General features: G+C 64.3%; 50 protein-coding genes and 1 pseudogene (1 of these 51 only partly in view). 32 read left to right on the forward strand and 19 right to left on the reverse strand.

Features of this window, described 5'->3' with window-relative positions; genetic code table 11:
• Window positions 1–90, reverse strand: partial view of a molybdopterin-guanine dinucleotide biosynthesis protein B gene (gene mobB / locus VSX60_RS06930; protein WP_327623414.1) — the beginning only. The gene continues 417 nt to the left of window position 1, outside the view; 90 of the gene's 507 nt are visible here — the first part of the coding sequence; its start codon is at window positions 88–90; its stop codon lies off the left edge, out of view.
• Between the two features lie 164 nt (window positions 91–254).
• On the opposite strand from mobB, the gene VSX60_RS06935 reads away from it, so the two are divergent.
• Window positions 255–1142 (forward strand): helix-turn-helix transcriptional regulator, encoded by an 888-nt coding sequence (locus VSX60_RS06935; protein ID WP_327623415.1) that lies wholly within the window; start codon window positions 255–257, stop codon window positions 1140–1142.
• 120 nt (window positions 1143–1262) lie between these two features.
• Here VSX60_RS06935 and VSX60_RS06940 read toward each other — a convergent pair whose 3' ends face one another.
• The 3 genes from VSX60_RS06940 to VSX60_RS06950 are packed head-to-tail and all read right to left on the reverse strand — an operon-like array spanning window position 1263 to window position 3630.
• Window positions 1263–2090, reverse strand: a complete 828-nt coding sequence (locus VSX60_RS06940; RefSeq protein WP_327623416.1) for an extracellular solute-binding protein — start codon at window positions 2088–2090, stop codon at window positions 1263–1265.
• Between the two features lie 33 nt (window positions 2091–2123).
• Complete coding sequence (locus VSX60_RS06945) at window positions 2124–2930, reverse strand: ATP-binding cassette domain-containing protein (RefSeq protein ID WP_327623417.1); 807 nt, start codon at window positions 2928–2930, stop codon at window positions 2124–2126.
• Window positions 2908–3630, reverse strand: coding sequence for an ABC transporter permease (locus VSX60_RS06950; RefSeq protein ID WP_327623418.1), 723 nt, complete (start codon window positions 3628–3630; stop codon window positions 2908–2910). Before VSX60_RS06950 ends, VSX60_RS06945 begins: the two co-directional genes overlap by 23 nt.
• A 158-nt stretch (window positions 3631–3788) precedes the next feature.
• On the opposite strand from VSX60_RS06950, the gene VSX60_RS06955 reads away from it, so the two are divergent.
• The 12 genes from VSX60_RS06955 (at window position 3789) to VSX60_RS07010 (ending at window position 14652) form a co-directional block, all read left to right on the forward strand.
• A complete protein-coding gene (locus VSX60_RS06955) occupies window positions 3789–4529 on the forward strand; it encodes a TorD/DmsD family molecular chaperone (protein WP_327623419.1) in 741 nt (246 codons plus the stop codon).
• A 92-nt stretch (window positions 4530–4621) separates the two neighbouring features.
• The gene (locus VSX60_RS06960; protein WP_327623420.1) at window positions 4622–4819 is read left to right on the forward strand and encodes a twin-arginine translocation signal domain-containing protein; all 198 of its coding nucleotides are present in this window, start codon (window positions 4622–4624) and stop codon (window positions 4817–4819) included.
• 58 nt (window positions 4820–4877) lie between these two features.
• Window positions 4878–7868: a formate dehydrogenase subunit alpha gene (locus VSX60_RS06965; protein ID WP_327623421.1), complete on the forward strand. Its 2991-nt coding sequence runs from the start codon at window positions 4878–4880 to the stop codon at window positions 7866–7868.
• 16 nt (window positions 7869–7884) lie between these two features.
• On the forward strand, window positions 7885–8481 hold the full coding sequence (gene fdh3B, locus VSX60_RS06970; protein WP_327623422.1) for a formate dehydrogenase FDH3 subunit beta: 597 nt from the start codon (window positions 7885–7887) through the stop codon (window positions 8479–8481).
• A 328-nt stretch (window positions 8482–8809) separates the two neighbouring features.
• Entirely contained in the window at window positions 8810–9808 is a 999-nt protein-coding gene (locus tag VSX60_RS06975; protein ID WP_327623423.1) for a formate dehydrogenase subunit gamma, read from the forward strand.
• 19 nt (window positions 9809–9827) lie between these two features.
• Window positions 9828–11213 carry a cytochrome C gene (locus tag VSX60_RS06980; RefSeq protein WP_327623424.1) on the forward strand — a complete coding sequence of 462 codons (1386 nt, stop codon included), beginning with the start codon at window positions 9828–9830 and terminating at the stop codon, window positions 11211–11213.
• A 16-nt stretch (window positions 11214–11229) separates the two neighbouring features.
• Window positions 11230–11355: a hypothetical protein gene (locus VSX60_RS06985; RefSeq protein ID WP_327623425.1), complete on the forward strand. Its 126-nt coding sequence runs from the start codon at window positions 11230–11232 to the stop codon at window positions 11353–11355.
• The gene (locus VSX60_RS06990; RefSeq protein ID WP_327623426.1) at window positions 11355–12341 is read left to right on the forward strand and encodes a S1C family serine protease; all 987 of its coding nucleotides are present in this window, start codon (window positions 11355–11357) and stop codon (window positions 12339–12341) included. Before VSX60_RS06985 ends, VSX60_RS06990 begins: the two co-directional genes overlap by 1 nt.
• Window positions 12338–12529 carry a DUF6494 family protein gene (locus VSX60_RS06995; RefSeq protein ID WP_327623427.1) on the forward strand — a complete coding sequence of 64 codons (192 nt, stop codon included), beginning with the start codon at window positions 12338–12340 and terminating at the stop codon, window positions 12527–12529. Before VSX60_RS06990 ends, VSX60_RS06995 begins: the two co-directional genes overlap by 4 nt.
• The gene (locus VSX60_RS07000) at window positions 12529–13290 is read left to right on the forward strand and encodes a biotin/lipoate--protein ligase family protein (RefSeq protein WP_327623428.1); all 762 of its coding nucleotides are present in this window, start codon (window positions 12529–12531) and stop codon (window positions 13288–13290) included. Before VSX60_RS06995 ends, VSX60_RS07000 begins: the two co-directional genes overlap by 1 nt.
• The gene (locus VSX60_RS07005) at window positions 13290–14339 is read left to right on the forward strand and encodes a DUF6352 family protein (protein WP_327623466.1); all 1050 of its coding nucleotides are present in this window, start codon (window positions 13290–13292) and stop codon (window positions 14337–14339) included. The genes VSX60_RS07000 and VSX60_RS07005 overlap by 1 nt, the downstream gene beginning before the upstream one ends.
• 13 nt (window positions 14340–14352) lie before the next feature.
• Entirely contained in the window at window positions 14353–14652 is a 300-nt protein-coding gene (locus VSX60_RS07010; protein WP_327623429.1) for a hypothetical protein, read from the forward strand.
• A gap of 10 nt (window positions 14653–14662) precedes the next feature.
• On the opposite strand, the gene VSX60_RS07015 is transcribed toward VSX60_RS07010, so the two are convergent.
• Window positions 14663–16702 carry a 4Fe-4S binding protein gene (locus VSX60_RS07015; protein WP_327623430.1) on the reverse strand — a complete coding sequence of 680 codons (2040 nt, stop codon included), beginning with the start codon at window positions 16700–16702 and terminating at the stop codon, window positions 14663–14665.
• Window positions 16703–16812: 110 nt separating this feature from the next.
• Here VSX60_RS07015 and VSX60_RS07020 point away from each other — a divergent pair, with 110 nt between their 5' ends.
• Window positions 16813–17337 (forward strand): DUF3305 domain-containing protein, encoded by a 525-nt coding sequence (locus tag VSX60_RS07020; RefSeq protein ID WP_327623431.1) that lies wholly within the window; start codon window positions 16813–16815, stop codon window positions 17335–17337.
• The gene (locus tag VSX60_RS07025) at window positions 17330–18022 is read left to right on the forward strand and encodes a DUF3306 domain-containing protein (protein WP_327623432.1); all 693 of its coding nucleotides are present in this window, start codon (window positions 17330–17332) and stop codon (window positions 18020–18022) included. The genes VSX60_RS07020 and VSX60_RS07025 overlap by 8 nt, the downstream gene beginning before the upstream one ends.
• Window positions 18023–18056: 34 nt before the next feature.
• Here the strand turns inward: VSX60_RS07025 and VSX60_RS07030 are convergent, their stop codons facing one another.
• Window positions 18057–18347 (reverse strand): DUF3144 domain-containing protein, encoded by a 291-nt coding sequence (locus VSX60_RS07030; RefSeq protein ID WP_327623433.1) that lies wholly within the window; start codon window positions 18345–18347, stop codon window positions 18057–18059.
• Window positions 18348–18469: 122 nt separating this feature from the next.
• On the opposite strand from VSX60_RS07030, the gene VSX60_RS07035 reads away from it, so the two are divergent.
• Complete coding sequence (locus tag VSX60_RS07035; RefSeq protein ID WP_327623434.1) at window positions 18470–19636, forward strand: Mrp/NBP35 family ATP-binding protein; 1167 nt, start codon at window positions 18470–18472, stop codon at window positions 19634–19636.
• 81 nt (window positions 19637–19717) lie between these two features.
• On the opposite strand, the gene VSX60_RS07040 is transcribed toward VSX60_RS07035, so the two are convergent.
• Complete coding sequence (locus tag VSX60_RS07040) at window positions 19718–19966, reverse strand: sulfurtransferase TusA family protein (protein WP_327623467.1); 249 nt, start codon at window positions 19964–19966, stop codon at window positions 19718–19720.
• Between the two features lie 44 nt (window positions 19967–20010).
• On the reverse strand, window positions 20011–21267 hold the full coding sequence (locus VSX60_RS07045; protein ID WP_327623435.1) for a molybdopterin molybdotransferase MoeA: 1257 nt from the start codon (window positions 21265–21267) through the stop codon (window positions 20011–20013).
• 157 nt (window positions 21268–21424) lie between these two features.
• On the opposite strand from VSX60_RS07045, the gene VSX60_RS07050 reads away from it, so the two are divergent.
• Window positions 21425–22318: a formate dehydrogenase accessory sulfurtransferase FdhD gene (locus VSX60_RS07050; RefSeq protein ID WP_327623436.1), complete on the forward strand. Its 894-nt coding sequence runs from the start codon at window positions 21425–21427 to the stop codon at window positions 22316–22318.
• Window positions 22308–22937, forward strand: a complete 630-nt coding sequence (gene mobA / locus VSX60_RS07055) for a molybdenum cofactor guanylyltransferase MobA (protein ID WP_327623437.1) — start codon at window positions 22308–22310, stop codon at window positions 22935–22937. Before VSX60_RS07050 ends, mobA begins: the two co-directional genes overlap by 11 nt.
• A 3-nt stretch (window positions 22938–22940) precedes the next feature.
• Here the strand turns inward: mobA and VSX60_RS07060 are convergent, their stop codons facing one another.
• The 4 genes from VSX60_RS07060 to VSX60_RS07075 all read right to left on the reverse strand — a co-directional run bounded on the left by VSX60_RS07060 (window position 22941) and on the right by VSX60_RS07075 (window position 27687).
• Window positions 22941–24911, reverse strand: a complete 1971-nt coding sequence (locus VSX60_RS07060; RefSeq protein WP_327623438.1) for a molybdopterin biosynthesis protein — start codon at window positions 24909–24911, stop codon at window positions 22941–22943.
• Window positions 24908–26035, reverse strand: coding sequence for a molybdopterin-binding protein (locus VSX60_RS07065; RefSeq protein ID WP_327623439.1), 1128 nt, complete (start codon window positions 26033–26035; stop codon window positions 24908–24910). The genes VSX60_RS07060 and VSX60_RS07065 overlap by 4 nt, the downstream gene beginning before the upstream one ends.
• A gap of 153 nt (window positions 26036–26188) precedes the next feature.
• Window positions 26189–26959 (reverse strand): SDR family oxidoreductase, encoded by a 771-nt coding sequence (locus tag VSX60_RS07070; protein WP_327623440.1) that lies wholly within the window; start codon window positions 26957–26959, stop codon window positions 26189–26191.
• Window positions 26960–26973: 14 nt separating this feature from the next.
• The gene (locus tag VSX60_RS07075; protein WP_327623441.1) at window positions 26974–27687 is read right to left on the reverse strand and encodes a GntR family transcriptional regulator; all 714 of its coding nucleotides are present in this window, start codon (window positions 27685–27687) and stop codon (window positions 26974–26976) included.
• Between the two features lie 183 nt (window positions 27688–27870).
• On the opposite strand from VSX60_RS07075, the gene VSX60_RS07080 reads away from it, so the two are divergent.
• The 5 genes from VSX60_RS07080 to VSX60_RS07100 all read left to right on the forward strand — a co-directional run bounded on the left by VSX60_RS07080 (window position 27871) and on the right by VSX60_RS07100 (window position 34529).
• Window positions 27871–29130: an ABC transporter substrate-binding protein gene (locus VSX60_RS07080; RefSeq protein WP_327623442.1), complete on the forward strand. Its 1260-nt coding sequence runs from the start codon at window positions 27871–27873 to the stop codon at window positions 29128–29130.
• A gap of 92 nt (window positions 29131–29222) precedes the next feature.
• On the forward strand, window positions 29223–30095 hold the full coding sequence (locus VSX60_RS07085; protein ID WP_327623468.1) for a branched-chain amino acid ABC transporter permease: 873 nt from the start codon (window positions 29223–29225) through the stop codon (window positions 30093–30095).
• Window positions 30096–30104: 9 nt separating this feature from the next.
• Window positions 30105–32624, forward strand: a complete 2520-nt coding sequence (locus tag VSX60_RS07090; RefSeq protein WP_327623443.1) for a branched-chain amino acid ABC transporter ATP-binding protein/permease — start codon at window positions 30105–30107, stop codon at window positions 32622–32624.
• 16 nt (window positions 32625–32640) lie between these two features.
• The gene (locus VSX60_RS07095) at window positions 32641–33588 is read left to right on the forward strand and encodes a 3-hydroxyacyl-CoA dehydrogenase (protein WP_327623444.1); all 948 of its coding nucleotides are present in this window, start codon (window positions 32641–32643) and stop codon (window positions 33586–33588) included.
• 11 nt (window positions 33589–33599) lie between these two features.
• Entirely contained in the window at window positions 33600–34529 is a 930-nt protein-coding gene (locus VSX60_RS07100; protein ID WP_327623445.1) for a 3-keto-5-aminohexanoate cleavage protein, read from the forward strand.
• Window positions 34530–34559: 30 nt separating this feature from the next.
• Here VSX60_RS07100 and VSX60_RS07105 read toward each other — a convergent pair whose 3' ends face one another.
• The 4 genes from VSX60_RS07105 to VSX60_RS07120 all read right to left on the reverse strand — a co-directional run bounded on the left by VSX60_RS07105 (window position 34560) and on the right by VSX60_RS07120 (window position 43549).
• A complete protein-coding gene (locus VSX60_RS07105; protein WP_327623446.1) occupies window positions 34560–36332 on the reverse strand; it encodes a DEAD/DEAH box helicase in 1773 nt (590 codons plus the stop codon).
• 169 nt (window positions 36333–36501) lie between these two features.
• Entirely contained in the window at window positions 36502–36873 is a 372-nt protein-coding gene (locus VSX60_RS07110) for a response regulator (protein ID WP_327623447.1), read from the reverse strand.
• A 4-nt stretch (window positions 36874–36877) separates the two neighbouring features.
• Window positions 36878–39343 (reverse strand): hybrid sensor histidine kinase/response regulator, encoded by a 2466-nt coding sequence (locus VSX60_RS07115; protein ID WP_327623448.1) that lies wholly within the window; start codon window positions 39341–39343, stop codon window positions 36878–36880.
• Window positions 39344–39646: 303 nt separating this feature from the next.
• A complete protein-coding gene (locus tag VSX60_RS07120) occupies window positions 39647–43549 on the reverse strand; it encodes a PAS domain S-box protein (protein ID WP_327623449.1) in 3903 nt (1300 codons plus the stop codon).
• 503 nt (window positions 43550–44052) lie between these two features.
• Between VSX60_RS07120 and VSX60_RS07125 the strand changes: the two genes are divergently transcribed.
• The 4 genes from VSX60_RS07125 (at window position 44053) to VSX60_RS07140 (ending at window position 48202) form a co-directional block, all read left to right on the forward strand.
• A complete protein-coding gene (locus tag VSX60_RS07125) occupies window positions 44053–44943 on the forward strand; it encodes a sugar ABC transporter substrate-binding protein (RefSeq protein WP_327623469.1) in 891 nt (296 codons plus the stop codon).
• Window positions 44944–45096: 153 nt separating this feature from the next.
• Complete coding sequence (locus VSX60_RS07130) at window positions 45097–46233, forward strand: ABC transporter permease (RefSeq protein ID WP_327623450.1); 1137 nt, start codon at window positions 45097–45099, stop codon at window positions 46231–46233.
• 2 nt (window positions 46234–46235) lie between these two features.
• On the forward strand, window positions 46236–47015 hold the full coding sequence (locus VSX60_RS07135) for an ATP-binding cassette domain-containing protein (protein ID WP_327623451.1): 780 nt from the start codon (window positions 46236–46238) through the stop codon (window positions 47013–47015).
• Window positions 47016–47185: 170 nt separating this feature from the next.
• Window positions 47186–48202 carry a LacI family DNA-binding transcriptional regulator gene (locus tag VSX60_RS07140; protein ID WP_327623452.1) on the forward strand — a complete coding sequence of 339 codons (1017 nt, stop codon included), beginning with the start codon at window positions 47186–47188 and terminating at the stop codon, window positions 48200–48202.
• On the opposite strand, the gene VSX60_RS07145 is transcribed toward VSX60_RS07140, so the two are convergent.
• From VSX60_RS07145 to VSX60_RS07155, 3 genes are read right to left on the reverse strand one after another with little or no spacing between them, the layout of a single operon-like run.
• The gene (locus VSX60_RS07145; protein ID WP_327623453.1) at window positions 48168–49346 is read right to left on the reverse strand and encodes a Gfo/Idh/MocA family protein; all 1179 of its coding nucleotides are present in this window, start codon (window positions 49344–49346) and stop codon (window positions 48168–48170) included. The genes VSX60_RS07140 and VSX60_RS07145 overlap by 35 nt on opposite strands.
• A 10-nt stretch (window positions 49347–49356) precedes the next feature.
• Complete coding sequence (locus VSX60_RS07150) at window positions 49357–50250, reverse strand: sugar phosphate isomerase/epimerase family protein (protein WP_327623454.1); 894 nt, start codon at window positions 50248–50250, stop codon at window positions 49357–49359.
• A 23-nt stretch (window positions 50251–50273) separates the two neighbouring features.
• Window positions 50274–51389 carry a Gfo/Idh/MocA family protein gene (locus VSX60_RS07155; protein WP_327623455.1) on the reverse strand — a complete coding sequence of 372 codons (1116 nt, stop codon included), beginning with the start codon at window positions 51387–51389 and terminating at the stop codon, window positions 50274–50276.
• 128 nt (window positions 51390–51517) lie between these two features.
• Between VSX60_RS07155 and iolD the strand changes: the two genes are divergently transcribed.
• The 5 genes and pseudogenes from iolD to VSX60_RS07180 form a co-directional block, all read left to right on the forward strand.
• On the forward strand, window positions 51518–53389 hold the full coding sequence (gene iolD / locus VSX60_RS07160) for a 3D-(3,5/4)-trihydroxycyclohexane-1,2-dione acylhydrolase (decyclizing) (RefSeq protein WP_327623456.1): 1872 nt from the start codon (window positions 51518–51520) through the stop codon (window positions 53387–53389).
• The gene (gene iolC, locus VSX60_RS07165) at window positions 53389–54369 is read left to right on the forward strand and encodes a 5-dehydro-2-deoxygluconokinase (protein WP_327623457.1); all 981 of its coding nucleotides are present in this window, start codon (window positions 53389–53391) and stop codon (window positions 54367–54369) included. Before iolD ends, iolC begins: the two co-directional genes overlap by 1 nt.
• An 11-nt stretch (window positions 54370–54380) precedes the next feature.
• Complete coding sequence (locus tag VSX60_RS07170) at window positions 54381–55223, forward strand: 5-deoxy-glucuronate isomerase (protein ID WP_327623458.1); 843 nt, start codon at window positions 54381–54383, stop codon at window positions 55221–55223.
• Window positions 55220–56059: a class II fructose-bisphosphate aldolase gene (locus VSX60_RS07175; RefSeq protein WP_327623459.1), complete on the forward strand. Its 840-nt coding sequence runs from the start codon at window positions 55220–55222 to the stop codon at window positions 56057–56059. The genes VSX60_RS07170 and VSX60_RS07175 overlap by 4 nt, the downstream gene beginning before the upstream one ends.
• A 102-nt stretch (window positions 56060–56161) precedes the next feature.
• Window positions 56162–56357 (forward strand): annotated as a pseudogene (locus VSX60_RS07180) (putative sulfate exporter family transporter); the annotation flags it as partial.

Genomic DNA, 56357 nt, shown 5'->3' on the forward strand with positions numbered 1-56357 from the left:
GCGCTGGGTCAGTTCGGTGACGAGACGCTCGGTCAACGTCGTCTTGCCGGAGTTCTTCCAGCCGGTGATGCCGAACAGGCGCTGCGTCATGGTCGAAGCAATTCCAAACAGGTTTCTGCCCGCCGGGCGATGTGCGGTCAGGACCGTGTAAACGTCGGCTCGGTGTCGTCAACTCCGGGAGGCCCGCTTTTCTCGGCGCGCTATCCTTCGCGTCGCGGTTTGCCGCCACCGCCCCGACGCGGCTAAATGCGGTGATGGCCGAATCGACGCCCCCCTATCTGACGACCCGCGAACTCGCCGATCTGCTGCGCATCAAGGAACGCAAGGTCTACGACCTCGCCGCGAATGGCGAGGTCCCGTGCGTCCGCGTCGTCGGAAAGTTGTTGTTCCCGGAAGATGAGGTGGCGGCCTGGATAGCGGCGTCCCGCTCCGGCCCTGTCGTGGCCAGCCGCCAATTGCCGTTGATCCTGGCCGGCAGCCATGATCCCCTTCTGGAATGGGCGCTGCGCCAGTCCGGCAGCGGATTGGCTGCCTTTTTCGATGGAAGTCTGGACGGGATCACGCGACTTGGACGGGGAGATGCGGCAGCCTGCGCGACCCATATCAGGGAAAGCGACGGCTGGAACGTCGACACGGTTCGCCGAATCCTCGGCGAAGCGCCTGTGGTGCTGATCGAATTCGCGCGGCGCCAATGCGGCCTGATCGTCGAGTCAGGCAATCCCAAGCAGATCGCCGCAATCGCCGATCTCAAGCCGCTTCGGTTCGCCCGCCGCCAGCCGGGCGCCGGCGGCCAGCGCCTGTTCGAGATGTTGGCGCAGGAAGCCGGCGTCGACATCTCCGCTCTCGCCGGTCCGCAAGCGCCGGCGAAAACCGAGGACGACGTGGCCCGCCTCGTGCTCGACGGCAAGGCGGACGCGGCTTTCGGCCTCGCCGCGATGGCCGAGCAATATCGACTGGGATTCATCCCTCTGGCGGAGGACCGCACCGACTTGCTGGTCTGGCGTCGCGCCTATTTCGACCCGCCGTTTCAGCGACTGCTGCGGTTTCTGGCCTCCGACGAATTTGCCGAACGCGCTTCCGAGATGTCCGGCTACGACATCGGCGGAACCGGGACCGTCCACTACAACGCGCCCACCCCATAGGACCCCGTTGTTTCGTTCCGCCGGGGGCAAGATTTTCGCCCGACGGAACGGCTTCGGCGATGATGGGCGGGCCGCCAAATCAACCCGAAGGTTTGCGTCCCGGCGTCGCCGTGTCTGCCGTCACTTGGCGTTCGGAAAGAACAGCTGCTGGCCGTCGACCTTGTAGTTGGCGATCGCGGCTTGCCCCTTTTCGCCCGTCAGCCAGTCGATGAACGCTTGTCCCTCGGCGACCTTGACGCCCGGATGCTTCTTCGGATTCACCAGAATGACGCCGTATTGGTTGAACAGCTTCGGGTCGCCCTCGACGGCCACGGCGAAGTCGCCCTTGTTGCCGAACGAGATCCAGGTGGCGCGATCCGTCAAAATGTAGGCGCTCATGCCGACGCCGGTGTTCAGCGTCGCGCCCATGCCCGACCCGGTCTCTCGGTACCAGTCGCCAGAGGCGGCGCCGACATCGATGCCCGCTTGCTTCCACAACCGCTGTTCGGCCTTGTGGGTCCCTGAATCGTCGCCGCGAGAGGCAAACGGCGCCTTGGCTTCGGCGATCTTCCGCATGGCGGCGACGGCGTCGTTCATACCGCTGACGCCGGCCGGATCGCTCGGCGGTCCGACGATGACGAAATCGTTGTACATCACGTCGAAGCGCTCGACGCCGCCGCCCTCGGCGACGAATTTTTCCTCCGCCGGTTTGGCGTGGACCAGGAGGACATCACCGTCGCCGTTTTCGGCGTTCTTGATCGCCTGCCCCGTACCGACGGCAACGACACGCACCTCAATGCCGGACTCTCTCGAGAATTCAGGAAGAATGGCGTCCAGCAAGCCGGAATTCTGTGTCGAGGTCGTCGACTGGACGACGATGAACTTGTCCTGCGCTAGCGCCGAACCCGGCCCGGTGGCGATCAGTGCGGCCAACGCGATGGCGAGGGAAATATAGATGCGTTTCAACATGTGGTCTGTGTCCTTGCTGGTTGTTGTCTTGGTTCAAAACAGAAGTGCGCCGGCGAGAAACGCCCGCGCCGGCTGGGTGCTCGGTTGCTTGAAAAACGCGGCCGCCGACGCCTGCTCAACGACCCGCCCTTGGTGCAGGAAGACGATTTCGGCGCCGAGCCGGCGGGCCTGGCCGATATCGTGCGTGACCATGACGACCTTCACACCCCGCTCCACCGCCTGGAGGATCAGGGCCTCGATCCTGTGGGTCGCCGTCGGATCGAGGCTCGACGTCGGCTCGTCGAGAAACAGGATGTCGGGCTCGGTCGAGATGGCGCGTAGCAGCGCCAGCCTCTGCTGCTCGCCGCCGGAGAGGGTTCGAGCCGGCTGCCGGGCCTTGCCCGCGAGATCTCCGATCTCGAGCAGCGAGCGAATGCGGTTCGCCCGCTCGCGGCGGCAAACACCGTGCGCCTGGAGCGCGAAACTGATATTGGCGGCGACCGAGCGACGCAGGACGACGGGCCGCTGGAACACCATCGCCTGACGGCGGCGTATGCGTGGACACATCGGCTGACCGCCATACAGCACCTGCCCTTCCGCCGGATCAATCAGCCCATGGAGCAATCTGAGCAGCAGGCTCTTTCCGGCACCGTTCGGTCCCATGACCATGGTCGGCCCGCGACCCGACAGGGTCAGAGCATCGATATCGACGAGACGCTTTCCGGATGCGCTGAGCACCAGCCCCTCGGCATGGATCGGCAGGACCGACGCCGAGGCCTCGTCCAGGGAGCGCAACGGCGTGTCCAGCCCGCCATCGCGTGCGCGCGGGATCGCCGGATTAGGCATTGAAGCGATTGGCATAGGCCGCTCCCTTCGTCGTGCTGTCGAGCAGAGCAACCGACGCGTTCACCGCGACAGCGAGGAGGATCAGAATGGCCCCGAGCGCTAGGGCCAGCGCCAAATTGCCCTTCGATGTCTCAAGGGCGATCGTCGTCGTCATGACCCGGGTGACATGATTGATATTGCCACCGACGATGATGACGGCGCCGACTTCCGCGATCGCCCGCCCAAAGCCGGCGAGGAAGGCGGTCATCAGGCTGGCCCGTCCGTCCCAAAGCAGCGTCGGGATGGAGGCAGCGCGCGAAACTCCCAGCGAACACAGCTGTTCGGCATATTCCGCATGCAGGTCTTCAACGGCCTGACGCGTCAATGCCGCGATGATCGGCGTCACCAGCACGAACTGCGCGATGATCATCGCGGTCGGCGTATACAGCAGTTGCAGCACGCCCAGCGGGCCGGCGTTCGACAACATCAGATAGATCACCAGACCAACCACCACCGGCGGCAAGCCCATGAGCGAGTTGATCACGATCACGGCCGCGCGCTTGCCTGGGAATCGGCCGACCGCCAGCGCGGCGCCGAGCGGCATGCCGACCAGCGCGCCGACCGCGACCGCGCTCAGCGAGACCCGCAATGACAGAAGAACGATTGCCCAAAGCTCTCGATCGCCCCCGACGATCAAGCCCGCCGCCTGGCTAAAGCTATCTGCAAAATCCTGCATTTTTTACGTTTCATCGCGTCGTTTCGGATATTTCGCAGGACTTATGCCAACTTGAACGTCGTAAGTCCACCCGTACCAAGCGGCCCGCCGTCGGGGCCACCGGCGAGGCTGCGCGCTTCGCGGGGCCAGCCACTGCTAACGCGCTGTAAACCGGTTGTGTGGGAAGCCGCGGACTGGCGCGGGAAAAGCCGTACCCCGGGCTCCGGAAACGGCGCTTATGCGTCTTTAGTCTTATGCAAATCGCGTTGCCGAATCCGGGATTTGCTGGTTTAGTTGCGCTAGGGAGAATCCGGTTGCCACAGGAAAACGTCGCCATTTCGCACGGACTGCCAGAACCGGAACAATTGCGCGTCAATCTCTACCGTTTGATGGCTCGCCTCTTGGCATTGCCGGCCGATCGCAAGTTGCTCGATATGCTGGGCGCCCTGTCGGGCGACGACACGGACTTGGGCGCCGCGATTGGCGATCTGTCCATGGCGGCGCAGGCGCTATCCGAGGATGCGGCGCGCGAAGAATATCACGATCTATTTATCGGCGTCGGCCGGGGCGAGTTGGTGCCCTTCGCCTCCTACTATCTGACAGGCTTTTTGAACGAGAAGCCCCTGGCCCGCCTCCGCGACGATATGGCGCCGCTCGGCATTGCGCGCTCGACCGGGGCCAAGGAGCCCGAGGATCACATCGGCGCCTTGATGGACATGATGGCCGGCCTCATCGACGGATCGTTCGGTCAGCGCCAGCCGCTGGAAACGCAAAAAGCTTTCTTCAAGAAGCATATCGGCTCTTGGGCCGGACATTTTTTCGCCGATCTGGAAAAGGCGCCATCAGCGCGATTGTTCCGGCCGGTAGGCGCGATCGGCAGGCACTTCCTGGAGGTCGAGGAAGCCGGCTTCGACATGTAATCGACGACGTTATGCCGACTGACCGGGTGGGTGAGGCTCGCAACGGTTTTTGGGAATATTGGAAACGGGTCTCGCGAAAAGAGGAGATACTCATGAGTGCCAAGGACAAAGACGCCAGGACAGATCGCCGCTCTTTCCTGAAATTCGCCGGCTTGGGGACCGTCGCAACCGGCGCGGCCCTGGTGACAGGTGGGCAGGCCGAAGCCGAGATCGTGGATGCAAAATCCGCAGCGCCCGGCTACCGGGAAACCGACCATGTAAAGACGTTCTATCAGACCGCGCGTTTCTGACGCGAACCACTAACAGGCCAGTTTGCAGGCGACTGCGACGGAGGAAACGGAGACAACCATGCTCAGGAAGAAAGCTGTAGGGACTGCGAGAAGTCCGCGGGTGTCATCTGCGCTGTCAGAATTCGGAAACCGGGCGGTCGATCGCCGCACGTTCCTGAAACGATCCGGGCTGGCCATCGGCGGCGCGGCGGCGATTTCGTCGCTGTCCGGCGGGATGGTGCGCAGGGCGGAAGCGGCGACAGACGCGGCCAACGGCAACATCGAGATCAAGAAGTCGGTCTGCACTCATTGCTCGGTCGGCTGCACGGTCATCGCGGAGGTTTCCAACGGCGTCTGGATCGGCCAGGAACCGGGTTTCGACTCCCCGTTCAACCTCGGTGCGCATTGCGCCAAGGGCGCTTCGGTGCGCGAACACGCTCATGGCGAGCGCCGGCTGAAATATCCGATGAAGCTCGTCGGCGGGAAATGGCAGCGCGTCAGCTGGGACGAGGCCATCAATGAAATCGGCGACAAGATGCTCGAGGTTCGCGAATCCAGCGGGCCCGATTCGGTTTATTGGCTGGGTTCGGCCAAGCATTCCAACGAGCAGGCCTATCTGATCCGCAAATTCGCCGCCTATTGGGGGTCGAACAACATCGATCACCAGGCGCGTATCTGTCATTCCACCACTGTCGCGGGTGTTGCCAACACCTGGGGCTATGGCGCGATGACCAACTCCTACAACGACATCCACAATTCCAAGGCGATCTTCCTGATCGGCGGCAATCCGGCGGAAGCCCATCCGGTTTCGCTGTTGCATCTGTTGAAGGCCAAGGAAGAAAACAACGCTCCTCTGATCGTTCTCGATCCACGCTTCACGCGCACCGCGGCGCATGCCGACGAGTATGTCCGCTTCCGGCCGGGCACCGACGTGGCGTTGATCTGGGGCGTCCTCTACCACATCTTCGAGAACGGCTGGGAGGACAAGCAGTTCATCCAGAGCCGCGTCTGGGGCATGGACCAGATTCGCGCCGAAGTGGCGAAATGGACGCCGGAGGAAGTCGAGAGGGTCACGGGCGTGCCAGGTTCGCAGCTGAACCGCGTCGCACGCACGATGGCGGAAAACCGTCCCGCCACGCTGATCTGGTGCATGGGCGGCACCCAGCACACCAACGGCAACAACAACACCCGCGCCTACTGCATCCTGCAGTTGGCCCTTGGCAACATGGGCACGGCCGGCGGCGGCACCAATATCTTCCGCGGCCATGACAATGTGCAGGGCGCGACCGATCTGGGCGTGCTCGCCGATACGCTGCCCGGCTATTACGGGCTGAGCGATGGTTCGTGGGCCCACTGGGCGCGCGTCTGGGAAGAGGAGTTGGACTGGCTGAAGGGTCGGTTCGCGGTGATGCCGGGCGCAGGCGCCGACGGCAAGGATCGCATGATGATGAACGAGACCGGTATTCCCGTGTCCCGTTGGATCGACGGCGTTCTGGAAGCCAAGGAAAACCTGCAGCAGCCGGACAACACCAGGGTGATGGTGTTCTGGGGCCATGCCCCGAACTCGCAGACCCGCTTGCCGGAAATGCAGAAGGCGATGGGCATGCTCGACCTTCTGGTCGTGATCGATCCCTATCCGACCATGACGGCGGTTCTGCAGGATCGCACCGACGGCGTCTATCTGCTGCCGGCCGCCACGCAGTTCGAGACCGTCGGTTCGGTCACCGCGTCGAACCGCTCGCTGCAATGGCGCGAAAAGGTGGTCGAGCCGCTGTTCGAGTGCCTGCCCGACCACACGATCATGTACAAGTTCGCGGAAAAATTCGGCTTCGCCGATCGCATGTTCCGCAACATCGAGGTCAAGGACGGGGAACCCCTCGTCGAGGACATCACCCGCGAGTTCAACCGCGGCATGTGGACCATCGGCTACACCGGTCAGTCGCCGGAGCGGATGAAGTCGCACATGGAAAACCAGCAGACCTTCGACAAGACCACCCTGCGCGCCGTTGGCGGCCCGCATGACGGCGAGTTCTACGGCATGCCCTGGCCGTGCTGGGGTACGCCGGAGATGAAGCATTCCGGCTCGGCCAATCTCTATGACACGTCGATCCCGGTTGCACAGGGCGGCATGGGTTTCCGTGCCCGCTTTGGCGTCGAGCGCAACGGTGACAATCTGCTGGCCGAAGGCTCGTGGCCGGTCGGCTCGGAGATCGAGGACGGCTATCCCGAGTTCACCATGGCGATGCTGAAAGAACTCGGCTGGGACAAGGACCTGACGCCGTACGAGCGCAAGTATATCGACTATGTCGCAGGCTTCGCAGACCAGCGTCCGACAGCGGGTCAGGAGGTCGGCGAAACGTCCGATCAAGGCGAACTTCCGTCCGACTACGAGAAGAAGATCGGCGGCGTGAACTGGAAGACCGACCTGTCCGGCGGCATCCAGCGCGTTGCGATCGCACACGGCTGCACGCCTTACGGAAACGCCAAGGCGCGGGCGGTCGTCTGGACCTTCCCCGATCCCGTCCCGATCCATCGCGAGCCGCTCTACACGCCGCGCCGCGATCTGGTCACCGACTATCCGACCTATGAGGACAAGACCTTCTGGCGCGTGCCGACGGCCTATGCGTCGATCCAGAAGAACGACTTCTCCAAGGACTTCCCGATGATCATGACGTCGGGGCGGCTGGTCGAGTATGAGGGCGGCGGCGACGAGTCGCGGTCGAACCCCTGGTTGGCCGAATTGCAGCAGGACATGTTCGTGGAGATCAATCCGTCGGACGCCAACGATTTGGGCCTTCGGGATCGCGACACGGTCTGGCTGCACAGTCCGGAAGGCGGCAAGATTCGCATTATGGCGATGATCACCGAACGTGTCGGCAAAGGCGTCGTCTTCACGCCGTTCCACTTCGGCGGCTATTTCCAGGGTGTCGATCTTCGCTCGAAATATCCGGAAGGGGCGGATCCCTACGTTCTCGGCGAGGCCTGCAATACCGCGCAGACCTACGGCTACGACTCGGTGACCCAGATGCAGGAAACCAAGACGACCCTGTGTCGGATCGAACGGGCGTAAAGGGAGGAATAAGACAATGGCTAGAATGAAATTCCTTTGCGACGCCGAGCGCTGCATCGAGTGCAATGCCTGCGTGACAGCATGCAAGAACGAGAATGAAGTGCCGTGGGGGGTCAACCGCCGACGTGTCGTTACCATCAATGACGGCAAGCCCGGCGAGCGCTCGATCTCGGTCGCCTGCATGCATTGTTCGGACGCGCCGTGCGCGGCGGTGTGCCCGGTCGACTGCTTCTACACGACAGACGACGGCGTAGTGCTGCACTCCAAGGATCTGTGCATCGGCTGCGGATACTGCTTCTACGCCTGCCCGTTCGGCGCGCCGCAATATCCACAGGCGTCGAATTTTGGTTCGCGTGGCAAGATGGACAAGTGCACCTTCTGCGCTGGCGGCCCCGAGGAAGACAATTCGGCGGTCGAGTTCCAGAAATATGGCCGCAACCGCCTCGCCGAGGGCAAGCTTCCGCTCTGCGCGGAAATGTGCTCGACCAAGGCGCTTTTGGCCGGCGACGGTGACACCGTTTCGGCGATCTACCGCGAGCGTGTCGTTGCCCGGGGCTTCGGCGCCGGGGCTTGGGGTTGGGGCACCGCCTACGGTCAGAAGACCGGCGGCTGAGCCAGCCATCGTCTGTGACCGGCGGGCGGCTCCGGCTGCCCGCCGTTTTGTCCGAACAGTAAGGCGCGGTGTTTGCCGTCTTGCCCGGCAGTCTATGCTGGGTTCGGTGTTTTCGATCCGCTCAGGAGAACAGCAAATGCCCAGCTTGAGGATGCTCCGCGCTCGCTTGACCCGGCTTGGGTCGATGCGTTTGCTGACGGCGATCGCACCCGTCATTGCCGCGGCATTATTCATGACATTGGCGGCAACCAGTGCAGGAACCGCGCAAAGTTCGGTCAGACCGCCTGAGAGCGCTATCTCCGCGACCGGGTCGCCGACCGGCGGCGCGGTGCCCGGAGACGCCCTGGGCACGACCTCGGATGCGGAAATCTGGCGGGCTGTCCGCCAAGGCGTGTCGGGCAACGTCTCGATCCCGGACAAGAAGGCCGGGGTGCTGGTCCAGTCCGAAGGCGAGTCCTGGCGCTTGCTGCGCAACGGACCGATGTTCGACTATCTCGGCCTCGCCATGATCGCCACTCTGATCCTGCTGGCGCTGTTCTTCGCCATTCGCGGACGCATCCGCGTGGAACACGGCCTGTCTGGCGTCATGATCAAGCGTTTCTCGACCGTCGAGCGTACCGGCCATTGGCTGATGGCGCTGTCGTTCATCATCCTGGCGATCAGCGGCCTCAACGTCTCGTTCGGGCGAAGCGTCATCATACCGCTGATCGGCAAGGAGGCGTTCGGGCCGATCTCCGAATTCCTGAAGCTGTCCCACAACTACGTCGCCTTCGCCTTCATGCTTGGTCTGGCGATCGCATTCGTCACGTGGATCGCGCACAATCTGCCGAGCCGACACGATCTGGTGTGGCTCGCCCATGCCGGCGGCTTGTTCTCCGAAGGCGTCCATCCGCCAGCGAAGAAATTCAACGCGGGCCAGAAGATTATCTTTTGGCTGGTCATGCTGGGCGGGCTTTCGCTCGCCGTCTCGGGCTGGGCCCTGCTGTTTCCGTTCGAGCACAGTTTCTTCGGCGACACTTTCACCGGCCTCGCCTCGATCGGCCTTGATATCCCGGCGCTGTTGGGGCTACCGCAGCCACCTTATTCGGCAATTCTGGAGCAACAGTTCAACACCGTCTGGCACGTCGTCATGGCCGTCTTCATGATCTGCGTGATCTTCGGTCACATCTATATCGGCAGCATCGGCATGGAGGGGGCTTTCGGTGCGGTCGGCAGTGGCAAGGTCGACCTGAACTGGGCCAGAGAACACCACTCGCTTTGGATCGATGAGCTCCGCGAGAAGGACGCCATGCCCCCGGCCGCGGCCAATCCCGAGCCCGCGGAATAACAATCGGAAAGCAGGCGCGATGGACCGGACGCTCCGGCGGGTGACATTGGCAGCGCTCCTCACCTTCTTTGCGCCGGCGCAGTCCGCTTCGAGCGAGCAGGAATGGCCTGAGAAGCTCGTCGGCCATGGCGGCCCCGTCATGGCGATCGCCCTGTCCGATGATGGCTCCGAGGCGCTGACCGCATCCTTCGACTATTCGATCATTCGTTGGCGAATGCAGGGCCCGGAGGGCACGATCGTCGCGCGGCTGGTCGGACACAACGCCGCCGTCAATGACGCCGCCTTCGTCCCCGGCACCGAAAAGGCTGTTTCCGTCTCCGATGACGGCGCGTTCGCGATCTGGGATCTGCGGGAAAACCGTCTCGAAACCCTGATCGAGGATACCAAGGACAAGGTCCAGGACGTCGCAGTGAGTCTCGACGGGCGGTTCGCGGCCGCAGCCCGCTGGGACGGCACGGCGCGGATCTTCGATATCGCCGCCGGGCGTGAAATCGCCCGTGCCGAGGGCCATCGCGGCAATGTAAATGCCGTTGCCTTTTCGTTGGACGGCCGGCAGCTCTTCACCGCCGGTTACGACGGCACGGTTCGCGAGTGGCCGCTCGACGACGGGCTGATCGCCGGCCCCTCGCGCCTGCTTTACGCCCATGGCTGGGGCGTCAACGTGTTGACCGCCCTGCCCGGCGGTTCGCTGCTGGCCTTCGGCACGCTGAACGGCGTCACCGGCGTCATCGATCTTCCAACCGGCGAAGTCGCCGAACTGGCATCGAACGAGCACCCGATCCTGTCGATCGCTTCGTCGCCGCGCGCGGGATGGTTCGCCACCGGCAGCGCCAACGGTAAAATTCGCGTCTTCGATGCCGATTCGGGAAGCCTCGTGGAGGAATACGGCGATATATACGGTCCGGTCTGGGGTCTGGCGTTTACCCCCGAAGGCACGCAACTCTATCGCAGCGGGCTGGACGATTTTGCGATCCGTTGGCAGGTCGCGCCGCGCCATCCTCGCGAGCCCATCCAGTCGGTCTATCCGCGCCGGTTTCAAACCGTTAACCGGGCCGGCCCGGGCGAAATCGAGTTCTTGCGCAAATGCTCGGTCTGTCACACGCTGACGTCGGATGACGCCAATCGCGCCGGACCGACGCTCTACGGCCTGTTCGGCAGGGTGGCCGGGACGGTACCGGGCTACAAATATTCTCAGGCCTTGGTAGAATCGGATATTGTCTGGACTCCGGAGACGGTTTCGCGGCTATTCGACGATGGACCGGATATCGTAACGCCGGGGACCAAAATGCCGGTCCAGCGGCTCAAGAGCGTCGAACGGCGGGACGCACTGATCAACTACTTGCTGCAAGCCACAGCGGCGGACGAAACAACGCCGCTGCCGGGCGAGCGGCAGAACACGAACTGACGGAGTCGAACTGACGATGAGAGCCTTTCTGTTGAGCATCGTAATCCTGCTGGTCGTGGCGATCGGCGCTGGCTATCTCTTCGATTCCCAGCTTGAAACCCCGGCGAGCCAGGCCTATTCGACGGAGAACGTCCGGCTGTAATGGCGATTTCCCGCGGCCTCGCAGCTCTCCTTGCGCTGGCTTTAGCGGGGTTTGCGGCTGGCGCGGGCACGGCGGACGCTCTTGAAGCCGGCAATTGGCGCACGGCCATCGCAACCGTCGCGACGCAATCCGTGGTCGCCGTCCTTCCGGTGTTGCCGACGCACGAGATCAACCAGGAAGAGCCCGAGGGCACCGGGTTCGCGATCCGCGACGGCCGCACCATCGTGACGGCGGACCACGTGCTCGGACGTGCCAATGCGGTGCGGTTGCGGCTGTCCTCGGGAGCCGTCCGGAGCGCGGACATCGCTCTGCGTGACGCCGATACCGATATCGCCTTGTTGCATGTCAGCGATGCCCTTCCGCCCCTGGCCTTCTCCGCCGACGCGCGGACAGGCGCCGATGCTTGCGTCCTCGGAAACGCATTCGGCCTCGGGATCAGCCTTGCCTGCGGCGTGATTTCGGCGACCGAGCGACGTGGCGTCGGCTTCAACCGTATCGAAGATTTCATCCAGACCGACGCGGCGATCAATCCTGGCATGTCTGGAGCGCCGCTCATCACCGCGGACGGCAACGTCGCCGGTATGGCCAGCGCGATTTTCACCAAGTCGTCCGACGGCAATCTCGGCGTGAATTTCGTCGCCTCCGCGCGGTTGCTCGAAGCGGTGCTGGATGACGCCGAAGATGGCCGTATCGACCGGCGCGCGGCGGGCGTCATCCTGCGCCCGCTTCCCGCGCCCGGCGAGACCGGAGAACCCGGCGCCGAAGTCGTGCGCGTGGCACCGGGATCGCCGGAAGATCGGGCCGGAATCACTGCGGGAGACCGAATCCGAGCCATCGGCGATCTGCCGGTGCGGGGCCAACCCGACTATCTCACCGCGCTCGTCCTCGACGCCGGGCAAGAAACGCTCACCTTTTCGATTGAACGGGCCGGCGAATTGTTGGACATCCTCGTCCACGACAAAAGCGAAAAGGGAAAAAACCGATGAGCGAAGAAGCCTTCAACATGTCGCTGAGAAAATTCCTGAAACAGGTCGGGGTGACCTCGCAGCACGAAATCGAGGATCTGGTGCGCACGGGAAAGGCGGGCTCGGGCTCCCTAAAGGTCAAGATCGTCCTGACCGCCGAGGGCGCGCCGCTCAATCATGTGGTCGAGGGCGAAATCCAACTCCCGTGATGACCGCAGCGCCTGAGGTCCAGCAACTGGCCGATCCGGAATTTCCGCCTGTCTTCGCCGGTCACGCGGTCGCTGCGGACGCGGATCCCTTCGCCGTCGCGGTGGAGGGTGCAGCGTCGGGATCATACGGAGCTGGAGATGTCGTCTGGAGCGAGGATCGGCGCCGCGCCGCGGCTGCGTTCATTCTCGAACCGGAGACGCCTCTCGTAGTTGCGGCGCAGATGGTCCCCGTCATGATGGTTGCGCTCGGCGACGCGGTGGGCGCCATCGGCCCGCCCAATCTGGCATTGACCTTCCGCTGGCCCGGCACGATTCTGGCCAATGGCGGGATCGTCGGCAAGGTCGCGTTCCGCGCTCCGGACAACGCTGCCGCTGCCGATATTCCGGACCAAATCGTTGTCGGTTTCGAGCTGGCGCTCGACACGTCGGCCAATTCGCGCGGCGAACCCGGCCTCGACCCGAATGTGACCGCGCTTTACGAGGAAGGTTGCGGCGAATTGGACCGAACCAGCATCATCGAGGCCGTGGCGCGGCACTTCCTGTCATGGATCGACGGGTGGACGCATGATGGATTTCGCGCCGCGCACCAGTCCTGGTTTTCGCGCGCCCACGATCAGGACCAGCAGATCGACGTGGCTGTCGAGGGCGGTAATCGCTCTGGCAAGATGGTCGGCCTTGATGAGGAGGGCGGCCTGCTTATTCAGGCGGAAGGGCAGACCGTGCTGGTCCCTCTTTGCACAGCCTTGGGAGTCGGCGCGTGATGGACGCTCAACCCGCTCATGCCCATAGCGAGCAGCGGATTATCTGGAAATCCGCCGGGCTGCATTTGACCCACCGGCTCGAAAGCGGCTGGCTGGCCGTGACCCCGGACTTCCTGCGCGCCTATTATACGCGCCCGGAAATCCATCCGATCGAAGAGAGCTGCGAGAACGAGCATCGCCTGTTCGAAAAGCTGATGGAGACCCCGACCGCGCCGATCCTCGACGCGGAGCTCGCCGCGATCGCCGATACGGACGCCGCCGACAATTATCGCCTGGTGCTTGGCTATCGCGATCACCTGCTGAAACATGGTTCGATCGAAGCGGGTTATCTGGCACTGTTTCAGCCGGGCGCACCGCAGGTGCCGCCGGTCTTCATTGAGCAGATGGTTCATCTCATACTGTCCGGCCTGTTGGCGGATGAGCGCGATCCCTTCGTGCTGCGCGCCGCCGAATTGTTCTTCCGCGACCAGAAGGCGACGACGAGCGATGGGCAACTCATGCTCGCGGACGCGGAAGTGGTCGAGATGTATTCGGAATCCGGCGGTTTCGGCGGCCTTGGAGCCTTGCTGGCCGAGGCCGGAACGCCGATGCGCGAGGTCTCGCTCGACGTGATGACCGAGGACAACGCGACCGCCTATTGGGAGCGTGCCGATCAGTTCAACTTCGCGCTCGACTTTCGCTTTACTCAGCCGGGACAGGACGCACTGGCGCGCGTCATCGAACGATGGGTGGGCCATTTCATGCAGCTGCCGGTGCGCGTGCAGGCCATGCAGGCGATCAGCGACGAGCGCTGGACCTGGCATATCGGCCTCGACGCGGAAGCAACGCTGATACTCAACGGGCTCTACGAGGGGGAATCGGTCGACGAGAACCGCCTCAACCGCATCGCCGCGCTGTATCGCATGGAGTTCCTGGAATCCGACCGCCTGATCGAGACGATGCGGGGCAAGCCGGCTTATCTGGGCCTCGCGGCGTCGGGCGATAATCTCATTCGACTGAAACCGCAAAACCTGTTGACGAACCTTCCCCTGACACCGGGCATACAGTGAGCAAGGAAACGATATGACGACCTCATCGACAAAGATCGTGAATACCCCGTGGATGCGGCTCGTGGCGTTGCTGCTCGCGGTCCTGCTCGCAATCGTTGCCTATTTCCTCTGGCTGAACACCGAGGGATGGGTGTCGACCGTCGGAGAACGGGCCGAGCGACTTCAGAAACTGACCGTCTCGGACGAGGTAGCCGCCTGTATCGACAAACGGAGCGCCGATATCGACGCGATGGTCGAGCAAGGTATGATCAGCGCGGACGCCGCCGAGCAGTCCCGCTCGCAGGCGCGCTCGCTCTGCTACGACCGCAACTGAGGAACTTCGGTCAGTCCTCGCTGAAGAAATCGTCGATCGACAGTCCGCGCTTGCCGGCCTCGAGATAATCGTCGGTGGTGCGAATTCGGGACCGGTGGGCGATCGCGAAGGGATCGCCACCGTCGGCGGCCAGGGCTTCGAGCCGACAGCTTTCGCACATCTGCAACAGCGCGACACGCTCCTCGCTCTGGAACATCCAGTGCTTGCCGCCGAGTTTCTCCTTGACCTTGTCAAGCATGCCGCGCGCCGCGAATGGTGTGCCGCAGCGGATGCATTCGGCCGGCTCGTCCTCGTTCAACGTCACTGGCTGCATGACGGTCGGCGCGAAATTATAGCGCGGCTCCAACGAAATCGCCGTCTCCGGGCAGGTGGCCGCGCAGATGCCGCACTGGACGCAGGCCGATTCGACAAACCGCAATTGCGGCTTGTCAGGATTGTCGCGCAGCGCGTCGGCGGGACAGGCCGAGACGCAGGCCATGCACAGCGTGCAGCGTTCCTGGTCGACGTTGATCGCGCCATAGGGGGCGGATTCGGGCAGCTGGATGAGGTCGGACTCCGCATGCCCCGCCTTGGCGAGGATCGCGATGGCGGCGCGCGCCACCTCGCGCTTGCCGCCCACCGGCGCAAAAGCCGTGCGCGAGATTTCCGCTGCCGGCTGCAGGTCGTACAGGGCCGATTCCACGAGATCGGGATCGCCTGCGTCGAGGACCCGGACACGGCCGTCGCCGAGCGCCATCCCGCCGGTCAATGCGTCGATAAGAGTGATTTCCTCGTTCAACGCATCCAACTCGCCCGCCTTACGCGGATCGACCAGCACTACCAGCGAGCGAAACCCGGCGGCCAGCGCCGAGGCCATCAGATCATGTCCGACGCCGGTTGCCGAGTGCAGTTCGAGCGGAATGACGTTGGCCGGCAGGCCGCGGCCGAGCCGCGCCATGGCATTGATCAGCGGCGCGCCATGCCCGCGATCGTGAATCAAGAGAACCGGCGATTTTCCACCCGCGGCGAGATAGGTCTGCGCCAGCGTCTGGACGCGCCCGACCAGTTGGGTGCGCGCCGGATAATCGTAGGAGACGGCGCCCGTCGGGCAATGGGCGGCGCAATTGCCGCAACCACCGCAGATATCGGCGTCGATCAGGACCTCGTCGCCCGCCGGCGCGATCGCGCTCGGCGGACAATTGTCGATGCATTTCGTGCAGCCGGTCTTTTTCGATCGCTCATGGGCGCAGATCGAGGCGTCGTAGGAGACATAGATCGGCTTTTCGAACTCGCCCTCATAGGCGCTCGCCTCGAAAACGGCGCGCATGACGGCGGCCGGATCACGCGGGTCAGCACGGAAGTAGCCGTCGCGCCCCGTCGGCCGCGGGAACAAGGCGGCGTCGCCGGTCATGTCGAACAGGACGCTGCAATTTGATTTGGCGCCATCGCGGGCGAGGCCGAACTGCGGCTCGCCGCGCGAAGAGGGCAGCATGGCCGCATAGCCATCGACGACGACGTCGAACGCCCCGAGCGAACCGTGCGCCATGGAGACCTTGCCGCGGAACACCGGAAAATCGAGAACGGCCGGCAGCAGAATATCGTCGGTTCCGGTCAGGAGCAGCGTGACCGAAAGGGTCCGGTTGAGCATCGCGGCGGCGTCGAAGGCCGCCTGCCCCTCGCCCATGACGAGGCACAGCCCGTCGCTGGCGATGGTGCGCAGACGGGCCGGCTTGATCGGCAGGGAGGCAGCGGCGATCAGCGCGGCCATCTTCGGCGCTGTCGACGTCTTGTCCGTCGTCCAGCCGGCGGTCTCGCGAATATTGACGAAGGCCGCGACCTCGCGTCCTCCCTCTTCCGCGACTTCGGCAAAGAGCGGGCTTTCCTGTGTACACGCGACGACAATCTCGTCGCCGGACTCCAGTGCGCCTTCGAAAACGCCGATCTGGCTGCGACAAAGATTGGTATGAACGGTCAGTTCCGTCTCGCCAAACGCGCGCGCAATGGCTTTCCCATCCATTTTCATGGACTTCTCGCAATTGCAGATCAGGACCCGTTTACTCTTTGCAGACATGGCTTCTCCCTTGTGAGCGAGCCTTAACACGTTATTCTATCGGCGGAAGCGCGCAAATGCGCCCGTCTCATACGAAAGGATGACCCTGTTTGGCCCGGGAGTTGACGATCATGTTGGGAGTGCTCGCCGAGAAGCGGCGATCGGTCTCGAAATGGGCGAAGGAGTACTGGATTCCGGTCGGTGTGACGCCCGCTTCCGGGAACTTTTCGGCCGGCGATGAACTTCTGCGCGACGACACCATGACCCGCTATTTCATGGGCGTCCACAATCTCACATGCCACGCCGCCGACACCGAGGCCTATGTCCATAATTTCAACAGCCAGACACCGGCCTTATTCGTCATCTTGCGACGCTCTGAGGACGATACCCACCCATTGCCGTGGTTTGTCCATTCGGTGACCGCCTCGCCCTATCTGGCGCAGGACTACGACGACAGCGCCGAGGACATCGTCGAGCGGGTCGCGATGCCGCCTGAAATTGCCGGGGCGATCATGGATTTCGTCGATCGCTATCACAAGGAAGAGGTGTTCAAGAAGCGGCGGCGCGACAAGCTCGATACGGACGCGCACAAATTCGGCCAGGAGCCGATCTTCCTTCATCGCGAGCGACCGGCTGGAGGCAAGTACGATGGTTGACGACGCCGGCAAGACAGAAGGCTTCTTGTCGCGCTGGTCGCGGCGCAAGCGCGAGCCCGACGAGATCGAACCGGCGGTAGAAATCGCGCCCGACGATGTCACGCCGGTCGTCGAAGCCGACTCGCCCGATCCGGAAGCGGAGGAGAACCGCATCGCCGCCGAAGCGGTCGACATCGATTCGCTGGTTCAGGGCGACGATTTTTCGCTCTTCCTTAGGCGCGGCGTTCCAGAGCTTTTGCGCAAGCAAGCCTTGCGGAAGCTATGGCGAACCAATCCCGTTTTCGCCAATCTCGACGGTCTTAACGACTATGACGAGGATTTCCGCAATCCCGCGCACAATGCCTACAAGTCCCTCTGGCAGGTCGGGCGCGGTTTTCTGAGCGTCGAAGAGCAGGAGATCCAGCAGGCGACCGGCCGCATGTCGCGCGACGTCATGGTTGACGAGCCGGTCGCCGGTGAAGCCGATCCCGTGGAGGAGATGCGCGACGCCGAAGCTCCAACGATTGCTGGCGACGAAGAAGGCGCAACGGCGGCGTCAACGGGCGAAGAAGAACCGCCCGTCGAGATCGCCATCGAAAGCGATGAGGCGGATGAACTCGCGTTCGCGCCTGTGCAATCTATCGAGCCGGAAGAGGCGGAACAGCCGCGACGGCGCGTGTCTATACGCAGCCGCCTGGAGGGGTAGGACTGAGGCTTCGGGGCCTCGTTCGGCCCTCCGTTCACACGTCCGGATCGGCCAGATGTGTCCGCAGCATTTCCTTGTAGATGCCCGCCATTTCCTCGACGTACACCTCGTGGTCTGCGACATCGCGGACATTGCGCCCGACATGGGCATTGTAGCGCGCCGCGGCATAGAGAAAGGCCATGTGAATGTCAGTCGCGGGGACCTTGCGATTGGCGCGGTTGGCGACATCGATGAATCGGTCGGCCAGCCTGACGAACGCCTCCGGGCTGCTGGTTTCCAGCGGTTCGCTCGCTTGCCCTTGCGTGCCATTTCCCTGCGACGGCATATCCGTGTCTCCTCCTGGCGCGTCCCGGCGGTCGGCATTATCTGCAATCACGAAGCGCGATTGGCCGCGCACCGCATTTGCCGTATGTGACGGTCCAGACTTCCATAACAGCGAGAGTTCAGTTGGCAATCAGCAAGGACAACATTCTGGAGCAGCTCAAGCGGGTCAAGGGACCCGACCTGAGCGGTAACATCGTCGATCTCGGCCTGGTCTCGGAAATTTTCCTCGCCGACGGCAAGGCGTTCTTTTCGCTGACGGTCCCGGCCGACCGTGCCGAGGAACTGGAGCCTCTGCGCGCCGCCGCCGAAAAGGCGGCGATGAACGCCGAGGGCGTCGAGAAGGCGGTCGTCGCGCTGACCGCCGAGCGCAGCGGCTCCTCCTCCGCGTCGGCTGTGCGTCCGGCACCGAGCGCCCAGCAAGCCGCCGCCGTGCCCCCGCCAATGGCGGCCCACGCCGCTCACGCCAGACCAACCCCGCCGGCAAAGGCCGGAGTTCCCGGCATCGGCGCGATCATCGCCGTCGCCTCGGGCAAAGGTGGCGTCGGCAAGTCGACCACTTCGGTCAATCTGGCCCTCGGCCTTCAGGCGAACGGGTTGAAGGTCGGCATTCTGGATGCCGACATCTACGGTCCCTCCATGCCCCGTCTGCTGCATATTTCCGGCAGGCCGCAGACGGTGTCCGGCCGCATTCTCAAGCCGATGGAGGGCTACGGCCTGAAGGTCATGTCGATGGGTTTCCTCGTCGATGAGGAAACCCCGATGATCTGGCGCGGGCCAATGGTCATCTCCGCGCTGACCCAGATGCTGCGCGAAGTCGAATGGGGCGAACTCGACGTGCTCGTCGTCGATATGCCGCCCGGCACCGGCGATGCCCAGCTGACCATGGCCCAAAACGTGCCGCTGGCCGGCGCGGTCATCGTCTCGACGCCGCAGGATCTTGCTCTGATCGACGCGCGCAAGGGCCTCGCCATGTTCCGAAAGGTCGATGTCCCGATCCTCGGCATCGTCGAGAATATGAGCTATTTCATCTGCCCGAGTTGCGGCAGCCAGCATGACATTTTCGGCCATGGCGGAGCGCGCAAGGAAGCGACACGAATCGGTGCGCCGTTCCTCGGCGAAGTGCCCCTCGACATGGCCATCCGCGAGACGTCCGACGGCGGCACGCCGATCGTCGTTTCCGATCCGGACGGCGCACATGCGAAAATCTATCGGGAGATCGCCGAGAAGGCATGGACCAGGGTGTTGGAGGAGCGCCAGATGAGCGGCGGGCCGTCGATCGTCTTCGAGTAAGGCCTCCGCGCGGCGCCTGAGCTGAGCCGGGCCGGGCCGGAAGCGGGCAAACCCCCGTCCGACCGGTTCGGTTTTCGCGCCCTACCCCGGTACAGCGGCTTCCTGGCGCTTTTCGATCAGGAAAACCACGCGGTCTTTACCCCGATCGGTGATCTCGACGCTATCGCCGGTCTCGCGGATCAGATTCGGGATGTCGATCGTCGCCAGCGGATCGCTGCAATGGACTTCGAGGCGATCGCCCGCGGCGAGACCGCCGAGCGCCTTGCGGGTTTTCAGGGCCGGCCAGGGGCATTTCAGACCGACGAGATCGAGTTTGGTTGTAACGGGCATGGCGGGCAAGTTGGCCGAGGCGATCGGCGTCGTCAATCGCTTTGTCAGTAGAGGCTCGAATAGGGAATGAAGCCCACGATATCGCCCTGCTGGATCTGCGTCACGTCCTCGGCAAGCTCGATGAGCCCGTCCGTCTCGACCAGCGACGAAAGCAGGCCGGCACCTTCGCGGGGAAACTTCACGGCTTCCACCGACCCATTAGCGGCAGGGCGCAGGTTGACGCGCACATATTCGCGGCGGTCCTTTTTCTTCTTATAGGAAAACGCTGTCCGGACCGGCGTCGAGACGATCGGCTTGGGCCCGGCTCCGGAAAGCGCCAAAATCGCCGGTCGCGCGATATAGGCGAAGGTGACGAAGCTCGCCACCGGATTGCCCGGCAGCCCAATGAACGGCGTCCCGTCAATAACGCCCATCGCCACCGGGCGTCCCGGCTTGATCGCGACGCGCCAGAACACCAGCGACCCGGCGCTTTCCACCGCGTCTTTGACGAAATCCGCCTCCCCTGTCGAGACGCCACCGGAGGTCAGGATCAGATCGTGCGCCGATGACGCCTTGCTCAGTGTGTCCGTGATCGCGGCCCGATCATCCGGCAGAATACCCAAGTCGGTGATCGCACAGCCGAGCCGCCCGAGCATCGCCATCAGCATGAACCGGTTGGAATCGAAAAGCTGCGTCGGTCCACGCGGTGTGCCGGCGGCAACGATCTCGTTGCCGGTCGAGAACACCGCGACGCGGACACGGCGGCTGACGTCTACCCGGATCTCCCCCAGCGCGGCGGCGAGGGCGATGTCTTGGGGACGCAGGCGACGGCCGGCTTTCAAGACGACCGCCCCCGCTTCGACGTCCTCGCCCACGGGCCGCATATTGGCGCCGATCGTCAGACCGGCGGGAAGGATCACCGCGCCGGAATCGCCGAGCCGCACATCCTCCTGCATAAAGACCGTATCGGCGCCGGCCGGCATCGGCGCACCGGTGAATATCCGTACGGCCTCACCGGGCGCTACGGTGACCCTCTCCCCCGAACCCGCCTGGACCCGTCCGCTGATCTGAAAGCCGCGCTCCCCTGTCGCCGGAAGGTCGACGCCACGCATGGCATAGCCGTCGACGGCGGAATTGGCATAAGGCGGCAACGCTATCGACGCGATCAGGTCACGGGCGAGAATCCGTCGGTCCGCGTCACAGAGTGGAATCGATTCGGTTTCCGCCAGCGGCAGCACCCGCGATGTGATCAGTGCGACCGTCTCGGCCACCGTCATCATCGGTCTGCCGAATGCGAAGCAATCGTCCGAAAGTTGAGCCATCGTCTAAAACCCGTATTCGTCGCGCCATCGCCGGGAATGACCGGGCGCCCTGTAATGCGCACTATATGACATGGTAACAACACGCTAACCTTATGCCGCAATCTTCCGCGGCCGGCGACGCCGCCCACTCACATCATAGACTGGCAATAGGAACACCATGCAGGAATTGAAGGATCGCGCCTCGGTCGGCGTCGTCATGCCGGATCCCGGCAACGCGCGCCTGACGGAGCGGGTGACGGGCATCGACCAGACCGGCGCGCCGGTGGAACTCAGCGTCCCCGTCGAGCGCGCGCTGACGCTCTATCTCAACGCCCAGGAGATCGTCACGATGATGACGATCAACGACTATCCGGATTATCTGGCGCTCGGCTATCTGTTGAACCAGAACATGCTGAAGCCCGACGATGTCGTCACCAGCGTCGAATATGACGAGGATCTCGAGGTGGTGGTCGTCAGGACCGAGCGCGGCACCAATTACGAGCAAAAGCTGAAAAAGCGGACCCTGACATCGGGATGCGCGCAGGGCACCGCATTCGGCGACCTGATGGAGGCGCTGGATGACATCGAGCTGCCGACCGCGGAGCTCCGCACCTCGTGGCTCTACGCGATGACGAAAACGATCAACACGACCCCCTCGCTGTATCTGGAAGCCGGAGCGATCCACGGCTGCGTCCTTTGCGTGAAGGGCGAGCCGGTCTGCTACATGGAGGATGTCGGGCGGCACAACGCAGTCGACAAGATCGCCGGCTGGATGTTCAGCCACAAGATCGATGCGGCGGACAAAATCCTCTACACCACCGGCCGGCTCACCTCGGAAATGACAATCAAGACCGTGCGGATGGGCATCCCGATCCTGGTTTCGCGCTCCGGCTTCACCGCCTGGGGCGTGGCGCTGGCGCGGCAGGTCGGCCTGACGCTGGTCGGCCGTGCGCGGGGCAAGCGTTTCGCGGCGCTGTCGGGCGATGACCGGATCGTCTTTGACCAGGACATCGCGACCGTCGAGGACGAACCCTCGCGCAGCAAGCGAAAAGGCGCCGGCTATGACGAGTGATGCGACATTGCCGATCGGCGTCATCCTCGCCGGCGGTTTGGCGCGGCGTATGGGCGGCGGCGACAAGCCGATGCGGGCGATCGGCGGACGCACCATCCTGTCGCATGTCGTCGATCGCCTCGCGCCGCAATGCGCCGAACTGATCCTCAACGCCAATGGCGACCCGGCCCGCTTTGCGGCCTTCGACCTGCCGGTGGTCGCCGATACACTCGAAGACTTCCCCGGACCGCTCGCCGGCATTCTGGCGGCGCTCGACTGGACCGCGGAGAATCGGCCCGGCGCCGCATGGGTCGTAAGCGTGGCGGGCGATTGTCCGTTCCTGCCGCGCGATCTCGTTGCCAGTCTTGAGGAGGCTCGGGAGGCCGAGAACGCCGACCTAGCGGTCGCCGCGTCCGGAGGCTGGTCGCATCCGGTGATCGGTCTTTGGAAGGTGGCGTTGCGCGACGAATTGCGCGATGCCCTTGTCGGCGAAGACATGCGCAAGATCGACCGATGGACGGCGCGCTATCGCCTGGCGACCGTTGCCTGGCCGAACGAGCCCGTCGATCCGTTCTTCAACGCCAATACGGTAGAGGATCTGGGCGAAGCCGAAGCTCTGGCGACCCGTCTCGCCGATTGACAATCAGGCGGGCCGAAAACCCGCCTGTTTCAGCGCCTCGCGGCCTTCCGGCGCTTGCAGCGCCGACAGGAACGCCTGGACCGCGCTCCGCTGTTTCCGCGCCGAAACCAGCACGAAATCATAAGACTCCTCGGTGAGTGGGATGAAGCTGAGCCCCGCCGCTTGCGCCACCGGCTCGATCGTCACGCCCCAGTCGGCACGTGCTTGCGCGATCGCGGCCGCCACCGCGTTGTGCGAGCGCGGCTGGTTCCAGTAGCCGTCCGGACGATTTTGGCCCAGCAGCCGGTCGATCAGAATCCGCGTGCCCGCACCCTGATTGCGGTTGACCATCAGGCATTCCGGATCGGCGAGTGCGTTGGCGACGGCCTCGTTTGCGCCAGCGCCCTCGAAACGCGGGTCGCCGAGGCGGAACGCAATCCCCTGCATGCGCCGCCAGCCGGGAACGAGTTCCAGGCCTTCGACCAGGAACGGCGTGTTGTAGCTGTCGGTTTCAGGATCATAGAGATGGATCGGCGCAAGATCGCACTCGCCGCGCTTGGCCGCAGCAAGGCCGCCCAGACTGCCGACCGCGAGGGAGCGGACCGTCAGCCCGTCGCGGGCCAGCGGCGCCAGGATCGGGTCGAGGCCGGTGCAGTGGCTGCCGATGATGACCAGATCGGGAATCCGCACATGCGGCGTGAACACCGTGACCTCTGCTTGCGCCCCGGCGGGCAGATGATCGGCCAGCGCTTCGATACGCAAAAACCCGTCCGCTTGGGAAAACGAGGTGATGGCGCCGGATCCCTTTCCGGTCGGATAGGCGATCAACCCGTCATCGCTCTGAATGAGCGACACCATCGCGAACTCGGTGCGGCCCAGTTCGGACGCGATCCGCACGGGAACGCGCACTGATACCCGCGTCTCGGCGCGCGGCGGCAGGCCGGCCATGCGCCGCAGGATCGGCGCGATCATGTCGTGAAAGGTGAACATCGCGGATGTCGGGAACCCCGGCAGGATCACCACCGGCTTGTCGTCGCAGACCGCCAGACAAAGCGGCTTTCCCGGCTTCAGCGCGACGCCATGCGCGATGATCCCCGGTTCGCCCAGCCTATCGACGATGCGATGACTGACGTCGCCGGCGCCCTTCGATGTTCCGCCAGATAGGATGACCATGTCGTGCGTTTCCAGCGCCGCGCGCATCGCGGCTTCCAGCTTTTCCTCGTCGTCGGGAAACGCGCCGAGGAAATCCGGCACGCCGCCATTCTCGAAAATGGCCGCGGCGACGATCGCGCCGTTGGTATCGTAGACCGACGCTGGACCGAGCGGCTGTCCCGGCTGCACGAGTTCGTCGCCGGTCGACAGGACCGCCACCTTGACCTTCCGCACCGTCTCGACGCGGGCAATCCCACAGGCGGCGAGCATACCGATTTCGCGCGAGCCGATGCTGGTCCCCGCACGCAGCAGCAATTCGCCGCGCGCGATGTCCGAGCCCGCATAGGAAATGAACTGGCCGGCCGAGGCGGCGCGGCGGACTTCGACCGCCCCGTCTTCAAGGGGCTGCGTGTGCTCGACCATGACGATCGCGTCGGCCCCGCGCGGAACCATCCCGCCCGTCGAGATCGGCGTGGCCGTGCCGCTGGGCACCGACAATTTCGGAGCAATGCCGCAAGCGAGCGTCTCGGGATTGAGAGCCAGACGCGCAGGCTTGGCCTGGCCGCAGGTCGCCAGATCACCCGACTGCACCGCGAACCCGTCGACATTGGACCGATCGAATGACGGCACGTCGACGGGCGAGACGATATCGGCCGCAAGCACCCGGCCCAGAACGTCCTGAAGCGCGCATTGCTCGCTCGCCAACGCGCGCGGGAATACAGCCGCTTCGAAGCGTTGAAATGCCTCTTCGCGTGACAGGATCGACAGGAACTGCTCCTGCTCCACGCCCCCGCTGCGGGCGGTGGCCGGGGCGTTCGACGCGATTGTGAAATTCTTCGTCATGGCTCCTCATGGAGAGAAAATCCGGCAACCGGCGTACCAGCGGCATGGCCTTCGCTCATCGCGGGAATCAGGCACCATGCGTCGGCCGACACAAGCTGCGCCGGCGACAGGGCGCCGACCGAAAGCGGCGTCCAGGCGCGTTCCGTCTGCTTCAGTAAAACGATCTCCGTGACTCCGATTCCCGACGATATCTTGCGCGCCAGCGGCATGGATACCGGGTCTCGCCGTCTCGCTCCAGTCAACACGCGAAGAATCGGCTCGACAAGGGCCAGCCAGACCGCCAGCCCCTGATCCGGCTGCCCCGGCAAGGCGATCACCGGAATATGCCCGGCCCTGCCGAAGGCGGCGGTGCGCCCAGGTTGCAGCGCGATCCCGTGGGCGAAGCGTTCGCCGGCCTGAGCAATGGCGGCCGCCGTGTGGTCGTTCCGGCCCGCGCCCGTTCCACCGACGAGGACGATCAGGTCCGCAGGTTCGTCCAGAATGCCGTTCGCGGTGGAGGCCACATCGCGCTTGCACGAGACGCGCGCGACATCGGCGCCTGCCGCTCTGGCCCGCGCCGCGGCGAAATCGGCGGTGAGGCGCGCGGCATGGGCGGATTCCAGATCGATCAGGCGGACCAACGGCCGCCGCACGGGTAAACTCGCGAAACCGCCCCGCCGCGCGCAAAGAATGTCGAAGGCAGAGATCCTGCGCCCAGGGGTTGCCGGCAACTGCCCCACCGCGATGTCCTCGCCGGCGCGGCGCAGACCCTGTCCCGGAATGGCGTCGGTGAGGACCTGGACGAGCGGCGCTTGCGTATCGACCCCGTGAGCGTCGACAACGCAGTCGCATCCGTCCGGCAGGGCGTCGCCAACCTCGACCCAGACCGGGGGAACCGCCGGAACCGCGGGCGCGAAAGACGAGGCGCCGATCAGATCCCGCGCCACCAGTGCCCAGCCGTCGACCGCCGCTTCATCGCGCGGCGGACAGGCGTGCGCAGCCGGTGCGGGCTCCGCGGCGATCGCGCCGATCGCGTCATCAAGCCGCAGATCGACCGGCGCGACCGGCGCCAGCCCATCCAACAGCCAGTCCCGGACCACATCGAAAGCGGCCAGAGCCCCGCAGGTTTCCTCGAAAGACGTCATTTTCCCCGCGTCTCAGATAGCGACCCGCCCCATATAACAGCGATCGTTTGCAGGCATATCCCAATCACGGCGATTTCCGGAAAGCGCGGACGGAGGACGTGGGCGGTCGGTTCGAGACAGGGCGCCGTCGGTGTCTGGCCCGAAGCTCAGGCGTCAGACCATCATCTGCGCGTCGCCGTCGATGCTCAGGGCCTGTCCGGAAATACTCGAACCTTGCGCAGATGCCAGGAACACCGCCATCGCCGCGAGGTGCTGCGGCGGAATGAGCTTTCTGAGCGACGTCACCGCGAGAGCCGCCGCCTCGACCTCCTCGTAACTCTTGCCGAGCGCGGCCGCCTTGTTGGCGAACACCGATTGGATGCGCGGTCCATCGACGGAGCCGGGCAGGATCGCGTTGACGCGAATGCCGAACTCGCCGAGCTCGATGGCCAACGACTTGGTGAAGCCGACGACGGCCCATTTCGACGCGGCGTAGGGAGTGCGCATGGAAAACCCCAGCCGCCCCGCCAGCGACGCCAAGTTGACGATACTGGCGTTCGAACTCCGCTTGAGCAGCGGCACGGCCAGCCGGGTGCAGTTGAACTGGCCGGTGATGTTGACGTTAAGGGTCTGGTCCCACGCCTCGGGATCGATGCCCTCGACCCGCCCCGTCGGCCCGGCGATGCCGGCATTGTTGACCAGAACGTCGAGCCCCCCGAGCGTCTTCTCCACTTCCGCGAACAGCCGCGCAACATCGCCGCGATCCGAGACGTCGGCCCGGCTGGCGGTGACGCCCTCGAGGTCGGTTCCGGCCCCCTCCCCGTCGCTGATGTCGCAGTAATGCACGCGCGCGCCCCCGGCCTGGAAGGCTCGCACCATCTCCAGCCCGATGCCCGACGCGCCCGCCGTCACCAACACCCGCAAACCGGTAATGTCCGATACCATCGTCACTCTCGTTCTCAGATTGAGGCAGACGGCAGATTGCCGTTCGCCAGGATGAAATCCGCCGCGTCCCGGATATCCGCCGCCACGGCGGCGCGGGCCTCATCGGCCTGCCTTGCCTTCAGCGCCGCGATGAGCCGGGCATGGTGCTTGTGGGCCTCGACCTCTTTCAGCCGGCGCCCGCTGGCGCGCAGATCGAGGTTGATGACCGGCCCGACCTGGAGCCACAACCCGTCGATGATCTGTTGCAGTTGCGGCATGCCCGCCGCCGCATAGACGGCGAAATGCAGTTCCTTGTTGGCCTTCAGTGCGACCGCACCGTCAGGGTCGCGGTGCCGGCTCTCGGCGGCAAAGCGTTCGTGATGGGCGCAGGCGGCGGCGATCTGCGCGGCGTCGGCCCGTTCCGCCGCGAACTGAGCGGCGAGACCTTCCACTTCCATGCGGATGATCGTCAATTCGCTGAACCGCTCGCGGGTCATGATCGGGACCCGAATCGCCCGGTTCGGTAGGATTTCCAGCGCCCCTTCCGCCGATAGCCGGCCGACTGCCTCGCGCACCGGCATCGGACTGGTGCCGACGGCCTCGGCCAGGCCGCGCAGCGTGAACTTCTCGCCGGGCGCCACCTGCCCCGCCAGAATCAGCTCCCGCAGATCACGGTAGACGTGCTCTCCGAGCGTGACCCGCGACACCCGCGGCATCTTGTCGGCGATACCCGTCTCGACGACGCTCATGAAATAAATTCCTCGTTTGCCAACCTTATGGCTGGACTCAGACACGAAAGCACGTTTTCCTAGATGTGTCATGTGTGATCACAAATGACAATCTGAGTGGAGGGACAACAGGCCGTCCCCGCGGGTCCCGCGGATCACGAGCCGAGGGAGCCCCTTCAGACGGATCCATTGGGAGGAAGAAGAATGTCCAGTTCGCATATCCGGCCCCACCGCAGACAGGTCATCAAGGGCATCGGCACGGCGGCGCTCGTCGCCGGTCTCGGAACGCCCTTTATCGCCCGGGCACAAAGCGAGGTCGTCAAGATCGGCCATCTGACGCCGCTGACCGGCTTTCTCGGGCCCCTCGGCGAATATGCCCAGCTCGGCGTCCAGCTGGCGGTCGAGGAACTCAACGCCGCCGGCGGCATCGACGGCCGCCAGATCGAGCTCCTGATGGAGGACAGCGTCAATCCGGCCACGGCGTCGACCAAGGCCGAGCGCTATATCACCCGCGACAACGTCGCCTGCATCATCGGCGAAATCAGCTCGGCGTCCGGCCTCGCGATCGCGCAGGTCGTCGAACGGAACAAGAAGCTGTTCTTCAACACCGGCTGCAACTCCGATGCCCTGCGCGGCAGCGACTGCAGCCGCTACATGTTCCACGTCGAGGCGTCGAACTCCCAATATGTGAAGGGTGTCGGCTCGGCTTTCCTGCGCGACGGCCTCATCGACGGCAAGAAGATCTACTTCCTCACCGCCGACTACGCCTACGGCCAGGATCTTTCCCGCGTCGGCAAGAACTTCATCGAGGCCAACAACGGCACGGTCGCATGGGAGGATCTGGTTCCGACCGACGCCACCGATTTCAGCGCCTACATCCTGAAGATCCGGCAGGCGAAACCCGATCTCATCATCTCCAACCTCGCCGGAAATCAGATCACCAATTTCGTCAAGCAGTATACCGAGTACGGCCTCGACTTTCCCTATGGCGGTTTCGGCTTCGACACCGCCGTCGCCTGGGGCGCCGGCAAGGGCAATTTCGGCGGCGAATGGCCGGTGGTCTGGCATCACAAGCTGGAGAACCCCGGCGCGCAGGCGTTCGTCCAGGCCTTCACCGCCAAGTGGGGCAAACCGCCAGACAACCAGGCCTGGGGCGATTATCTCGCCACCAAGCTCGTCGCGCAGGCGATGACCGAGACCAAATCGACCGAGACCGACGCCGTTCTGGAGTATTTCGAGGGCGAGCCGAAACTCGACATCCTGAAGGCGCGCGAGGGATATTTCCGCAAGCGTGACCACCAGCTCATCCAGGAAATGTACACGATGACGGCCAAGCCGATCGATCAGCTGGAGGACGAGTGGGATCTGATGCTGCTCGGCGCGGCCGTGCCGGGCGAAGGCGACGATCTGGAGGCGATCGCGCCGACCGAGGCCGAGAACGCCTGTAGCTTCGACGCCGCATAGGCCCGTCGTATCGGGTTCGTCGGCGCGGCGCCGCTCGTCGCGCCGACGGGTTTTGAAGTCTTCCGATCATCGCTGAGGGTCGTACCTTGCCCCTGGAAGCCGTCTTTGTCCTCGAACAGGTCGTCAACGGCCTGTTCGTCGGCGTCAATTATCTGCTGATCGCACTCGGCCTGTCGCTGATCTTTTCGCTCGGCGGCATCGTCAATCTGGCGCATGGCGGTTTCTACGCGATCGGCGCCTATCTGGTCGTCCTGCTGTTCGACACACTCGGTTATTCCGCCTTCGTGGCCGCGCCACTCTTGGTGGCCGTTATCGGCGTGGGGGTCGAACGGGTGTTCCTGCGGCCTTTCTACAAGGCCGATCCGGCGTTGAGCCTGCTGCTGACCTTCGGGCTTGCCATGGTCATCGAGCAGTCGCTCCGCATGATCTTCGGCGCGAGCCCCCGTCCCTTTTCGATCCCGCAATTTCTCAGCGGCCAGATCTTTATCGGCGACTTCATCTATTCGCGCTATCGCTTCGCCATCCTGATCGTCGCCACCGCCGCCGTGGCCGGTCTCTGGCTGCTCTTGCAGCGAACGCCGTTCGGCCGGATCGTGCGGGCCGGCATCCAGGCGCCCGACATGGTCGGCGCGCTCGGCATCTCCCTGAAGCCGTATCTGACCGCCGTCGCCGCCCTTGGCCTCGGCCTCGCCGGACTGGCCGGGACGATGATGGCGCCCATCACCGGCATTCATCCGGCGATGGGAGCGGAGATTCTCATCCCCGCTTTCGTGGTCGTGGTGATCGGCGGCCTGGGGTCGTTCTGGGGGGTGATCGTCGCAGCGCTCCTCGTCGGAGTGGTCCGAGGGCTGACCATCTATTTCTATCCGCCGGCCGCCGAAGCCTCGATGTACATCTTGATGCTGCTCGTGCTGCTCGTCAGGCCTCGCGGCCTGTTCGGCGAGCGGATCGCCAGGTTCGAGTAGGGCGCTCCCATGCTGTCACGGTCTCTCAACATCGTCATCGCATTGGCGGCGCTTGTCATCCTGCCATTCTTCATGGAAGCGATTGGTCTGACGGTCGATTCCGCCATCGACGTCATCGTGCTCGCCACAGCCGCGCTCGCGCTGAATCTTTTGTTCGGCTACACCGGGCTGATCTCCTTCGGCAACGGGCTGTGGTTCGGCATCGGCGTCTACGCCGCCGCGCTGGCCCATCTCCACTGGTTTCCCGACCAGATGCTGCTGCCCGCGCTGATCTCGATCGCCGCCGTTGCGGTCATGGCCACCGCCCTCGGCTTCCTCATCTTGCGGCGCAAGGGCGTCTATTTTTCGCTGCTGACCCTCGCCCTGACCGCCCTCGGCTACGCCATCGCATTTCGCTGGACGGAGGTCACCGGCGGTGAAAACGGCCTCGGCGGCATCACCCGTCCAAGCCCGTTCGGTCTCTCGACGGTGAACAGCGACTCCTATTACGTGCTCGCCGCCGTCGTGGTCTTCGCCGTATTCTTCGGACTGCAGCGCTTCGTCCGCTCGCCGATCGGCACGGTTCTCGTCGCAATCCGGGAAAACGAGGAGCGCGCGCGCTTCCTCGGCTACGCGACACCGTCCTACAAGCTGATCTGTTTCGTCGTCTCGGCGACTGTCACCGCCCTTGCCGGCGTCCTGTTCCTCTTCCATCACCGGTTCGCTTCGGCCGACCCCGTCTCACCGGCCTTTTCCGGCGAACTCCTCGCGATGGTGCTGATCGGCGGCTCGCGCAGCTTCCTCGGACCAGCCCTCGGCGCGCTGTTCTACGTCCTGTTCCGCGAGTTCCTGTCGCAATGGACCGGCGATTGGCTGTTCTATTTCGGCCTGCTGTTCGTCGGTTTCATCATGTTCTCGCCCTCCGGTCTCGTCGGCGTGGCCGGGCGCATCATCGGCCCGTTCCTGCCGAAGCGCACGGGCGCCGCCGCGATGGCCAACCGCAGCATCGCCGAAGGCGAACCGCTCCCCGCCTTTCTGCGCCGCAAGGATGCCGACCGCGAGCCGCTGCTTCGCGTCGCCGGGTTGGCCAAGAATTTTGGCTCCGTCCAGGCGGTGCGCGACGCAAGCTTCATCGTCCGCAATCGAACCCTGCATGCGCTGATCGGTCCCAACGGCGCCGGCAAGACGAGCGCGTTCAACCTCATCTCCGGCATGTTCGCGCCCAGTCGCGGCAAGGTGACCCTTGGCGATGAGAGCATTGCGGGCCTGCCGCCCGAGGCGGTCTGCCGCCGGGGTTTGGCCCGCTCGTTCCAGATCACCAATCTCTTCCCGACCCTCAGCGTCGAGGAGAACCTGCGACTGGGCGTCCAGGCCACCCACGCCAGCCGGTTCAATCCGTGGATCGGCGCGAAGGGGATCGCGGCGATCAATCAGGAGACTGCGGAGATCATCCGCTTTCTCGGCGTCCGCGGCATGGAGAGCGCCGAAGCGGGGGCGCTGTCCTATGGCGGACAGCGGGTGCTCGACATGGGGCTCGCCATCACCTCGAAGCCGCGCATGCTACTGCTGGACGAGCCGTTGGCCGGACTGGCCGCGGCGGAGCGCGAACGGATCGGCCGCCTGATCCGCCAGATCGCCGACGACATCCCGGTGCTCCTGGTCGAACATGACATCGACCGCGTCTTCGACCTGGCGGATGCGGTTACCGTGATGAATGGCGGCGAGGTCCTCGTCGACGGGAACGCGGAAGAGGTTCGCACCGACAAGCGCGTGCAGGACATCTATATCGGCTCGGGCGTCGCCGCGCTTGCCGCGCGCGAACTGGTCTCGGCCGCCCGGCCGGAACTGCTGCTCGGCCTCAAGGGGATCGATACCTTCTACGGCAAGAGCCAGATCCTTTCGGACGTCTCGCTGGACGTCCATCACGGCGAGATCGTCGCCCTGCTGGGCCGCAACGGGGCGGGCAAGACCACCTTGCTGAAGACGTTGATCGGCATCGCCCCGCCCGCGACGGGCGAGGCGACCTTGGCTGGCGAAAACATCGCCGGCCTTACCTCTGCAGAAATCGCGCGCCGGGGGGTCGGATACGTCCCGCAGGGCCGGGGGCTGTTTTCCGGCATGTCGGTGCGCCAGAATCTCGAATTGGGGCGCCTGCGGCGGCTGACCGGCAATGGCCGCCACTGGACCGAGGAGCGGGTGCTCGAATTCTTTCCCCGGCTTCGCGAACGGCTCGACATCGATGCCGACCGCCTGTCGGGCGGCGAGCAGCAGATGGTCGCGGTGGCCCGCGCACTCGTCGGCGACACCCGCCTGTTGCTGCTGGACGAACCGTTCGAGGGATTGTCCCCGGCGATCACCGAAGAGCTGTTCGATGCCTTCGACAAGCTGCGCAGCGAGGTTTCGATCCTGATCGTCGATCATCATCTCGATCTCGTGCTCAATCTCGCCGATCGGGTGACGGTGCTCGAACGCGGTCGCGTCGTGCATGAAGGACCAGCCCGGCCGCTGGCGCGCGATCTCGATCTGCGCCGGGAGGTCCTTTGGCTCTGAACGGCAAGGAGAATCCATGACCAAGATCGCCATCGTCGGTTGCGGCCTGATCGGCCGCGCCTGGGCCATCACCTTCGCCCGCGCCGGGCACGACGTCGCGCTGTTCGACCGCCAGGACGGCGCTCCCGAAAGCGCGCGGGCCTATATCGCCGAGGTCCTGCCATCATTGGCCGAATTCGACCTTTTGAACGGCGCGACGCCCGAGGCCGTGCTTCGCCGCATCGCCCTGGCGCCCTTCCTGCCCGCCGCGCTCGACGGCGCGGTGCATGTGCAGGAGAACACGCCCGAAGATCTGGCGATCAAGCGCGCGGTCTTCAGCGAACTGGAACAGCATGCCGACGCCGACGCGGTGCTCGCCTCATCGACCTCGGCGATCCTGCCGTCCTTGTTCAGCGAGCATCTTCGCACCCGTGAGCGCTGTCTGGTCGCCCATCCGATCAACCCGCCCTATCTCGTACCGGCCGTGGAAGTCGTTCCGGCGCCCTGGACCAGCGCCGACGCGCGCGATCGGACCGCGAGTTTGATGCGCCAGGCCGGCCAGTCGCCGATCGTGATGAAGCGCGAGATCGACGGCTTCGTCATGAACCGCATGCAGGGGGCGTTGCTCGAAGAAGCGTTTCGCCTCGTTCATGACGGCTTTGCCGATCCAGAGGACGTCGACATCGGCATTCGGGAAGGCTTGGCGCTACGCTGGAGTTTCATGGGGCCGTTCGAGACCATCGACCTCAACGCCCCCGGCGGCGTCCGCGACTACGTGACGCGCTACCAAGGCATCTACGAAACCATCGCGCCATCGCAGCGCCGGCGCGTCGATTGGGCCGGCCCGGTTATCGAGACGGTCGAAAAGGACCGCCGCGAGCGCTTGCCTGAAGACGAGTTAGGCGCCCGGCAGCAATGGCGTGACCGGCGCCTGATGGCCCTTGCCGCGCACAAGCGGCAATCCGACCGCGACATCAAATCCTGAAGGAGACGGCTATGGCCCAACGCAAAGTCATCATCACCTGCGCCGTCACCGGCGCAATCCACACGCCGACCATGTCGCCGCATCTGCCGATCACGCCGGATGAGATCGTCACCGATGCCGTGGCCGCCGCCGAAGCCGGCGCGGCGATCCTGCATCTCCACGCCCGCGATCCTGAGACCGGCAAGCCGGATCAGACGGTCGAGGCTTTCGCGCGCTTCCTGCCGCGCATCAAGCAACAGACCGGGGCGGTCATCAACATCACCTCCGGCGGCAGCCCCTACATGAAGGTCGAAGAACGCATCCTGCCGGCGGCGCGGTTCAAGCCGGAGGTCGCATCCCTCAACATGGGGTCGATGAATTTCGGCCTGTTTCACCTGCTCGACAAATACAAGGAGTTCCAGCATCCGTGGGAGAAGGAACACCTCGCCAACACGCGCGATCTCGTCTTCCGCAACACCTTCAAGGACATCGAGTACATCCTGGAGACCTGCTACGATAACGGCACGCGCTTCGAGTTCGAGTGCTACGACATCGGGCATCTCTACAATCTGAAGCATTTCCTCGACCGGGGTCTGGTGAAGCCGCCGCTGTTCGTGCAGTCCGTCTTCGGCCTGCTCGGCGGGATCGGGCCGCACCCGGAAGACGTCATGCACATGAAGCGGACGGCCGACCGGCTGTTCGGGGATCAGTATCGCTGGTCGGTACTCGGCGCCGGCCGTCACCAACTGGCCATCGCCGCACAGGCCGCGGCGATGGGTGGAAATATCCGCGTCGGACTGGAGGACTCGCTATGGGCCGGTGCCGGCAAGCTGGCGACCTCGAATGCCGATCAGGTTCGCCTGGCCCGCTCCATCATCGAGGGCCTGGGGCTGGACGTGGCCTCGCCCGACGAAGCCCGCGAAATCCTGCAGCTCAAGGGCGGCGACAAGGTCGACATCTGATCCCTGCACCCGCCCGGGACGGCCTGGCGTTCAGACCTTCGGGCGTTTGGGGCGGCGCGGCTTGCCCTGGGGCTTATCCGAGGTTGGGGCGCCGTCCTGGCGCTTGCCTTGATAGGGCTTCTTGCCGCGCGGCTTGCCCGACGGCCCCCTGCCCGCGCGCGCTCCGCCATCGCCGGGTGAATCGGTCATCGAGATCGTGATATCGTCGCCGTCGCTGACCTCGGCCGCGGCGGCGAATTTTTTGGCGACACTCTCGCTGATCTCGACCTTGGTCTCGCGGTCGAAGATCTTGATCGCACCGATCTCTTCGCGGGTGATCTTGCCGCGCCGGCACAGCAGCGGCAGAATCCATTTTGGATCGGCATTGTTGCGCCGGCCGACATCCATGTGGAACCACACCGTGGGGCCGCCGCGCACGTGCTCCTTGCCGCGCCCCGGCGTTCGGTCACGACCGGCCGCGTAGTCCTTGCCGGCCTTCGGATCGGGGCCGAAGCCGGGATCGAAGACGTCCTCCGGCGACGGCAGGTGCGAACGATAGAGCCGCGCCAATGCCGCAGCGATCTCTTCGGGCGATCGTGTCGCCAGCAAATTGCGCGCGGCGGCCAGATCGTCCTCGCTGGCCTCCTGGGTCAGGATCGGATCGGACAACAGCCGCTGCTCGTCCAGCCGGCGAATGTCGTCGGCGGAGGGGGCTCCACCCCATGTCGCCTGGATCCGGGCCTCTGCCAGAAGCCGCTCGGCCTTGCGGCGTCGCGAAATCGGCACCAGCAGCACCGACACGCCCTTGCGGCCGGCGCGGCCGGTTCGGCCGCTGCGGTGTTGCAGGGTTTCGGCGTCGCTCGGCAGATCCGCGTGGACGACGAGGCCGAGGCTCGGCAGATCGATGCCCCGCGCCGCGACGTCGGTGGCCACGCACACCCGCGCCCGCCCGTCACGCAGCGCCTGCATGGCCTGATTGCGCTCGCTCTGGCCAAGTTCGCCGGACAGCGTCACGGCCGAGAAGCCGCGCTCCAAAAGTCCCGAAGAGAGATGGCGCACCGCCTCACGCGTGTTGCAGAAGACGATTGCGCTCGGCGCGTCCGCCAGACGCAGCACATTGACGATCGCGTGCTCCATCTCATTCGGCGCGATACGAATGGCGCGATATTCGATATCCACATGGCCGGCGGCGCCGCGTGTCGCCTCGATGCGCAGCGCGTCGCGTTGATAGCGCTTGGCCATGGTGGTGATTGTCTTCGGCAAGGTCGCCGAGAACAACAGGGTACGACGCTCGCGCGGCGTCGCCTCGAGCAGAAATTCCAGATCCTCGCGGAAGCCGAGATTGAGCATCTCGTCCGCCTCGTCCAGGACCAGGGCCTTGAGCCCGCCGATCCGCAGCGCGCCGCGCTCCAGATGATCGCGCAGGCGGCCGGGCGTTCCCACCACGATGTGGACACCCTGGGCCAGCTTCCGTTTCTCTGCACGCGGGTCCATGCCGCCCACGCAGGTCACGATCTGCGCGCCGGTTTGCGCATAGAGCCAGGTCAGCTCGGTGGTGACCTGCATCGCCAATTCGCGCGTCGGCGCGACGATCAGCGCCAGCGGCTCGCCGGCCGGCCCCAGCCGCTCCGCGTCACCGAGCAGCGTCGAGGCGATCGCCAGGCCATAGGCGATGGTCTTGCCCGATCCGGTCTGCGCCGAGACGAGGAGATCGCGCTCTGCCGCCTCCGTCTCCAGAACCGCATCCTGGACGGGCGTCGGGTCTTCGTAGCCGCGTTCCGCGAGAGCGCGGGCCAGCGGGGGGCTCGTTGGGCGAAACGCCATGGGGCAGTCCTTGCATAGTGTCGGTCGCGGCATCGCATGGAGCATGCGACGTGCGCCCCGGCGCGTTTGCGCGCTTTGCTATGGCACAGGCCGTTACCAGGCTCAATCGACGCGGTATTCGCTCTTCCGCACAATCAGGCAGGAAGCGGCCGGCTCTGGGAGGATGCGATCAGCTCAGATAGCGCTTGACGTCCTCAGCCAGCGACATGGGATCGAACGGCTTGGCGATCAGGCCGGCCGCCCCGAGCGAGAGAAAGCGCTCGACCTCGTAGCTCTGGGTTCTGGCGGTGATGAACACGACCGGGCACGAGGCCGTCCTGACGTCGCTCCGGAGGGCCTTGAGGGTTTCGGGACCGTCCATTCCAGGCATCATCACGTCGAGCAGGATGAGGTCGGGCTGCCACGCCGGCGCCGCCATGAGCGCATCGGCCCCGGAGGAACAGGTTCTCACCTCGAATGCCGGATCCAGCTCCAGCGACATTTCCGCGACTTCGCGGATATCCGCCTCGTCATCGACATAAAGGATACGGTATTTCGACATAGGCTCACGCGGCCCCCTGCTTGATGAGATCATTTTGCTTCGACCGCTTGAAGGTCAGGGATTTGATCAATCTGGCCATCGATACCTCCGACGTCTTCGTTTTTGTCATCGCGGCATGCACTCTCGACGCCAGATCGTCGTCGATCTCGTAGGCCGAGAAGATGACGATCGCCGTATCGGCGGGGATGTCGCTCAGCAGGCTTGCCCCCGTGCCGTCCGGAAGGGAAAGATCGAGAATGATGAGATCGAAGTGCGCGGCACCGAGTTTCTGTCGCGCTTCCGCGACCGTCCGGGCGCCGGTGATATCGACCCCGTCGCCAAGGCTGGCGGAAATCACCTGCAAAACTCCCTCATCGTCTTCCACATGCAGGATTTTAGGGCCGGCTCTCAAATCGTCCGCCGCGATATCTCGGATGACGGACGTAAGGCGATTGGAATCGATCGGCTTCGCAAGCCAGTCGACGATGCCGACCGCCTGGCCGTTGAGTGTTTTCCGTGTCTCGTCGGCGATGGCTGAAACGACGATCACCGGCAGATCGGCGCAGCGATGCATCGATCGCAGTTCATCGTAGAGCGCAATGCCGGACCCTCCGCCAAGTTTGATGTCGAGGGTCATCGCCATGTAGTGGTTCTTGGTGAGATAGGCCCGCGCTGTTGCGACATCGGGCGCGATATCCGTCGCGATTCCCAGTTCGTCGATCATATGCGCGATCACCGCCGCGACATCGGCGTCGTCTTCGCAGATGAGGATGCGCTTTCCCCCGGTGACCCGGCTGAAAACCTGGACGACTTCCTCTCCGCTGTTTTTCGCGCCCCGCGCCTCTGGCAGATCCACATGGAAAATGGTGCCGACACCAACCTCGCTGTCGAATGAAAGCTGACCGCCAAGGCGTTCGGCGATCGCCTTGGCGATGCTGAGCCCCAGACCTGTGCCGCCCTTCGCCCGGGTGTCGGAGGCGTCGGCCTGCTCGAACTTGCCGAAGATCCGCTCTCGGAAGGCTTCGGGAATACCGGCTCCCCCGTCCTTGACCGAGATACGAAGATAATCCGTCGAACGGGTTAGGCGCACCTCGATCTGGCCGTTCTGCGGCGAAAACTTGATGGCGTTGGAAAGTAGATTGGCAATCAATTGATAGAACCGGTCCGGATCGACGACGGCCACGGCTCCAGGTGCCTCGTCCCTGATCTCGATGGAAACGCCGCGATCGCTGAGATAGTCCCGGCTCGCTTCCACCGCCTCCTCGGTCAGCGAACGAAGCTGCAGCGGGCGGGGGGCGAACGGCATGTTCCCGGTTTCGATCTTCTCGATGTCGAGAATGTCGTTGATCAACCGGACGAGGCGTTCGCTGTTCGAATGGGCAATCGCGATGAGCTTTGTGGCCTTGGACGACATTTCGCCGGCCGCCCCGGCCGCGACAAGGCCGAGCGAACCGCGAATCGAGGTTAGGGGTGTGCGCAATTCGTGACTGACGGTGGAAATGAAATCGTTGCGGAGCTGCTCGTTACGCTTTTCTTCGGAAATGTCGAACAGCGTTCCATCCCAAACCAACGTTCCGGTCTGGTCCCGGCGCGGTTCGGCCGAGGCCCGCATCCAGAGCATCCGGCCATCCGGCCGGGTGAATTCGGTCTCGATCGTCCAGGGAGCACCGCTTTCCGCCGATTGCGCGAGCAACAAGGAGAGACGCTGCATGGTCTTGGGAGGAACCATCCCGGTCAGCATCTCCGGCTTGGCAAGCGCCTCTTCCGCAGAGATTCCGATCACGCGCTTCGCGCCGCCCGACAGGTATCTGAGCTTCGGCATTTTGGGCGAGGCAAGCGACATTTGAAAGAGAACGCCAGGCGCGTTGTTGGCCACCGCCTTCATCTGGGCTTGGCTGTCGAGCAGCGCCGCCAGAGCCCAACGGCGTTGCTGTTCCCTCAGAAAGAGGATGCCGAAGACGATCACGCCTAAAAGATTGGTCGGCACGACGTAGGAGAGGATTTTGACGGCAATTTTCGGGTCGCTGATGGGCAGGAGAAACGTAACGCTAAACACCGGCACCGCAGCTGCCACGGTCGCAACGGCAAGAATAATCGTGAAATCGAGACGGACCTTTTTCCTGAAGTGAATCCAGAGCCAGCCGAGAGTTGCGAATACGGCGACCAGCGTGATGCTAGCCACCCCGGTTAAAGCCCCTGCTCCGCCTTCCGATATACGGAAGATCGACAGCGTGAGCACGGTGAAAACGACGCTGACCGGCCCGCCGATGATCGCGGACAATGCGATCACGACATTCCGGGCATCGATGAAAATGCCGGGCGCGGGACTGACCGGCGATAACATGCTGATGAGGCCGGTCAGGCTGAAAACGATGCCCAAGAGTATGCCCTTAAGCCAGAACATTCGGTCGAGCCGATCGCCGACGAAGTTGACGCACAAAACCGCAAGCGTGATGACTGAGGCGCTTTCGATCAGGTTCACGACTGGCATTGTGACGGTCTCATGTACTTGGTGGTCGAAGGAGGCGTAAACGCCGTCGGTCTTGCGGAACGATCGGTCATTTAGACCGCGTCGCCGGAAGGTTGGTGTGCCGCCCGGCATTCAGGCGCGGCATTGGGATAAGCGATAAGCGATGACTGGCTCTGCTTGATCGCGCGGTGCCATTTCTACCACGAGCCAATTCACCGACGATCGTGCAGCCCCATCGTCCATGCGGTCTTGCAGAGCGGTCGCTCATCTCTGTCAGCGACTGCGGAACCGGGTGGCGCGGTGGGCAAATTCCATTGCTGTCGATCACGCTCTGGCGCCGCCGTAATGCACGACTTCCGGATCTTTCCCACCTTCCGCGATCATCAGAATCGTGTCCACGATCTGATCGTCCGGCGTTCTGGATTTCACCAGGCTCTGCCGTATGCGCGGATCCTTCTTGGAAAGATCGCTGGCCGACAAGACGATAACCGGCACGCCGGTGTCGGCCAGGCGCTCGTGATCGAGCAACCCGAGGCCATCCCCGTCCGGCAGCTCCAGGTCGATGATCACGAGATCGAATTCCTGGTCGTCAAGCCGCTGCCTCGCGCTAGCACAAGTTGACGCGTTTATCAGCATCACGCGATCCTTCAGTGAGGCGGCCAGTACCTCGCTGAAGTCCTTGTTGTCTTCGATATGAAGCGCTTTCGGCAGGTTCCGAGTGGCGTCGGTCAACGCGCTGTTCTCGATAGCCAAGACATCCGCATGCGACCGCATATCGAGAGCGGGAAGTTCGATCCAGAAGGTGGAACCCTCGCCGGCTTGACTGTCGAACCCGATGGTTCCCCCCATTTTTTCGATGAGCTGCTTGGAGATGTGCAAGCCCAGGCCCGTGCCCCCCTTCTCGCGCGTCGCCGAGCCATCGGCCTGTGAGAATCGGCTGAAAATCCTCGACCGGAACTCCGGCAAGATCCCGGTGCCATGATCGACGACCGAGACGCGCACGGTCTCGCCGAGGACCTCGAGGCGCACATCGACCGTGCCGGAGCGCGGTGAGAATTTGGCGGCGTTCGACAGGAGATTGGACAGGACTTGCTGGAGCCGCGCCTGATCAACATCGACAAAAAACTCGGCTTTCGGCCGCTCGAACTCCAGGGAAACGTCGAACTGTTCGGCGTAGGCCTCGTTCGCCTCGACCGCCTGAGCGACCAGGGATCCAAGCTCCTCGGCCTTCCTTTCGATATGCATGCTTCCGTCCGCGATCTTTTCGAGATCGAGGATGTCGTTGATGAGAAAGATCAGCCGCTCACAGTTTTTATGCGCGATCGTCAAGAGTCGCAGCACGTTGGTGGGAAGATCTTTCGACATCGCGCCGACGACGAGACCGAGAGAACCGCGGATCGAGGTCAGGGGCGTTCGCAACTCGTGACTGACCGTGGCGATGAACTCGGTCTTCACCCGATCCATTTCCTTGCGGTCGCTGATGTCCTGGATCTGGGAAATGAAATATTCCGGTTTGCCCTCGGCGTCCTTCGGCAGGGAGACGCTCAACTGCCCCCAAACCGAATGGCCATCCTTGTGGATATACCGTTTCTCAAGCTGATAGGTCTGGATGTCCCCGCTCAGAAGCTGATCGACGAGCACGAGGTCGGTTTCCAGATCGTCGGGATGGGTGATCGACTGGAAATCCAGTTGTCGGAGTTGATCTTCGCTGTAGCCGAGCAGCTTGCAGAGTGCCTCATTGACCCTGAACCACCGTCCATCGAGGTCGACCAGGGCCATGCCGACGGGCGCATGCTCGATGGCGGAGCGCAGCTTTTCCTCGCTTGCTTGCATCGCCGCTTCGGCGGACTTCAATTCCGTGATCTCGGTCTGGGTGCCGATCATCCGCAAAGCGGTTCCATCGGAAGCGCGTTCGATAACGATCGCATCGGACCGCAACCAGATCCACTGTCCGTCCTTTCGGCGAATCCGGTACTCGGACTGGGAGCGCGGCGCCCGGCCCTCCATGCAAGCGTCGTCGGCGGCCTTCACCGTAGCGATATCCTCGGGATGGATGCGGGACAGCCATTCCCGCTGAGCATCGATTTCTTCTTGGCGATCGAAGCCGAGCATCGACTTCCAAGTATCGGAGACGAAGGACGTCCCGCGCGTCAGGTCGATATCGAAAACGCCGATACTGGCGCCTTCGAGCGCAAAGTTCCAGCGTTTCTCGGCTTCTTCGAGCGCCAGGGTGACGCGTCGCTGCACGGTGACGTCGCGGATGATGGCGGTGTATCGCAATTCGCCGGCTTCGGTGAACCAGTCATTGAGTTGCACATCGAGAAACAGTTCGGCGCCATCCTTCCGCCTGGCTTCCACCAGATTGGGGAGACGGTCGGTTTCCGGCTCCTGCTCGCCACGCTTGTGGAACTGGGCAAGGCTGCTCGCGTCGAAGCCATCGAGCAAGCGCGCGATCGGACCCCCGACGACTTCGTCGGCGGGAAAGCCAAAAATCAGCTCGGTGGCGCGATTGGCCGAGCGCACCTCGCCATTTCGGTCGAGCAGGATGATGGCGACGACGGCGGTGTCGACGATGGAACGGTTCTCATGTTCGCGGGCAGCGATCTCCCGCGTCTTCAAGGCGACAGTCCGCCGGATGGACGCTTCGCGACGGACGTAGGAAATCTGCAACGCGCCGAACAGCGCCGACAGAGCGATGCCGCCGAGAAGGACCAGCAACGGTTCCCCGCGGGTCACGCTCGCCTCGAACGCCGGCGTGCTTTCCCAGACCACGGTCCAGCGTTGCTCCATGGCCGAAATCACCTTCGTGATCTTGTAGGCCGCCGGCGCCGCGGTGCTGTCGCCGGCTTTGCTGGAGAAGATAAGCTGATCGCCGTTCGCGACCTCGCCGTCATAGACCGTCAGGTGAAGGTTGGTTCCCTGGCTCGACGTCAATTCGCCGAGAAACCGATTGCTGATGAAGGGAGCGTATATCCAGCCTCGAAAAGCTTGCCTGCGGGCCGCCACTGAATCGAGGCGCGGGCCATTGCGATAAAGCGGTCGCAGCAGCAAAAATCCGGCGCTTCTGGTCGAATCCTGAACCAGGAAAATCCGTTTGGTGATCGTCGCCTTCCCGGTATCGCGAGCGGCGGCCGCACCGTTTCGGCGATTGTCCTCGAAGGCGATGTTCAGACCGAGCGCCTTTCTATTCGGCGCAAGCGGCTCGATGAAAGTGATCGCGAAAACGTCCGGTGACGGCGTATCGGGATGGACAGCGAATTCGGGTACGCCCTGGAGCCGCATACGTGCTTCGAAGGAAGCGACGTCGCCCAGGCCGATCGGCTCGATATAGCCGATCCCGTTGATGCCCGGCAGAGTCCTTTCTATGTCGAGCTCGTCGACATAGGTCCGCCATTCGTCGAGAGAGACGGTTTCGGATGCTGCGAACAGACCGGCGCCGCCGTCCAGACTGCGTTTGTAGGATTCCAGCCGATCCCGCAAAGCGTGGGCGCTGTCCTCCGCCAGCGTTTCAAATGCCGCGTGATTGCGTTCGAAGGTGATCTCGCTCGTCAACTTCCACGCATAGAAGGTCACGCCCAGCGGGACGATCAGGCTCAGCATTGCAACCATCGTAAAGCCGGCGACCGGACCACCCGACCACCGCACACTCCACGGGCGCCACGGATTGAGAAGCCCGATCGGCACGAAAATCAGAACGCCGAGTATGTCTCCTAACCACCATGTCAGCCAATTGCCGAGCAACGCATCCGCTGAGAGGATGCCACTGACATAAAGCGTCGCGACGCCGACGCTGGCGGCGACAAGACAGGCGAGCGGACCGCAGATCGCGCCGAAAAACGTGAGATCTTTCAGACCTGAAAATTGCACCGGAATGCCGAAAAACCGACGCACCAAAGTTGCCGCCAGCAATGCCTGCAATGTCGATCCGACCGCGACGAGCCCTGCGACGGTCATCGCCAGAAGGTCAGGGCTGCTTTGATGGATCCCGCCACTCACGACGGCGTTCAATACGAGGGATCCGAGGAAGACGCCTGGCCAAAGCGCTCGTCCATAGAGCAACAGCCCCACCGTCGCGATTCCGGATGCCGGCCAGATGATGGTTGCGTATCCGGGTGGAACGGCAAGCTGGAGACCAAGCGCCCCGCCGAGAACATACAGCAGCGCCATGAGCGCCACGCCGCCCAATTTTCGCCTGCTCAAGATCGACATGTCAGGTAGCGCGCGCATAAGCGGGTACTCGATTGCAATGGGCGCCGACCGTAGCCCTACAATACTTAAAGACTTCTCATCATAACGCGACGATCGTAATCATATCGCTTCGATCGTGAATGTCCGTATGCTTACGTTACGAATAAACCGCAATTTCACCTTGAATATTACGTGAGCCGTCGCGAATTCGCGGGATCGACTTGAATCGCTGTCATGCGCACAGCCTGGCCAAACCCTGACCTGCCGGAGGGCCGCTCCCCGCCTTCTCCGCGCGGCGGCCGAACGGTTGATCTGAAGGGAGCCGCGCCCCTCTGCATTCACCTCGCCGCCGAGCGAAGTTTTGCACGTCAGCAAGTTTTGCAACCGGTTGCAAAACTATCTCGCTTGTGTTTGTCTTGGATCAGCGACCCGAACCGGTTGGCCGTTTCCGTTCGCGAAAAACAGGGAGGACGATCACAGTGAAAAAACTCATCTCGAAATTCCTTGGCGCGACCTTCGCCGCTTCGCTGGCGGCGACCGCCATGGTCGGAGCCGCGCAGGCGGAAGGCGAGCGTTTTGTGCTGGTCAGCCACGCGCCGGACAGCGACAGCTGGTGGAACACCATCAAGAACGCCCTCGCCTTGGCCGGCGAGCAAATGGGCGTCGAAGTTGAGTACCGCAATCCAACGACGGGCGACATCGCGGACATGGCCCGGATCATTGAACAGGCCACGGCCACGAACCCCGACGGCATCATTACCACGCTGGCCGATCCCGACGTCCTGAAGGGGCCGATCGAGGATGCCGTCGCCAAGGGTATTCCGGTCATCATCATCAACTCCGGCACACCGGAGCAGGCAGCGGAACTCGGCGCGCTGATGTATGTCGGCCAGCCCGAATACGATGCCGGCCTCGCCGCAGGTCAGCGGGCCAAGCGGGACGGCGTCGCATCGTTCCTTTGCGTGAATCATGTGGTGTCGAACCCGGTCGTGGGCGAACGCTGTCGCGGCTTCGCCGACGGCCTCGGGGTTGACCTCGGCGATTCGATGATCGATTCCGGCCAGGACCCCGCCGAGATCAAGAACAAGGTCATGGCCTACCTGTCGGCCAATCCGGACACCGACGCGATCCTGACCTTGGGGCCGACGTCCGCCGACCCGACGATCGAGGCGGTCAAGGAAAACGGCATGGCCGGCCAGATCTACTTCGGGACGTTCGATCTCGGCACCGAGATCGTGAAGGCGATCAAGGACGGCACGATCCAGTGGGGCATCGATCAGCAGCCCTTCCTGCAGGCTTATCTGCCCGTGGTCGTGCTCACCAACTACAAGCGCTACGGCGTTCTGCCGGGCAACAACATCAATTCCGGCCCGGGCTTCGTCACCAAGGACGCCTTGGAGATGGTCGAGAAATACGCTGGCGAATACCGCTAGAGCTTAGGCTGGCGCAGCCCTCGGGCCGCCTCGCGACACACCGCATCGCGGCGCCGAAATCGGCGCCGCGATCTCACCAGATCGAAGGAACAATGGGACGCACGCCATCCGTGCTCCATCGGTTCGACCGCTGACGCGGTTGGGAGGAGAGACATGGCCGATCAACCGTCGCCTCAAGTGCAAGCCACCCCGGATGTGGACGAGCGGATCCGCAAGCGCTCACCGCTTCGAACGGCCCTCATGCGGCCGGAACTCGGCGCGATCTGCGGCACCATCCTGGTTTTCTTCTTCTTCATCGGCGTTGCCGGCGACAGCGGCATGTTCGCCCCCGAGGGCATCGTCAACTGGGGCGTCGTCTCCGCCCAGTTCGCCATCATCGCCGTCGGCGCCTGCCTCTTGATGATCGCCGGCGAATTCGATCTCTCGGTCGGCTCGATGATCGGCTTTTCCGGCATCGTCATCGCGCTAGTCTCGGTGACGGGGGGGTATCCGCTGTGGCTCGGCATCCTGGTGGCCTTTGCCTGCGCGATCAGTATCGGCGCGCTGAATGGCTATCTGGTCGTCAAGACCGGCCTGCCCTCGTTCATCGTCACGCTCGCGTCACTCTACATCCTGCGCGGCCTGACTATCTTCGCGGCCATCGTCACCACTCGCAAGACCATCATCGGGGGCATCAGGGACGTCACCGAGGGTGACCCGTTGGCCTGGCTGTTCGGCGGAACGCTATTCAAGGGCCTGTTCGTCTGGTTGGCCGATATCGGAATCGTCGGCAAATTCGTCGCCGGCAGCCGGGCCGGTCAGCCGGTCGTCGACGGCATCCCGATTTTGATCGTCTGGGCGCTCGGCCTGATCCTCTTCGGCCATATCCTGCTCACCCGCACCAAGTTCGGCAACTGGATTTTCGCCTCCGGCGGCGACGCCCAGGCAGCGCGCTATGTCGGCGTACCGGTAAACCGGGTAAAGATCCTCATGTTCATGTTCTCGGCCTTCTGCGCCACGGTCTTCGCCACCTTGCAGGTGATCGAGTTCGGATCGGCGGCCGCCGACCGTGGCCTGCTGAAGGAGTTCGAGGCGATCATCTCGGTGGTCATCGGCGGCGCGCTTCTGACCGGCGGCTACGGCTCGGTGGTCGGCGCGGCGCTCGGCGCGCTGATCTTCGGCGTGGTGCAGCAGGGCTTGTTCTTCGCCGGCGTCGAGAGTTCGCTGTTCCGGGTCTTCCTCGGCGGAATCCTGCTGATCGCTGTGATCCTCAACACCTACATCCGCCGCATGATCACGGGGGAGCGCTGACCATGACCACATCATTGATCGAACTCGTCGATATCGAAAAGCACTTCGGCCCGGTCATCGCACTGGCCGGCGTGTCGCTGTCGATCATGCCGGGCGAATGCCATTGCCTTTTGGGCGACAACGGCGCTGGCAAGTCGACCTTCATCAAGACGATGTCGGGCGTCCACAAGCCGTCGGCCGGAAAGATCCTCGTCGGCGGAAAGGAAGTTCATTTCACCAGCCCGCGCGACGCCATGGCCGCCGGCATCGCCACCGTCTACCAGGATCTGGCGATGATCCCGCTGATGTCGGTCACCCGCAATTTCTGGATGGGTCAGGAGCCCGAAAAGAGCGTCGGGCCGTTCAAATTCTTCGACTTCGACAAGGCCAATGCCATCACCATGCAGGAGATGGCGAAAATGGGTATCCGCCTGCGCGAGCCGACCCAGGCGGTCGGAACGCTCTCGGGCGGCGAACGCCAGACGGTGGCGATTGCCCGCGCGGTCTATTTCGGCGCCGAAGTGCTGATCCTCGACGAGCCGACCTCGGCGCTCGGCGTGCGCCAGACCTCCAACGTTCTGGCGACGGTCGACCGGGTCCGCAAGTCGGGGATCGGCGTCGTTTTCATTACCCACAATGTCCGCCACGCCATGGCCGTCGGCGATCGCTTCACGGTGCTCAATCGCGGCAAGACGCTCGGCACCGCCAAGCGCGGCGAGATCAAGGCCGAAGAGTTGCAGGACATGATGGCGGGCGGCCAGGAACTGGCAGAACTGGAAGGCACGCTGGGCGGGACTGTGTAAGATCGCGAGCGCCCCGACCCCGCGTCGACGGCCCAGACGATGGTAGCTCGCGCCAGCCTGCCCCAATATAAGGGCCGTCCATCGACATTTGCGGGAGTCGGGGCGGCGACGTCGAGCCGGTCCCCGGCCGGCTGAACTATTCCGCCTGGGACAAGGGAAATAACCGCCGAATGGCAGTAACCCTCAAGGAAGTGGCGGAACGCGCCGGGGTCTCGCGCTCGGCCGTGTCGCGCGCCTTCACGGAAGGCGCCTCCGTCTCCGTCAAGACCCGCCGCAAGGTCGCCAAGGCGGCAGCGGAGCTGGGCTACAGCCCCAATTTGTTCGCCAGCAGCTTGACGACCCGGCGCACCAAGCTGATCGGGCTGGTTTCCAACAACTTCCACAACCCGATCTTCCTGCAGGTCTTCGATCTCTTCACCCGCGGGCTTCAGGATCGTGGCCTCCGGCCGTTGCTCGTCAATCTGACGGACGAGACGGACCCGGAGAACTCCGTCCGGATGCTGCGGCAATATTCGGTCGATGGCGTAGTCGTCGCCTCCTCCACATTGCCGCCCCGCTTCGCCCATGCGTTTCGCGAAGCCGGCGTGCCGGTGGTTCATTCCTTCGGCCGCTATTCGAGCGCGCCCGAGGTGCACGTCGTCGGCATCGACAACCGCTACTGCGGCAAGATGGCGGCAGATTTGCTGGTCGCCCGGGGCTATCGCCGGATCGGATTCATGGGCGGCCCGGCGACCGCCACATCCACACAGGATCGCCTCGCCGGCTTCATCGCGGCGATGCAGGCCCATCCAGACGTTGCCGTCAGCCACAGCTACGCCGCCGCCTATTCCTTCGACGCCGGGCGGCAGGAGATGGCACGGCTGATCCGGGAAGAACCGGCGGAGGCCTATTTCTGCGGTGACGACGTCCTGTCGATCGGCGCCTTGAGCGCGATCCAGTCCGCCGGCCTGTCCGTGCCCGACGACATCGGCATCATCGGCCTCAACGACATGGAAATGGCGCGGTGGGAGAACATCAATCTCACCACCATCCACCAGCCGATCCGCCAGATCATCACCTCGTCGATCGAATTGATCGTGGCGATGCTCGAGGAGCCGGACCGCTATCCCGAATCCCGGCTGTTTCCCTGCCGGATCGTCGAGCGGGGAACGCTCAGACCGCCTGCGGCAGAGGCACACGAAACATAGGCGGCCGCGCGTCGACCCAGGCGCCCTGCCGGCCGGAAGAGGCGACCGCGCCATGCACGGCGGCCATGGAACGCAGCCCGTCCTCGGCACGCGGGTAGAGACCAGCGGCCGGATCGGGCGACCGGCCTTCCTTCTCGGCGCGGATGATTTCCGCCAGATCCGAATAGATGTTGGCGAAGGCCAGCGGCATTCCTTCGGCATGGCCGATCGTCACCCGCGACGCGCGATCGGCTTCCGGCGACAATCCGGCCTCGCCGCGTTCGATCGTCTGCACCCGGCCGCCGAGCGGCGTCCAATAGAGCTGGTTGGGTTGCTCCTGCGCCCAGCGAAGGCCGCCACTCTCGCCGAATACCTGCAGTGTCAGGCCGTGCTGGCGGCCGATGGCGACCGACGATGTCCACAACCGGCCGACCGCGCCGCCATCCATGCGGAAATTGACCATGGCGTCGTCCTCGAGCGTCCGGCTATCGATACAAGAGGCGAAATCCGCCGACAGCGTCTCGACCTCCTGGCCGGTGACGAAGCTTGCCATGTGCAGCGCATGGATGCCGCAATCGGCGAACTGCGCCGACACACCGGCCTGCGCCGGATCGTAACGCCAGCGCACGCGCGGATTGTCGGCATCGGCCGCGTTGGCATGATGGCCGTGCGCGAATTCGGCGACGACGAGGCGCACCCGGCCGAGATCGCCGCGCGCCACCATCGCCCGCATGTGCCGCACCAGCGAATAGCCGCTGTAGCCATAATTGACCGCGCAGATCCGTCCCGTCGCGCGGGCGGTTCGGACAATCTCCTCGCCCTCCTCGACGGTCATCGTCATCGGCTTTTCGCACAACACGTGGAAGCCGGCTTCGAGGAAGGCTTTGGTGATCTCGTAATGGGTGGCATTGGGGGTCGCCACGGTGACGAGGTCGACTCGGTCGTCGCGATCGCGCTCACCCGCCAACATCTCCCGCCAATCGCCATAGGCGCGGTCGGGAGCGATACCGAGGGTCCGCGCATAGGCCCGCCCGGCATCCGGCACATGGTCCAGCGCCCCGGCGGTGAAGGCGAAGGCGCCGTCGAGCCCGGCCCCCAGCCGGTGTGCCGGCCCGATCTGACTGCCCGCGCCGCCGCCGACCATGCCCCAGTTCAGCTTGCTCATGGCGTGTTCCTCAATTGAAACCGATCGATTCCAGATAGGCGCGGTTGGCCGCCGCGTCGTCGACCGGCGAGGTATCGCCCGCCGGGTCGCAGTCCTGCTCGACCGTGCACCAGCCTTCGAAGCCGGTATCCAGGAGAACCTGGCGCACGGCGGGAAAATCCACATCGCCCTCGCCAAGATTGCAGAAGATGCCCTGCCCGCAGGCGTCGTAGAAGCCGGTGCGGTTGGCAATCGCGGCGGCCTTCACCTTCGGGTCGATGTCCTTGAAATGCATGTAGGAGATGCGGCCGATATGGCGCCGCATGAAGGCCACCGGATCGAAACCGGCATAGGAATGATGGCCGGTGTCGAAGCAGATCTTCAAGATGCCCTCGTCCACCTCGTCGAGGAGACGCTCCAGTTCCGGCTCGAAGTCGATGAAGCCGGCCGCATGGGCGTGCATCCCGACGGTCAGGCCGTATTCCTCCGCGCCCATTCTGGCGATGGTGCGGATTCGGTCGACGAATGCCTTCCACTCGGGGGCGTCCATCTGCTCGGCCTCGCTCGCGCGGCCGGCGGTCGGCGCCCGGCGCGGCGAAATCGAATCGATCAACACCAGATGGCGCGCGCCATGGGCGCTCAGCGCCTTGCAGGTTCGCACGGCGCCGTCGCGCACGTCGTCCCACTGGTCCGGATCGTGAAACGCCCGGAACACGACGCCGCCGATCAGTTCCAGATCGTGCCGCGCGAGCCCCTCGGACAGCAAGGCCGGGTCCTCGGGCATGAAGCCCACCGGGCCGAGCTCGATGCCCTTGTAGCCGGCCTCGGCGCATTGGCTGAGCACCGTCTCCCAGGCCGGATTGCGCGGATCGTTGGCGAATTCTACCCCCCAGGAACAGGGGGCGTTGCCGATACGGATGGTCATGGTCGGATAAGCCTTTGCCAAACTCAGAAACTGTCGAGCGACTGCCAGGACTTCGCCTGGCTCGACGCCATCGCTGCCGCAACGACGCGGTTGACGTCCATGCCATCGCGAAAGGTCGGAAAGACCGGTTCGCCCGTCGCGATCGCGGTGAGAAAATCCTTGGCCTCGATGATGATCTGGTCCTGATAACCGGTGCCGTGCCCCGGCCCCTGGCAGAACGCGGCGTAATCGGGATGCTCGGGACCGGTCAGAATCCTGGTGAACCCGCGCCGCTGCTCCGGGCCGTCCATGCGGTAGAGCCAGAGCGCGTTCTGGTCCTCCTGATCGAAACGGATCGCGCCCTTTGTGCCGGTGATCTCGTAGGCGTAGCCCATCTTGCGGCCGGTCGCGACGCGGCTGAAGAACAGATGCCCCATGGCGCCGTTCTCGAACCGGCACATGATCTGCGCCTGATCGTCATTGGTGACGGCCTCGTCACCGCCCGGCCCCGGACGGGCGGTATGGACGGTCTCGACCTCGGCGATCAGGTCGCGGATCGGACCAGCCAGCGCCAGCGCGCCATTGATCATGTGCGGCGCCAGATCGCCCATCGCGCCGTTGCCAGCGCCGCGCGTGCGCCAGGTCGCCGGAGCCTTGGGGTCGGCGTAGAAATCTTCCGTGTGCTCACCCCGGAACCAGGTGATGTCGCCGATCTCGCCGGCCCCGATCAGCTGGCGGACAAATTGCGAGGCCGGCGTGCGGATATAGTTGAAGCCGACCATGTTCGTCGCCCCGGATGCCTCTGCCGCCGCGACCATGGCCCGGCTGTCCTCCAGCGACGCGCCGAGCGGCTTTTCGCAGAACACCGGCTTTCCGAGGGCGAACGCCGCTTCCGCTATCGCCCTGTGGGTCTCCTGCGGCGAGGCGATGACGACCGCCTCGACCGCCGCGTCCGTTACCAGTTCGCGCCAATCGGCGGTGCAGCGATCGAATTCGAACGCCGCGCGATAACGCTCCGCCGATTCAAGGCTCGTGGCACAAACCATTTCCAGCCGCGGGCGCAGCGCCGTCTGGAAAACCGCGCCGACGGCCTGCATGGCGACCGCGTGCGCCTTGCCCATATAACCGCCGCCGACGATACCGATGCCAATTTGGGTCACGGGCGATCCTGCCTCAAAAAGAGGTTTGCAACCGGTTGCAAAACACGTAACCTCAATAGCGGTTGGCCGGTCGTTCGACAATCGGCTTCTGAAGAAAATTTCACGCCGACCCACCAACGGAGGAAAGCATGAGCGCAGGAAGCGAAACGGTCCGTCTGACCACAGCGCAGGCCGTCATCCGCTATCTGGCCAGCCAGTACATCGATATCGACGGCAGCGAGAAACGTCTGTGCGGCGGCGGCTTCGCCATCTTCGGCCATGGCAACGTGACCTGCCTCGGCGAAGCGCTGTACGACCACCGCGACGAACTGCCGGTCTATCGCGGCCAGAACGAGCAGAGCATGGGCTTTGCTGCGGCCGCCTATGCCAAGCAGCAATTGCGCCGGCGCTTCATGTTCTGCACCGCCTCGGCCGGGCCGGGAACCAGCAATCTGTTGACCTCGGCCGCGCTCGCCCACGCCAACCGCCTGCCCGTGTTGATGCTGTGCGGCGATACCTTCATTACCCGCCTGCCCGATCCGGTGCTGCAGCAGCTGGAGCATTTCGGCAATCCGTCGCTGGGGCTCAACGATGCGTTCAAGGCGGTCTGCCGCTATTGGGACCGGATCACCCATCCAGCCCAGATCATCCAGTCGCTGCCCGCCGCCATCGCCACCATGCTCGATCCGGCCGATTGCGGCCCGGCCTTCCTTGCCCTGCCGCAGGACGTCCAAGGCTGGACTTACGATTATCCTGTCGAATTCTTCGACAGGATGGTGCATCGCATCCGCCGGCAGGCCCCGGACTTGTCCGAGATCGCCGATGCCGCGGCGCTGCTCAAATCGGCGAAACGGCCGATGATCATCGCCGGCGGCGGCGTGCAATACTCCCGCGCGGTGGCGGAACTGACCGCCTTCGCCGAGGCGCACGCCATCCCCGTGGTCGAAACCATCGCCGGGCGCGCCAACATGCTGGCGACGCACCCGCTCAATATCGGCCCGATCGGGGTGACCGGCTCCAGTTCCGCCAACGCGATCGCCGAGAAGGCGGACGTGATCCTGGCCGTTGGCACGCGGCTGCAGGATTTCACCACCGGCTCCTGGACGGCCTTCGACAAGAGCGCCCGGCTCATCTCCATCAACGCCGCGCGTCATGACGCCGGCAAGCACCGCTCGCTACCGGTGGTAGGCGACGCGAAACTTGCGCTGACGGCACTGGGCGAGGCGCTTGCGGAGTATAAAGCGCCAGACGCATGGACCGACACGGCCAAGGCCGAGCGCCACGCCTGGGATGCCTATGTCGCCGACAATGTGCGGCCCGGCAACCGGCCGAATTCCTACGCTCAGGCGATCGGCGTCGTGAACGATCTCTGCGACCCGCGCGACCGGATCGTCACCGCGGCCGGCGGCCTGCCGGCGGAGATAACGGCCAACTGGCGCACTCTCGACATCGGCACCGTCGATGTCGAATTCGGCTTCTCCTGCATGGGCTACGAGATCGCCGGCGGCTGGGGCGCGCGCATCGCCCAGTCGGAGACCGAGCCGGAGGCCGACACCATCGCCTTCGTCGGCGACGGATCGTACCTCCTGATGAACTCCGATATCTATTCCTCGGTGCTGACGGGCAAGAAGCTGATCATCCTGGTGCTCGACAATGGCGGCTTCGCGGTGATCGACAAGCTGCAGAACAACACCGGCAACACCTCGTTCAACAACCTCATCGCCGACTGCAACATCGCGGTCGAGCCCTTCGCGGTGGATTTCGAGGCACACGCCCGCGCCATGGGCGCCGAGGCCGAAACGGTCGCCAACCCGGCCGAACTGGCGGAAGCCTTCGAGCGCGCCAAGGCAGCCGAGCGGACATCCGTCATCGTCATGCGGGTCGACCCCCATGACGGCTGGACCGCCGAGGGCCATGCCTGGTGGGAGGTCGGCACGCCCCATGTCACCGACAACGAGCGCATCCGCGCAGCCCATGTCGAGCAGGAAGCCGGCCGCTCGCGCCAGCGCAGGGGCATCTGATGGATCGGATCGCGCGCGTCACGCGGAACGACTTCGTTATCGTCGGGCGGGCCGGCATGGACTTTTACCCCGACCCGCCTGGCACGAAGACCGAAGAAGCTACGCGATTCGTCGCCTGCCTCGGCGGCTCCTCCGCCAATATCGGTGTCGCGATCACCCGTCACGGCGGTCGTGCGGCGCTGGTGACCTCGGTTTCGGATGATGCGATCGGGCGGTTCTGCCTCAACGAGCTGGCGAAATACGGCGTCGATTCCCGCCACATCCGCTCGGTCGGCGGCGAGGCGCGCAACTCGCTGGCCGTCGTCGAAAGCCGGGTCGAAGACCATCAGTCGGTGATCTACCGCAACAGCGCCGCGGATTTCCAGATGACGACGGAGGACGTCGCGGCTGTGGACTACGAAGCCTATGGCGCGTTGATCACGACGGGCACGGTCTTCGCCGCCGAGCCGTCGCGCGGCGCGGCGTTCCACGCCTTCGACCTGGCCAGAAAGGCCGGGCTGCCGCTGATCTTCGACATCGACTACCGCCCCTATTCCTGGCCCTCGCCCGACGTCGCTTCGGAGGTCTATTCGCGCGCTGGCCGGCTCTGCGACATCGTCATCGGCAATGACGACGAGTTCGGCTTCATGGCCGGCGGCAAGGACAAGGGCCTCGCCAAGGCGCGCGAACTGGCGGGCAGCACCGCCAGTATCGTCGTCTACAAGATGGGCGAGCACGGCGCGATCACGATCACGCCGGACGAGGAATTCCGCACCGGGATCTACCCGGTCACCGCGCTGAAGCCGACCGGCGCGGGCGACGCCTTCATGGGCGGCTTCGTCGCCTCGCTCGCCCAGGGCCATGAGTTGCGCGACTGCGTCCTGCGCGGCTCCGCCTCCGCCGCGATCGTCGTGTCGCGGGTCGGCTGCGCGCCCGCAATGCCCACCACGGCCGAATTGGAGGCGTTCCTCGCCGACCACCCCGGCCCGACCGATTCCTGAAAGGAAAGCCGATGCATATCGCGCCCTATGACAACCGCAACAAGCCGATCGTCGATATCGACGACGCGCTGGTTCCGCTGAACTATTTCAACATCGTCAAGCTGACCAAGGGCCAGGCCTTCGAATATCGCGTGCCGGGCTATGAGACCTGCATCGTGCCCGCCACCGGCACCGTCGACGTGACGGTCGAGGGCGAATCCTTCGCCGCGCTCGGGACACGCGGCGTCGACGTCTGGGACGGCGAGCCGGAGGGCGTCTACGTGCCGACCGGCGCGACCGCCCAGATGGTCTGCGTGTCGGACGCGGCGGAAGTGTTCGTCGCCGGGGCGAAATACGACAAGGTGCTGTCGCCCTTCGCGGTGCGCGCCAACGGGCTGGACAAGGTGCAATACGGTTCCGACGACACCAAGACCCATCGCAAGATCAAGCACATCCTCGGCCAAAAGCAGCACGACAAGGTCGGCCGGCTGCTGGTCTCCGAGCTCTACACCGTCGGCAAGGGCGGCTGGTCGGGCTTTCCCAGCCACAAGCACGACACCGATCGTCTGCCCGACGAGACGCGGCACGACGAGACCTACAATTTCCGCTTCCGTCCCCATCACGGCACCGGCGTGCAGATGCTCCAGCGCGAGGATGGCAAGCCGGGCGACGCCTACCATATCGTCGACGGCTCGACGATCTGCCTCGACAAGGGATACCATCCCTGCGCAGTGCTGCCGGGCTACGAGATGTATTATTTCACCATTCTCGGCGGCCTCAGCCAGCGCAGCCTGGTGCAGTATTTCCAGCCGAGCCATGCCGACCAGTTGGAAACCATCCCCGGCATCAAGGACATGATCGCGAAGTTCAAATGACGCTGGCGACGCTCTCCGAGGTTCTGCAACCGGCTCTCAAGGGCGGCTACGCGGTCGGCGGTCTCGTCGTCCTCGGCTGGGAGGACGCCCGCGCCTATGTCGCGGCGGCCGAGGCCGAAAACGCCCCCGTCATTCTCCAGGCCGGCCCCGGCTGCCGGGCGCACACCCCGCTTCGCGTCCTCGGCGCGATGTTCCGGACGCTGGCAGAAGGCGCCAGCGTTCCGGTCGTGGCCCATCTCGACCACGGCTATACGGAAGACGAGTGCCGCGAGGCGATCGACTGCGGCTTCAGCTCGGTCATGTTTGACGGCTCGCGCAAGCCGCTCGACGAGAACATCGCCGAGACCGCCCGCATCGCTGCGATAGCGCATGCCGCCGGCGTCTCGATCGAGGGGGAGATCGGCTTCGTCGGCTATTCCCAAGGCGAGGCGTCGGCCGGAACCACGCCGGAAGAGGCCGCCCGCTTCGCCGCAGAGAGCGGCGTCGACGCGATGGCGGTTTCCATCGGCAACGTGCATCTGCAACAGGAAAAGGCCGCCGAGATCGACATCGAGGCGCTGCGTGCCATCGAGGCCGTCACCGACCTGCCGCTTGTCATCCACGGCGGCTCGGGCGTTCCGGTCGCCATACGCAGCCGGCTGGCGCGCGAGTCGAAGATCTGCAAGTTCAATATCGGCACCGAACTGCGCATGGCCTTCGGTCAAGCGCTGCGCGAGGTGGTCAACAGCGACCCCAAACGCTTCGACCGTCTGGTGATCCTGAAAGACACCGAAGCGCCGGTCCGCGACGCCGCCCGCGCCGTCATCCGGTCGCTTCGTGGCCCGTCGCCGAAATAGACACCTGCGACGTACGGGTTCCTATCGCTGCCGGTTTGTGTAACGTCCGGTCGGCTTTGTCGGGGGGCGAAGCCGAGTCGCGTCGCAGGGGGAGAAACAGCCATGACCGCAAGCGAGGAGACCGCGCCGGAGGCCGCCGAAAAACCCGCGCCCACGTTTGCGAGCCGGCTGAGGGACTACGCCCCGGGTGTGCTGGTTGCGGCGACGGTCGCCGTCGCGGCGAAGTTCCTGTCCGAACATTACGGCGCGCCGGCCATGCTGATGGCGCTGCTGCTGGGCATCGCCCTGAACTTCCTCA

This window comes from Aurantimonas sp. A3-2-R12, assembly GCF_036016755.1.
GTDB classification, from domain to species: Bacteria; Pseudomonadota; Alphaproteobacteria; order Rhizobiales; family Rhizobiaceae; genus Aurantimonas; species Aurantimonas coralicida_A.

What these genes read in the sequence shown, in the direction of transcription:
- VSX60_RS06935 (WP_327623415.1), top strand. Translation starts at nt 255, where the DNA reads ATGGCCGAATCGACGCCCCCCTATCTGACGACCCGCGAACTCGCCGAT.
- VSX60_RS06940 (WP_327623416.1), bottom strand. Translation starts at nt 2,090, where the DNA reads ATGTTGAAACGCATCTATATTTCCCTCGCCATCGCGTTGGCCGCACTG.
- VSX60_RS06945 (WP_327623417.1), bottom strand. Translation starts at nt 2,930, where the DNA reads ATGCCAATCGCTTCAATGCCTAATCCGGCGATCCCGCGCGCACGCGAT.
- VSX60_RS06950 (WP_327623418.1), bottom strand. Translation starts at nt 3,630, where the DNA reads ATGCAGGATTTTGCAGATAGCTTTAGCCAGGCGGCGGGCTTGATCGTC.
- VSX60_RS06960 (WP_327623420.1), top strand. Translation starts at nt 4,622, where the DNA reads ATGAGTGCCAAGGACAAAGACGCCAGGACAGATCGCCGCTCTTTCCTG.
- VSX60_RS06965 (WP_327623421.1), top strand. Translation starts at nt 4,878, where the DNA reads ATGCTCAGGAAGAAAGCTGTAGGGACTGCGAGAAGTCCGCGGGTGTCA.
- fdh3B (WP_327623422.1), top strand. Translation starts at nt 7,885, where the DNA reads ATGGCTAGAATGAAATTCCTTTGCGACGCCGAGCGCTGCATCGAGTGC.
- VSX60_RS06980 (WP_327623424.1), top strand. Translation starts at nt 9,828, where the DNA reads ATGGACCGGACGCTCCGGCGGGTGACATTGGCAGCGCTCCTCACCTTC.
- VSX60_RS06985 (WP_327623425.1), top strand. Translation starts at nt 11,230, where the DNA reads ATGAGAGCCTTTCTGTTGAGCATCGTAATCCTGCTGGTCGTGGCGATC.
- VSX60_RS06990 (WP_327623426.1), top strand. Translation starts at nt 11,355, where the DNA reads ATGGCGATTTCCCGCGGCCTCGCAGCTCTCCTTGCGCTGGCTTTAGCG.
- VSX60_RS06995 (WP_327623427.1), top strand. Translation starts at nt 12,338, where the DNA reads ATGAGCGAAGAAGCCTTCAACATGTCGCTGAGAAAATTCCTGAAACAG.
- VSX60_RS07000 (WP_327623428.1), top strand. Translation starts at nt 12,529, where the DNA reads ATGACCGCAGCGCCTGAGGTCCAGCAACTGGCCGATCCGGAATTTCCG.
- VSX60_RS07005 (WP_327623466.1), top strand. Translation starts at nt 13,290, where the DNA reads ATGGACGCTCAACCCGCTCATGCCCATAGCGAGCAGCGGATTATCTGG.
- VSX60_RS07010 (WP_327623429.1), top strand. Translation starts at nt 14,353, where the DNA reads ATGACGACCTCATCGACAAAGATCGTGAATACCCCGTGGATGCGGCTC.
- VSX60_RS07015 (WP_327623430.1), bottom strand. Translation starts at nt 16,702, where the DNA reads ATGTCTGCAAAGAGTAAACGGGTCCTGATCTGCAATTGCGAGAAGTCC.
- VSX60_RS07020 (WP_327623431.1), top strand. Translation starts at nt 16,813, where the DNA reads ATGTTGGGAGTGCTCGCCGAGAAGCGGCGATCGGTCTCGAAATGGGCG.
- VSX60_RS07025 (WP_327623432.1), top strand. Translation starts at nt 17,330, where the DNA reads ATGGTTGACGACGCCGGCAAGACAGAAGGCTTCTTGTCGCGCTGGTCG.
- VSX60_RS07030 (WP_327623433.1), bottom strand. Translation starts at nt 18,347, where the DNA reads ATGCCGTCGCAGGGAAATGGCACGCAAGGGCAAGCGAGCGAACCGCTG.
- VSX60_RS07040 (WP_327623467.1), bottom strand. Translation starts at nt 19,966, where the DNA reads ATGCCCGTTACAACCAAACTCGATCTCGTCGGTCTGAAATGCCCCTGG.
- VSX60_RS07045 (WP_327623435.1), bottom strand. Translation starts at nt 21,267, where the DNA reads ATGGCTCAACTTTCGGACGATTGCTTCGCATTCGGCAGACCGATGATG.
- VSX60_RS07050 (WP_327623436.1), top strand. Translation starts at nt 21,425, where the DNA reads ATGCAGGAATTGAAGGATCGCGCCTCGGTCGGCGTCGTCATGCCGGAT.
- mobA (WP_327623437.1), top strand. Translation starts at nt 22,308, where the DNA reads ATGACGAGTGATGCGACATTGCCGATCGGCGTCATCCTCGCCGGCGGT.
- VSX60_RS07060 (WP_327623438.1), bottom strand. Translation starts at nt 24,911, where the DNA reads ATGACGAAGAATTTCACAATCGCGTCGAACGCCCCGGCCACCGCCCGC.
- VSX60_RS07065 (WP_327623439.1), bottom strand. Translation starts at nt 26,035, where the DNA reads ATGACGTCTTTCGAGGAAACCTGCGGGGCTCTGGCCGCTTTCGATGTG.
- VSX60_RS07070 (WP_327623440.1), bottom strand. Translation starts at nt 26,959, where the DNA reads ATGGTATCGGACATTACCGGTTTGCGGGTGTTGGTGACGGCGGGCGCG.
- VSX60_RS07075 (WP_327623441.1), bottom strand. Translation starts at nt 27,687, where the DNA reads ATGAGCGTCGTCGAGACGGGTATCGCCGACAAGATGCCGCGGGTGTCG.
- VSX60_RS07080 (WP_327623442.1), top strand. Translation starts at nt 27,871, where the DNA reads ATGTCCAGTTCGCATATCCGGCCCCACCGCAGACAGGTCATCAAGGGC.
- VSX60_RS07090 (WP_327623443.1), top strand. Translation starts at nt 30,105, where the DNA reads ATGCTGTCACGGTCTCTCAACATCGTCATCGCATTGGCGGCGCTTGTC.
- VSX60_RS07095 (WP_327623444.1), top strand. Translation starts at nt 32,641, where the DNA reads ATGACCAAGATCGCCATCGTCGGTTGCGGCCTGATCGGCCGCGCCTGG.
- VSX60_RS07100 (WP_327623445.1), top strand. Translation starts at nt 33,600, where the DNA reads ATGGCCCAACGCAAAGTCATCATCACCTGCGCCGTCACCGGCGCAATC.
- VSX60_RS07105 (WP_327623446.1), bottom strand. Translation starts at nt 36,332, where the DNA reads ATGGCGTTTCGCCCAACGAGCCCCCCGCTGGCCCGCGCTCTCGCGGAA.
- VSX60_RS07110 (WP_327623447.1), bottom strand. Translation starts at nt 36,873, where the DNA reads ATGTCGAAATACCGTATCCTTTATGTCGATGACGAGGCGGATATCCGC.
- VSX60_RS07115 (WP_327623448.1), bottom strand. Translation starts at nt 39,343, where the DNA reads ATGCCAGTCGTGAACCTGATCGAAAGCGCCTCAGTCATCACGCTTGCG.
- VSX60_RS07120 (WP_327623449.1), bottom strand. Translation starts at nt 43,549, where the DNA reads ATGCGCGCGCTACCTGACATGTCGATCTTGAGCAGGCGAAAATTGGGC.
- VSX60_RS07125 (WP_327623469.1), top strand. Translation starts at nt 44,053, where the DNA reads ATGGTCGGAGCCGCGCAGGCGGAAGGCGAGCGTTTTGTGCTGGTCAGC.
- VSX60_RS07130 (WP_327623450.1), top strand. Translation starts at nt 45,097, where the DNA reads ATGGCCGATCAACCGTCGCCTCAAGTGCAAGCCACCCCGGATGTGGAC.
- VSX60_RS07135 (WP_327623451.1), top strand. Translation starts at nt 46,236, where the DNA reads ATGACCACATCATTGATCGAACTCGTCGATATCGAAAAGCACTTCGGC.
- VSX60_RS07140 (WP_327623452.1), top strand. Translation starts at nt 47,186, where the DNA reads ATGGCAGTAACCCTCAAGGAAGTGGCGGAACGCGCCGGGGTCTCGCGC.
- VSX60_RS07145 (WP_327623453.1), bottom strand. Translation starts at nt 49,346, where the DNA reads ATGAGCAAGCTGAACTGGGGCATGGTCGGCGGCGGCGCGGGCAGTCAG.
- VSX60_RS07150 (WP_327623454.1), bottom strand. Translation starts at nt 50,250, where the DNA reads ATGACCATCCGTATCGGCAACGCCCCCTGTTCCTGGGGGGTAGAATTC.
- iolD (WP_327623456.1), top strand. Translation starts at nt 51,518, where the DNA reads ATGAGCGCAGGAAGCGAAACGGTCCGTCTGACCACAGCGCAGGCCGTC.
- iolC (WP_327623457.1), top strand. Translation starts at nt 53,389, where the DNA reads ATGGATCGGATCGCGCGCGTCACGCGGAACGACTTCGTTATCGTCGGG.
- VSX60_RS07170 (WP_327623458.1), top strand. Translation starts at nt 54,381, where the DNA reads ATGCATATCGCGCCCTATGACAACCGCAACAAGCCGATCGTCGATATC.
- VSX60_RS07175 (WP_327623459.1), top strand. Translation starts at nt 55,220, where the DNA reads ATGACGCTGGCGACGCTCTCCGAGGTTCTGCAACCGGCTCTCAAGGGC.